Source organism: Haloarcula sp. S1AR25-4, from assembly GCF_031624555.1.
Lineage (GTDB): Archaea > Halobacteriota > Halobacteria > Halobacteriales > Haloarculaceae > Haloarcula > Haloarcula pellucida.
This window is the reverse complement of sequence record NZ_JAMQOR010000003.1, coordinates 389493-442555: the sequence shown is the minus strand read 5'-3', so window position 1 is coordinate 442555 and position 53063 is coordinate 389493. Positions and strand designations below refer to the sequence as shown.

The 53063-nt window shown below is 67.5% G+C and carries 64 protein-coding genes (2 of these 64 cut by a window edge); 29 read left to right on the top strand and 35 right to left on the bottom strand.

From position 1 onward, the window contains the following. The 4 genes from NDI85_RS15605 to NDI85_RS15590 form a co-directional block, all read right to left on the bottom strand. Window positions 1-2 carry a 2-nt sliver of an MBL fold metallo-hydrolase gene (locus NDI85_RS15605; RefSeq protein WP_188999964.1) on the bottom strand. Its footprint begins 1231 nt before the window's first position, so just 2 of its 1233 coding nucleotides fall inside the window; its start codon straddles the left edge of the window (only 2 of its three bases are visible, at window positions 1-2); its stop codon lies beyond the left edge, outside the window. A gap of 25 nt (window positions 3-27) precedes the next feature. Continuing rightward, window positions 28-672 carry a heme-binding protein gene (locus tag NDI85_RS15600; RefSeq protein WP_310916303.1) on the bottom strand — a complete coding sequence of 215 codons (645 nt, stop codon included), beginning with the start codon at window positions 670-672 and terminating at the stop codon, window positions 28-30. Between the two features lie 328 nt (window positions 673-1000). Beyond that, window positions 1001-1285 carry a hypothetical protein gene (locus NDI85_RS15595; RefSeq protein ID WP_188999970.1) on the bottom strand — a complete coding sequence of 95 codons (285 nt, stop codon included), beginning with the start codon at window positions 1283-1285 and terminating at the stop codon, window positions 1001-1003. Between the two features lie 146 nt (window positions 1286-1431). Continuing rightward, on the bottom strand, window positions 1432-2286 hold the full coding sequence (locus tag NDI85_RS15590) for a sulfurtransferase (RefSeq protein WP_310916302.1): 855 nt from the start codon (window positions 2284-2286) through the stop codon (window positions 1432-1434). Between the two features lie 267 nt (window positions 2287-2553). Here NDI85_RS15590 and NDI85_RS15585 point away from each other — a divergent pair, with 267 nt between their 5' ends. Continuing rightward, window positions 2554-3339, top strand: a complete 786-nt coding sequence (locus tag NDI85_RS15585; protein ID WP_310916301.1) for a sulfurtransferase — start codon at window positions 2554-2556, stop codon at window positions 3337-3339. Window positions 3340-3368: 29 nt separating this feature from the next. Here the strand turns inward: NDI85_RS15585 and NDI85_RS15580 are convergent, their stop codons facing one another. Both NDI85_RS15580 and NDI85_RS15575 read right to left on the bottom strand, forming a co-directional pair. Then, the gene (locus NDI85_RS15580; RefSeq protein WP_188999980.1) at window positions 3369-4373 is read right to left on the bottom strand and encodes an AI-2E family transporter; all 1005 of its coding nucleotides are present in this window, start codon (window positions 4371-4373) and stop codon (window positions 3369-3371) included. Between the two features lie 63 nt (window positions 4374-4436). Continuing rightward, window positions 4437-5117, bottom strand: coding sequence for a class I SAM-dependent methyltransferase (locus tag NDI85_RS15575; RefSeq protein ID WP_310916300.1), 681 nt, complete (start codon window positions 5115-5117; stop codon window positions 4437-4439). Window positions 5118-5210: 93 nt separating this feature from the next. Here NDI85_RS15575 and NDI85_RS15570 point away from each other — a divergent pair, with 93 nt between their 5' ends. Together NDI85_RS15570 and NDI85_RS15565 are read left to right on the top strand one after the other, a co-directional pair. Further along, on the top strand, window positions 5211-5654 hold the full coding sequence (locus tag NDI85_RS15570; RefSeq protein WP_188999985.1) for a DUF2391 family protein: 444 nt from the start codon (window positions 5211-5213) through the stop codon (window positions 5652-5654). A gap of 45 nt (window positions 5655-5699) precedes the next feature. Beyond that, window positions 5700-6278 carry a hypothetical protein gene (locus NDI85_RS15565; protein WP_188999988.1) on the top strand — a complete coding sequence of 193 codons (579 nt, stop codon included), beginning with the start codon at window positions 5700-5702 and terminating at the stop codon, window positions 6276-6278. A gap of 331 nt (window positions 6279-6609) precedes the next feature. On the opposite strand, the gene glmM is transcribed toward NDI85_RS15565, so the two are convergent. Beyond that, entirely contained in the window at window positions 6610-7932 is a 1323-nt protein-coding gene (glmM, locus tag NDI85_RS15560; RefSeq protein WP_310916299.1) for a phosphoglucosamine mutase, read from the bottom strand. A 49-nt stretch (window positions 7933-7981) separates the two neighbouring features. Next, window positions 7982-8152 (bottom strand): hypothetical protein, encoded by a 171-nt coding sequence (locus NDI85_RS15555; protein ID WP_227015706.1) that lies wholly within the window; start codon window positions 8150-8152, stop codon window positions 7982-7984. Between the two features lie 59 nt (window positions 8153-8211). On the opposite strand from NDI85_RS15555, the gene rpiA reads away from it, so the two are divergent. After that, the gene (rpiA, locus tag NDI85_RS15550) at window positions 8212-8892 is read left to right on the top strand and encodes a ribose-5-phosphate isomerase RpiA (RefSeq protein WP_310916298.1); all 681 of its coding nucleotides are present in this window, start codon (window positions 8212-8214) and stop codon (window positions 8890-8892) included. A 42-nt stretch (window positions 8893-8934) separates the two neighbouring features. Here the strand turns inward: rpiA and NDI85_RS15545 are convergent, their stop codons facing one another. After that, a complete protein-coding gene (locus tag NDI85_RS15545) occupies window positions 8935-9102 on the bottom strand; it encodes a DUF1931 domain-containing protein (protein WP_166967753.1) in 168 nt (55 codons plus the stop codon). Window positions 9103-9356: 254 nt separating this feature from the next. Between NDI85_RS15545 and larB the strand changes: the two genes are divergently transcribed. The 5 genes from larB (at window position 9357) to NDI85_RS15520 (ending at window position 12609) form a co-directional block, all read left to right on the top strand. Then, window positions 9357-10130, top strand: coding sequence for a nickel pincer cofactor biosynthesis protein LarB (larB, locus tag NDI85_RS15540; protein WP_310916297.1), 774 nt, complete (start codon window positions 9357-9359; stop codon window positions 10128-10130). Window positions 10131-10235: 105 nt separating this feature from the next. After that, window positions 10236-10385, top strand: coding sequence for a hypothetical protein (locus NDI85_RS15535; protein ID WP_166967749.1), 150 nt, complete (start codon window positions 10236-10238; stop codon window positions 10383-10385). A 27-nt stretch (window positions 10386-10412) separates the two neighbouring features. After that, the gene (locus tag NDI85_RS15530) at window positions 10413-10700 is read left to right on the top strand and encodes a GIY-YIG nuclease family protein (protein ID WP_189000017.1); all 288 of its coding nucleotides are present in this window, start codon (window positions 10413-10415) and stop codon (window positions 10698-10700) included. A gap of 43 nt (window positions 10701-10743) precedes the next feature. Beyond that, a complete protein-coding gene (locus NDI85_RS15525; protein WP_310916296.1) occupies window positions 10744-12132 on the top strand; it encodes a phosphoglucomutase/phosphomannomutase family protein in 1389 nt (462 codons plus the stop codon). 24 nt (window positions 12133-12156) lie between these two features. Further along, complete coding sequence (locus NDI85_RS15520; protein ID WP_189000022.1) at window positions 12157-12609, top strand: pyridoxamine 5'-phosphate oxidase family protein; 453 nt, start codon at window positions 12157-12159, stop codon at window positions 12607-12609. A gap of 22 nt (window positions 12610-12631) precedes the next feature. Here NDI85_RS15520 and NDI85_RS15515 read toward each other — a convergent pair whose 3' ends face one another. The 4 genes from NDI85_RS15515 to NDI85_RS15500 are packed head-to-tail and all read right to left on the bottom strand — an operon-like array spanning window position 12632 to window position 14336. Continuing rightward, window positions 12632-13195: an RDD family protein gene (locus tag NDI85_RS15515; protein ID WP_310916295.1), complete on the bottom strand. Its 564-nt coding sequence runs from the start codon at window positions 13193-13195 to the stop codon at window positions 12632-12634. Window positions 13196-13240: 45 nt separating this feature from the next. Next, entirely contained in the window at window positions 13241-13672 is a 432-nt protein-coding gene (locus NDI85_RS15510; RefSeq protein WP_310916294.1) for a GNAT family N-acetyltransferase, read from the bottom strand. 3 nt (window positions 13673-13675) lie between these two features. Next, a complete protein-coding gene (locus NDI85_RS15505; protein WP_310916293.1) occupies window positions 13676-14077 on the bottom strand; it encodes a peroxiredoxin in 402 nt (133 codons plus the stop codon). 58 nt (window positions 14078-14135) lie between these two features. Next, a complete protein-coding gene (locus NDI85_RS15500) occupies window positions 14136-14336 on the bottom strand; it encodes a ubiquitin-like small modifier protein SAMP2 (protein ID WP_310916292.1) in 201 nt (66 codons plus the stop codon). 345 nt (window positions 14337-14681) lie between these two features. On the opposite strand from NDI85_RS15500, the gene NDI85_RS15495 reads away from it, so the two are divergent. The 4 genes from NDI85_RS15495 to NDI85_RS15480 all read left to right on the top strand — a co-directional run bounded on the left by NDI85_RS15495 (window position 14682) and on the right by NDI85_RS15480 (window position 20191). Continuing rightward, complete coding sequence (locus NDI85_RS15495) at window positions 14682-15659, top strand: replication factor C small subunit (protein WP_310916291.1); 978 nt, start codon at window positions 14682-14684, stop codon at window positions 15657-15659. A gap of 89 nt (window positions 15660-15748) precedes the next feature. Further along, window positions 15749-16372 carry an archaellin/type IV pilin N-terminal domain-containing protein gene (locus NDI85_RS15490; protein ID WP_189000041.1) on the top strand — a complete coding sequence of 208 codons (624 nt, stop codon included), beginning with the start codon at window positions 15749-15751 and terminating at the stop codon, window positions 16370-16372. A 47-nt stretch (window positions 16373-16419) separates the two neighbouring features. After that, entirely contained in the window at window positions 16420-19203 is a 2784-nt protein-coding gene (alaS, locus tag NDI85_RS15485; RefSeq protein ID WP_310916290.1) for an alanine--tRNA ligase, read from the top strand. A gap of 88 nt (window positions 19204-19291) precedes the next feature. After that, window positions 19292-20191: a DUF4013 domain-containing protein gene (locus tag NDI85_RS15480; protein WP_310916289.1), complete on the top strand. Its 900-nt coding sequence runs from the start codon at window positions 19292-19294 to the stop codon at window positions 20189-20191. Here the strand turns inward: NDI85_RS15480 and NDI85_RS15475 are convergent. Next, complete coding sequence (locus NDI85_RS15475; protein WP_189000065.1) at window positions 20179-22041, bottom strand: cation:proton antiporter; 1863 nt, start codon at window positions 22039-22041, stop codon at window positions 20179-20181. The genes NDI85_RS15480 and NDI85_RS15475 overlap by 13 nt on opposite strands. Window positions 22042-22124: 83 nt before the next feature. On the opposite strand from NDI85_RS15475, the gene NDI85_RS15470 reads away from it, so the two are divergent. The 4 genes from NDI85_RS15470 to NDI85_RS15455 are packed head-to-tail and all read left to right on the top strand — an operon-like array spanning window position 22125 to window position 24676. Beyond that, on the top strand, window positions 22125-22901 hold the full coding sequence (locus NDI85_RS15470) for an alpha/beta hydrolase (RefSeq protein WP_310916288.1): 777 nt from the start codon (window positions 22125-22127) through the stop codon (window positions 22899-22901). Between the two features lie 26 nt (window positions 22902-22927). Next, the gene (locus NDI85_RS15465) at window positions 22928-23455 is read left to right on the top strand and encodes an NINE protein (RefSeq protein WP_220639412.1); all 528 of its coding nucleotides are present in this window, start codon (window positions 22928-22930) and stop codon (window positions 23453-23455) included. Window positions 23456-23465: 10 nt separating this feature from the next. After that, window positions 23466-23903 carry a DUF2085 domain-containing protein gene (locus NDI85_RS15460; RefSeq protein WP_310916287.1) on the top strand — a complete coding sequence of 146 codons (438 nt, stop codon included), beginning with the start codon at window positions 23466-23468 and terminating at the stop codon, window positions 23901-23903. Window positions 23904-23962: 59 nt separating this feature from the next. Further along, on the top strand, window positions 23963-24676 hold the full coding sequence (locus NDI85_RS15455; RefSeq protein ID WP_310916286.1) for a type 1 glutamine amidotransferase: 714 nt from the start codon (window positions 23963-23965) through the stop codon (window positions 24674-24676). Here NDI85_RS15455 and NDI85_RS15450 read toward each other — a convergent pair. The 5 genes from NDI85_RS15450 to NDI85_RS15430 all read right to left on the bottom strand — a co-directional run bounded on the left by NDI85_RS15450 (window position 24673) and on the right by NDI85_RS15430 (window position 26994). Continuing rightward, window positions 24673-25164, bottom strand: a complete 492-nt coding sequence (locus NDI85_RS15450; RefSeq protein ID WP_229783170.1) for an HPP family protein — start codon at window positions 25162-25164, stop codon at window positions 24673-24675. The genes NDI85_RS15455 and NDI85_RS15450 overlap by 4 nt on opposite strands. 100 nt (window positions 25165-25264) lie before the next feature. After that, window positions 25265-25405, bottom strand: a complete 141-nt coding sequence (locus NDI85_RS15445; RefSeq protein ID WP_310916285.1) for a hypothetical protein — start codon at window positions 25403-25405, stop codon at window positions 25265-25267. 32 nt (window positions 25406-25437) lie between these two features. Then, a complete protein-coding gene (locus NDI85_RS15440; protein ID WP_310916284.1) occupies window positions 25438-25905 on the bottom strand; it encodes a cupin domain-containing protein in 468 nt (155 codons plus the stop codon). 96 nt (window positions 25906-26001) lie between these two features. Further along, entirely contained in the window at window positions 26002-26166 is a 165-nt protein-coding gene (locus NDI85_RS15435) for a DUF6757 family protein (RefSeq protein WP_166967712.1), read from the bottom strand. Between the two features lie 54 nt (window positions 26167-26220). Next, the gene (locus NDI85_RS15430) at window positions 26221-26994 is read right to left on the bottom strand and encodes a PHP domain-containing protein (protein ID WP_310916283.1); all 774 of its coding nucleotides are present in this window, start codon (window positions 26992-26994) and stop codon (window positions 26221-26223) included. A gap of 146 nt (window positions 26995-27140) precedes the next feature. Here NDI85_RS15430 and NDI85_RS15425 point away from each other — a divergent pair, with 146 nt between their 5' ends. Next, window positions 27141-27428: a DUF2795 domain-containing protein gene (locus NDI85_RS15425; protein WP_189000081.1), complete on the top strand. Its 288-nt coding sequence runs from the start codon at window positions 27141-27143 to the stop codon at window positions 27426-27428. A gap of 67 nt (window positions 27429-27495) precedes the next feature. On the opposite strand, the gene NDI85_RS15420 is transcribed toward NDI85_RS15425, so the two are convergent. The 6 genes from NDI85_RS15420 to NDI85_RS15395 all read right to left on the bottom strand — a co-directional run bounded on the left by NDI85_RS15420 (window position 27496) and on the right by NDI85_RS15395 (window position 30934). After that, on the bottom strand, window positions 27496-27735 hold the full coding sequence (locus tag NDI85_RS15420) for a CopG family transcriptional regulator (protein ID WP_189000084.1): 240 nt from the start codon (window positions 27733-27735) through the stop codon (window positions 27496-27498). 48 nt (window positions 27736-27783) lie between these two features. Continuing rightward, on the bottom strand, window positions 27784-28194 hold the full coding sequence (locus NDI85_RS15415) for a hypothetical protein (RefSeq protein WP_166967704.1): 411 nt from the start codon (window positions 28192-28194) through the stop codon (window positions 27784-27786). Then, window positions 28191-28877 carry an ATPase domain-containing protein gene (locus NDI85_RS15410; protein WP_166967702.1) on the bottom strand — a complete coding sequence of 229 codons (687 nt, stop codon included), beginning with the start codon at window positions 28875-28877 and terminating at the stop codon, window positions 28191-28193. The genes NDI85_RS15415 and NDI85_RS15410 overlap by 4 nt, the downstream gene beginning before the upstream one ends. Window positions 28878-28950: 73 nt before the next feature. Then, complete coding sequence (locus NDI85_RS15405) at window positions 28951-29658, bottom strand: hypothetical protein (RefSeq protein ID WP_310916282.1); 708 nt, start codon at window positions 29656-29658, stop codon at window positions 28951-28953. Between the two features lie 30 nt (window positions 29659-29688). Next, a complete protein-coding gene (locus tag NDI85_RS15400; RefSeq protein WP_189000091.1) occupies window positions 29689-29937 on the bottom strand; it encodes a hypothetical protein in 249 nt (82 codons plus the stop codon). A gap of 94 nt (window positions 29938-30031) precedes the next feature. Further along, a complete protein-coding gene (locus tag NDI85_RS15395) occupies window positions 30032-30934 on the bottom strand; it encodes an acyltransferase (protein ID WP_189000094.1) in 903 nt (300 codons plus the stop codon). Window positions 30935-31126: 192 nt separating this feature from the next. On the opposite strand from NDI85_RS15395, the gene NDI85_RS15390 reads away from it, so the two are divergent. Both NDI85_RS15390 and NDI85_RS15385 read left to right on the top strand, forming a co-directional pair. After that, window positions 31127-32140, top strand: coding sequence for a type II CAAX endopeptidase family protein (locus NDI85_RS15390; RefSeq protein WP_310916281.1), 1014 nt, complete (start codon window positions 31127-31129; stop codon window positions 32138-32140). 73 nt (window positions 32141-32213) lie between these two features. Beyond that, window positions 32214-33266 carry an aldo/keto reductase gene (locus NDI85_RS15385; RefSeq protein ID WP_310916280.1) on the top strand — a complete coding sequence of 351 codons (1053 nt, stop codon included), beginning with the start codon at window positions 32214-32216 and terminating at the stop codon, window positions 33264-33266. A gap of 384 nt (window positions 33267-33650) precedes the next feature. On the opposite strand, the gene radA is transcribed toward NDI85_RS15385, so the two are convergent. The 4 genes from radA to htpX all read right to left on the bottom strand — a co-directional run bounded on the left by radA (window position 33651) and on the right by htpX (window position 37082). Next, window positions 33651-34697, bottom strand: a complete 1047-nt coding sequence (radA, locus tag NDI85_RS15380; RefSeq protein ID WP_189000103.1) for a DNA repair and recombination protein RadA — start codon at window positions 34695-34697, stop codon at window positions 33651-33653. A gap of 151 nt (window positions 34698-34848) precedes the next feature. Further along, window positions 34849-35289 (bottom strand): hypothetical protein, encoded by a 441-nt coding sequence (locus tag NDI85_RS15375; RefSeq protein ID WP_310916279.1) that lies wholly within the window; start codon window positions 35287-35289, stop codon window positions 34849-34851. A 3-nt stretch (window positions 35290-35292) separates the two neighbouring features. Continuing rightward, window positions 35293-35910, bottom strand: coding sequence for a PspA-associated protein PspAB (locus NDI85_RS15370; RefSeq protein WP_310916278.1), 618 nt, complete (start codon window positions 35908-35910; stop codon window positions 35293-35295). Window positions 35911-36197: 287 nt separating this feature from the next. Then, entirely contained in the window at window positions 36198-37082 is an 885-nt protein-coding gene (htpX, locus tag NDI85_RS15365; protein ID WP_310916277.1) for a zinc metalloprotease HtpX, read from the bottom strand. A 123-nt stretch (window positions 37083-37205) separates the two neighbouring features. Between htpX and NDI85_RS15360 the strand changes: the two genes are divergently transcribed. After that, window positions 37206-38099: an NAD(P)-dependent oxidoreductase gene (locus NDI85_RS15360; protein ID WP_189000115.1), complete on the top strand. Its 894-nt coding sequence runs from the start codon at window positions 37206-37208 to the stop codon at window positions 38097-38099. 1 nt (window position 38100) lies between these two features. Here the strand turns inward: NDI85_RS15360 and NDI85_RS15355 are convergent, their stop codons facing one another. Continuing rightward, a complete protein-coding gene (locus tag NDI85_RS15355) occupies window positions 38101-40158 on the bottom strand; it encodes a thiol-activated cytolysin family protein (RefSeq protein WP_310916276.1) in 2058 nt (685 codons plus the stop codon). Between the two features lie 115 nt (window positions 40159-40273). Continuing rightward, complete coding sequence (locus NDI85_RS15350) at window positions 40274-42487, bottom strand: histidine kinase N-terminal 7TM domain-containing protein (RefSeq protein WP_310916275.1); 2214 nt, start codon at window positions 42485-42487, stop codon at window positions 40274-40276. 151 nt (window positions 42488-42638) lie between these two features. On the opposite strand from NDI85_RS15350, the gene NDI85_RS15345 reads away from it, so the two are divergent. Genes NDI85_RS15345 through NDI85_RS15335 form a run of 3 tightly spaced genes read left to right on the top strand, consistent with a single transcriptional unit; the run spans window position 42639 to window position 45740 of the window. After that, a complete protein-coding gene (locus tag NDI85_RS15345; protein WP_310916274.1) occupies window positions 42639-43772 on the top strand; it encodes a 60S ribosomal export protein NMD3 in 1134 nt (377 codons plus the stop codon). Beyond that, window positions 43765-44802 (top strand): class I SAM-dependent methyltransferase family protein, encoded by a 1038-nt coding sequence (locus NDI85_RS15340; protein WP_310916273.1) that lies wholly within the window; start codon window positions 43765-43767, stop codon window positions 44800-44802. Before NDI85_RS15345 ends, NDI85_RS15340 begins: the two co-directional genes overlap by 8 nt. 41 nt (window positions 44803-44843) lie before the next feature. Further along, window positions 44844-45740 carry a hypothetical protein gene (locus NDI85_RS15335; RefSeq protein WP_310916272.1) on the top strand — a complete coding sequence of 299 codons (897 nt, stop codon included), beginning with the start codon at window positions 44844-44846 and terminating at the stop codon, window positions 45738-45740. Here the strand turns inward: NDI85_RS15335 and NDI85_RS15330 are convergent. After that, window positions 45737-46888, bottom strand: coding sequence for a tubulin/FtsZ family protein (locus NDI85_RS15330; protein WP_310916271.1), 1152 nt, complete (start codon window positions 46886-46888; stop codon window positions 45737-45739). The genes NDI85_RS15335 and NDI85_RS15330 overlap by 4 nt on opposite strands. Before the next feature lie 175 nt (window positions 46889-47063). Beyond that, window positions 47064-48791: an ATP-dependent DNA helicase gene (locus tag NDI85_RS15325; RefSeq protein ID WP_189000135.1), complete on the bottom strand. Its 1728-nt coding sequence runs from the start codon at window positions 48789-48791 to the stop codon at window positions 47064-47066. A gap of 168 nt (window positions 48792-48959) precedes the next feature. Between NDI85_RS15325 and NDI85_RS15320 the strand changes: the two genes are divergently transcribed. Next, entirely contained in the window at window positions 48960-49154 is a 195-nt protein-coding gene (locus NDI85_RS15320) for a cold-shock protein (protein ID WP_166967680.1), read from the top strand. 113 nt (window positions 49155-49267) lie between these two features. Here the strand turns inward: NDI85_RS15320 and NDI85_RS15315 are convergent, their stop codons facing one another. Beyond that, window positions 49268-49483 (bottom strand): hypothetical protein, encoded by a 216-nt coding sequence (locus tag NDI85_RS15315; RefSeq protein ID WP_189000138.1) that lies wholly within the window; start codon window positions 49481-49483, stop codon window positions 49268-49270. A 66-nt stretch (window positions 49484-49549) separates the two neighbouring features. Between NDI85_RS15315 and NDI85_RS15310 the strand changes: the two genes are divergently transcribed. From NDI85_RS15310 to NDI85_RS15300, 3 genes are all read left to right on the top strand, one after another. Beyond that, window positions 49550-50410 carry a YkgJ family cysteine cluster protein gene (locus NDI85_RS15310; protein WP_310916270.1) on the top strand — a complete coding sequence of 287 codons (861 nt, stop codon included), beginning with the start codon at window positions 49550-49552 and terminating at the stop codon, window positions 50408-50410. Between the two features lie 85 nt (window positions 50411-50495). Continuing rightward, on the top strand, window positions 50496-51539 hold the full coding sequence (locus tag NDI85_RS15305) for an NAD(P)H-binding protein (protein WP_189000143.1): 1044 nt from the start codon (window positions 50496-50498) through the stop codon (window positions 51537-51539). After that, the gene (locus tag NDI85_RS15300; protein ID WP_189000146.1) at window positions 51529-52263 is read left to right on the top strand and encodes a hypothetical protein; all 735 of its coding nucleotides are present in this window, start codon (window positions 51529-51531) and stop codon (window positions 52261-52263) included. Before NDI85_RS15305 ends, NDI85_RS15300 begins: the two co-directional genes overlap by 11 nt. On the opposite strand, the gene NDI85_RS15295 is transcribed toward NDI85_RS15300, so the two are convergent. Continuing rightward, window positions 52250-52423 (bottom strand): DUF5786 family protein, encoded by a 174-nt coding sequence (locus NDI85_RS15295; protein WP_220617700.1) that lies wholly within the window; start codon window positions 52421-52423, stop codon window positions 52250-52252. The genes NDI85_RS15300 and NDI85_RS15295 overlap by 14 nt on opposite strands. Before the next feature lie 158 nt (window positions 52424-52581). Here NDI85_RS15295 and NDI85_RS15290 point away from each other — a divergent pair, with 158 nt between their 5' ends. Continuing rightward, window positions 52582-53063, top strand: the 5' portion of a protein-coding gene (locus NDI85_RS15290) for a DUF5784 family protein (RefSeq protein WP_310916269.1). The gene runs 493 nt beyond the window's last position; 482 of the gene's 975 nt are visible here — the first part of the coding sequence; it begins with the start codon at window positions 52582-52584; its stop codon lies off the right edge, out of view.

Genomic DNA, 53063 nt, shown 5'->3' with positions numbered 1-53063 from the left:
ATCGGCGTCGAGTACGGCCCTCGTCGGTTAGTGTTCGTCGGTCCAGTTGCCACCGTCGGCGACGTCGACCTCGACTTCGTTTCGCCGCATGAACGGCGGCGTCCACGGGTCGTTGTACTGGAGGACGACGGGGTCGCCGCGGGTTTCGATACCTCGGTCGGCGAGCGTCTCCAGTAGCGCCTCGCGTTCGCCGGCGACGCGGTCGGCGGTGGCGTACCACCCGAACGCGCGGACCGCGGCCGTCCGCGGCGGGTCGACGACGAGGCGGACGGTGGAGTCCGTCGGTGCCGGTGCCGTCGCCGGGGTGTACTCCGCGGGGAGGTAGAACGCCATCGTGACCGGGCCGTCGTCCGCGTCGTCCGTGCGGACCGGCGCCGTCATCTCGACGGTCGCGCCGTCCGTCGCGACGGGTGCCGTCATATCGACATCCTCGCCCGCCTCGTTCTCGCCGGAGATGTACCGGAACAGGCGGCGGAACGCCGCGCCGGCGGTGGGCGCCGTCGTCTCGACGAGGACCGTGCGGGGATAGCGGCGTATCTCGACGCCGTCGAACTCGTCGAGCGTCTCGTAGGGGACGCGTTCTGTCGTTCTAGTTATATACAGACCCCAGCCGACCCAGAGCATGACGGCGGCGGTGAGCGTCGCGAAGAGTTTGCGGGTTCGTACGGCCATACGAGGAGAGACGCACCCCGGTCACAAAGAATGTAGGCGAGCTAATGGTTCAGGAGCGTCGCGTCGCAGTCTCGCGGTATGTGTTCCTTGTTAGCACCCGGATTGAGGCGCGGTACCAATAGCACATAAACAATTATTATGATTGGGCGATAAGGTGAACCTGTCATGGCGACACGCCAGCAGACACCGACGACGTACCACACGTGCAGCTGCGGTGAGGACTTCGACACGACCGAGGACCTCCTCGAACACGCACGAGAGGCGCACGGACTGAGCGTATTCTGACTGGCGTCGCGGTCCCCGTTTTTTTTACACCTCGGAGCGACGGCTACGACCGCGTATCGACGTCCGGTCTGACGCTGAACCGGGCGTAGCCGCCGTGAGAGAGGTCGAGCGCCCCCAGCCACCAGTTCCACCGCTCGACGAGCGTGTAGTCGCCGGGGGCGTCCTGTAAGTTCCGGACGACGGTGTCGACGGTCAGTTCGCCGTCGAAGTCGGCGTCGAACTGCCCGGCCTCGGCCAAGTCGCGGGCCTGTCGCGCGACGACGGCGACCGGTTCGTCGTCCGCGTCGAACGTCTCGCACAGCACCGCTTCGAGTTCCTGTCGGTCCACACGGTGTGCTTGGCGGCCGTGCTCTTCAATCCACGGCTAGGATACGTCAGCGTGTGTGCTGAACGGAACGAGCGTGTCGGTGTCGTGACTGCTGTTAGTCGAAACTCACCGACCTGCGCGCAAAGAAAGCAGTGACGTTAGAACCCTTAGCTGCCCTTCTCGATGGGGGCGCCGACGAGGTTGCCCCACTCCGTCCAGGAGCCGTCGTAGTTGATGGTGTCCTCGTAGCCCAGCAGTTCGTGGAGCGCGAACCAGGCGACGGAGGAGCGCTCGCCGATACGGCAGTAAGCGACGGTCGTCGAGTCGCCGTCGATGCCGTACTCGCCGTAGAGGTCTTCGAGTTCGTCGTAGCTCTTGAACGTGCCGTCGTCGTTGGTCACGGCCGCCCACGAGATGTTCTCCGCACCGGGGATGTGGCCGCCGCGCTGGGCCGTCTCCTGCAGTCCAGGGGGTGCGAGGATCTCGCCGGAGTACTCCTCGGGCGAGCGAACGTCGACGAGCGGAACGTTGCGCTCGATGGCGTTGTCGACGTCTTCTCGGTAGGCGCGGATGGACTCGCGCGGGCCGGAGGCCTCGTAGTCGACGGCGGAGAACTCGGGCACTTCGTCGGTGAGTTCGTAGTCGTTCTCGACCCAGTACTCGCGGCCGCCGTCCAGCAGTTTGACGTCGTCGTGGCCGTAGTATTTGAACTGCCAGTAGGTGTAGGCGGCGAACCAGTTGGAGTTGTCACCGTACAGGACGACGGTGGAGTCCTCGCTGATGCCGTGGGAACCCAGCAGGTCCTCGAAGTCCTCCTTCGAGAGGATGTCGCGGGTGGTCTGGTCCTGCAGGTCCGTCTCCCAGTTGAACCCGATGGCGCCGGGAATGTGGCTCTCGTCGTACAGTTCTGTGTCCACGTCCACCTCTACGAGGCGGTGGGCGGGGTCGTCGCTCTGGAACTCGTCCAGGTGCTCGCTGACCCAGTCGGCCGAGACGAGCACGTCGTTGGCGTAATCAGTCATTGTGCGATCAACCATTCGACTACCACACATATATTACCACGAGTGGCGGCATGTACGGCCACTCCTCCCCCGTGACGGCATATGTTGCCCCTATCACGCGAACGCATATTGTGAACGGCACGCATCCGTAGAGAGCGGACCGGAAGATGCGGCCCCGACCTGTCCAGTCCACAGAGCCAGCGCGGCATACATCCGGCAACAGTTGCCACCACCTTCGACCAGCCCCGATGAGAGTCTTCAAGCGGCCCGAGTGGGTACGGACGGCCAATGACAGACATCGTCTCCGCGGACTGGGTCGCCGACCACCGCGAGGACTGTCGCATCGTCGACGTGCGCGACGCGTGGGAGTACGACGCCCTCGGCCACCTGCCGGGCGCCGTGAACGTCCCGTTCGACCGGTTCCGCACCGGCGAGGGCGAGGCGGGGATGCTCCCGAGCGAGGACGACTGGGCGTCGCTGCTTTCGGAGATCGGAGTCACCGGCGACGGCGACGTCGTCGCCTACGACGACCACCACGGCGTCTTCGCCGCGCGCTTTCTCGTCACGGCGGAACTGCTCGGCCACGACCCAGAGAAGCTACACCTCCTCGACGGGGACTTTTCGAGTTGGCAACTCGAACGCGAGACGACGAGCGACGCCCCCGAGGTAGCGGCCACGGAATACGTCGTCTCCCCGCCCGAATCGTCGCCGCTGGTCGGCCCCGACGAGGTGGCCGCCGCGGCCGACGACCCCGAGGCAGTCCTCGTCGACACCCGCGAGGACGAGGAGTACGCCGAGGGCCACATCCCCGGGGCCGTCCTACTCGACTGGCGCGAACTCGTCGACGACGAGACGCGCGGCCTCCTCGCCCGCGAGGACGCACTGGCCGTCCTCGAATCGGTGGGCATCGTCCCGGAGAAACGCGTCGTCCTCTACTGTAATACCGCCCGTCGCATCAGTCACACCTACGTCGTGCTCCGGCACCTCGGCTTCGAGGACGTCGACTTCTACGAGGGGAGTCTGACCGAGTGGGAAGCCGAGGACCGACCGTTAGAGACGGGCACGGCCGAGTAAGACGCGTCCTCGCATCGAAGCGTCCTCGCTTATCCCAGCGCCTGCTGTTCTGGTCCCCGCTCCGCCGCGAGCAGATTCGCCGTCTCGGCCAGTAGCGCGACGACCACTGGACCCGCGATGAACCCCACCAGCCCCAGCGACAGCACCCCACCGGTGAACCCGACGAAGTAGAGGCTGGCGGGCATCCCCGTCGTGTAGCGGGCGAGGCGGGGACGGATGACCGCGTCCGGCAGGAAACCGACGAGGGCCAGTCCCAGCACCGTCACCAGCAGTGCGCCGACGACGTCGCCGGTCACGACGTCCGCGGCGGCGATGGCGACGACCACCACACTCGGCCCGACGACGGGGACGAACTGAAGGATGCCAGCGACGACGGCGAGCGAGAACGCGCTGTTGTACCCCAGCATCCCGAACACCGCCCACGCCATCAGGAAGGTTCCGAAGGCCGTCGCGGCCTGCAAGACGTAGATGGCGTACAGCGTCCCGCGCAGGCGCTCGTGAAAGCGCGTGACGAGGTCGTGATACGGTCGTGGAATCGTCCGATACAGCACCTCGCCGGGCGCGCTGGGTCGCCAGAGCATCGCGTAGACGAGTATCGTAAAGAGGACGATCTTCAGCGCGATGATCGGCGTCTCGCTGGCGAGTGCAACAGCGACGGCCCGCAGACTTTCGCTGAGGCCGGCCAGCGTCCTCTCGATGTTTATCGGGTACCGGAATCCGCCGACGACGATCGTGACACTGTCCGGGAGTTGTTGGAAGAACGCGAACAGGTCGCGGCGGCGACGGTACAGTACGGCGGCCGGCGGGACGAGGACGAGCGACCCCCCGACGAAGGCGATGACCGTCGTGACTGCGGCGGCGAGTCGCTTCGAGAGGCCGTGGCGTACGAACCACTCCGAGAGCGGAAAGAGGACGTAAGCGACGGTGATCGCGAAGAAGACGGTCGCCAGCACGCTCGACAGCAACACAGTCGTCAGGAGCGACAGCGCAACGAGCAAGCCCGCGAGTACGTACGTCCGCTGGCGAGTAACCACGACCTATCTTTCGTATCGCCCGTCAAAAACGTTCCCGCAGTTGACAGCCAAGCGAAACGAGACTCAGGGGGCGACGCCGACGGTCACGAGCGTCCCGAACTCTCGGTAGCGCTCGACCATCGCCTCGCGCGTGTCCCACTCCTCGGTCGGGAACTCGCTTTCGGGCGGAATCTCGATGTCGCGGTCCGGAACGTTGTCCTGTACGGCGACGGCGAGTCCCGCCGCACGGAACGCGTTACGGTACTCGGCGGCGCTCCAGCGAGTCATCGGGACGTCGACCAGTTCGTCCCACGCGTGAGAGTGGACGTTCTCTTCGTAGTAGTTCACGGCACAGTGGAACGTGCCGTCGGGACCGAGGACGCGGGCCACCTCCTCGAGGACGGCGTCGGGGTCGCTCGCGTAGTAGAACGCCTCCATCGAGACGCAGTGGTCGACGCTGTCAGTCTCGAACGGCAGGTGCTCGAAGTCCCCGACGAGGTAGCCCACGTCCGGGTCGTCGGTGTACGATCGTGCGTTCTCGGCCATCGCCGGCGAGGCGTCGATGCCGTAGGCCCGGCCCGCGTCCTTCGTCTCTTTGAGGGCGCGGCCGGCGTAGCCGCTCCCACAGCCCAAATCGAGGACAGTGTCGCCCGCTTCGACGGGCATCCGGGCCAGTACGTGCTTGGCGGTGTGCCAGTGGCGGTCCTCCATCCCGCGGTCTTTTCCACGGGCCGCCCAGTCGTCGAACTCGTCGCTGACGCTCATACGCGTACTGTGTGTGGCCGGGCAAAACGCCCTTCGACTCCGTCCGGCGACCGCTCCGGGAACGTTATCACACCGGGCCGTCCACGAACGGGTATGCGCCGCCGTCGCCCCCGGTACCGTATCGCCGACACCGCACAGCAGGTCGTGGGCGGGTTCCTGCTGGCCGGTCCGTTCGTCGTCACCGAGGAGGTGTGGGTGCTGGCTGCGAACATGACGACGCTCCACGCCGGACTGGTCGCCGGCATCGTCTTCGCCATCGGCTACGGCGCACTCTACAAGGCCGACGCGGACCGCGACCTCGACCGCGAGGCCGAAGTCGCCGGCGTCCCGATACGGTTCGTCTCGCTGATGGTCGTCGCCTTCGGGTCCGTCGCCGTCCTCGCGATGGTGTTTACCGCCCCCGATACGTTTCTCGTCGACGGCGGGATTCTCCCGGACCCGACGCCGATGGCCGTCACGGTGACGACGCTGAAAGCCATCTCCGTCGGCGCTATCTTCAGCGTCGTCGGCGCAGCCACCGCCGACAGCGTGTTCTGAGCGATACCCGCAGACTTAATGACTGTCGCCCCGCGTTTCGGGTACATGGAGTATACGCTGGCCATCGACAACACGCCGGACACCGTCGAGGGCGGGACCGGTATCCTTCTCCTGCACCCCAGCACCGGCGAGACGGACCGACTCGACACTGACTTCCTGTCGACGGACACCGACGCGATGCTGGTCATCTCGACGCGGACCACTGCTCGCGAAGTCAAGCAGAAACTGGAGTACTACGAAGTCGACGAGGACACGGCCACCATCCTCGATACCCTCTCCGTCGAGCGCGGGTACACCCGCCGCCAGTCCGAGAGCGTCCGTTATGCCTCTGCTCCGGACGACCTGGAGGGAATCGTCGCCGAGACGGAGACGTTCTTACAGGACCACGACGGCAAACTGCGCGTGAGTTTCGACTCGCTGACCGAACTCATCTACTACGCCGACGAGGACCAGGCCATGGAGGCCGTCGAGGACATCCTCGAACTGCTGGAGGAGTACGACGCCGTCGGGATGTTCCACCTCGCGGAGGGCGTCCACGACGAAGCGACCGTCGACGAGTTCCGGGCCCTGTTCGACGGCGTCGTCGAACTCGTCGAGGACGGCACCGTCACCAGCGAGTTCTGAGGCCACGGCGCCGACCCCCAATCGTCGGGTGTGTCATCAATTACCAAAGTGCCAACAATTAAGGCGCTATAGACCGTCGTTCGTACCTGTATGCCGGAATGCCAGAACTGCGGCAATTTTGTAACGGCCGACTACGCGCGTGTCTTCACGCCGAATGGGGTCGAGAAACCGCGGGTCTGCCCGCAGTGTGAAGACAAGATTCGCGACGGGGCCGACGTCCGCGAGGCCAGGTCCACGCGACGCGGGTAATCGAACTGGGGCCAAACGGTCGGTTCTCTCGCCCGGACTGTCTCTTTTCGGGTGTACTCACTGGCGGTGAATGCCGACAGCGTCAGGTCCGCGCGTCGGACAGCAGGTCCCGCGCCGTCGCCAACGCGTCGTCGGCGCGGTCGGCGTCGCGGGCCTCTGCAGTGACCCGAATGAGCGGTTGGGTCCCGCTGGCCCGGAGGAGGAACCACGCGTCCCCGAGGTCGACGCGCACGCCGTCAAGCGTGGTCACGTCGTCGAACTCGTCGAGGACCCGCTCTCGAACCCGGTCCATCACCGCACCCTTCGCGTCGACGCCGACGTTGTCCCGGCGGATGGGGTAACTCGGGACCTCCGCGGCCCGGTCTGCGAGCGGTCGGTCGGCGTCCAGCGTCACCGCAGTACAGGCCGCAAGCGGCCCATCGGGACAGAGGGTGTGGTCGGGCCATATCCACGCGCCGCTTGGTTCGCCGCCGAAGGCGACGCCCTCGGCGCTTGCGGCCTCCGCGACGTAGACGTCGCCGACGGGCGTGTACTCCACGTCGACGTCGATTTCGGCGAGGTGGTCGCCGACGGCGAGACTCGTGTCCACCGGGACGGCGACCCGGTCACCGGGGCTGGCGGCGGCCCGTGCAAAGAGCGCCAGCAGGACGTCACCGGAGAGGTAGGTGCCGTCGCCGGCCACCGCACGCATCCGGTCGGCGTCGCCGTCGTGGGCGATACCCACGTCGGCGTCGGACTCGGCGACCAGCGTCGCGAGCGACTGGCAGTTCTCCGGGGTCGGTTCGCTCGGTCGGCCGGGGAACGCGCCGTCGGGTTGGCCGTTCAGCGTCTCGACGTGACAGCCCATCGCCTGCAAGACGTCGGCGGTGACGCCGCCAGCGCCGTTACCCACGTCGACGAGGACGTGGCTGGAAAGCGAGTCGCGGTCCAGTTCCGAGCGAATCGTCTCGGCGTGGCGGGTGCGAGCGCCCGTCGCCCAAGATTCGAGGGTCCCGCACTCGTCCCAGTCGGCTGGGTCGAACGCGCCGTCTTCGAGACGCTCCTCGATGGTCTCGCGTCGCTCGGCGTCGAACGCCTGTCCGGACGGTTGCCAGAGTTTGATGCCGTTGTCCTCGGCCGGGTTGTGACTCGCCGTGATGGAGACGCCGGCGTCGGCCGCTTGCCACCCGACCGCCCGACCGACCGTCGGCGTCGAGGCGAGGCCGACGTCTACGACGTCTGTCCCGCTCTCGCGCAGGCCCGCGACGAGCGCCGACTGGAGGAACTCGCCGCTCTCGCGCGGGTCCCGCCCGACGACCACGCGGTCGCTGTCGACACCCAGTGCGCGGCCGACGGAGAGCGCGAGGTCAGCAGTCACCGTCTCGCCGACCGGTCCGCGAATGCCACTCGTCCCGAATAGTGTCATACTCGGGTCCCCGAGTGGCGGCGGAAAAAGGATACCGGGACGGGACGAATCACTCCGGCGACCACTCGCAGGCCGCACCGGTCGTCAGGTCCTCGGCATCGACGTGGGCCGACAGGCAGCCGTAGTTGCAGAACTGCGCCGTCGGTGTGCCACCCGCCTCGGCCGAGAGATACAGCGGATCGTGGTCCTCGACCGGGCGCCCGCAGTACGTACACTCCATATCTGAGCCGAGCGGTCCGAGCAACAAACGTTTTGTCCGCGTCCGCGGCATCTCCGCACATGAAACAGGGCGGCTCCGACGCGGCGAAGCGCGCGGCCGGCGAGGCGGCGGCCGAGACAGCCGAAGACGGGATGGTAATCGGGTTGGGGACCGGTAGCACCGCGGCCCACGCGATTCGGGCCATCGGCCGGCAGGTCGACGCCGGACTGGACGTGGTCGGCGTCCCGACCTCCTTCCAGTCCCGCGAACTCGCCCGTACCGCGGGCATCCCGCTGGCTGACCTAGACGAGGTGACAGTCGACCTCGCCATCGACGGCGCTGACGAGGTGGCCGGCGGCGACCTCGTGAAAGGCGGCGGCGCGGCCCACGCCCGCGAGAAGATCGTGGACGCGAGCGCCGACCGCTTCCTCGTCGTCGCAGATCCCACGAAGATGGCCGAGACGCTATCGTACCCGGTTCCACTGGAAGTGCTCCCCGCGGCACGGACCACCGTCGCCGAGTCGGTCCGGGAACTGGGCGGGGACCCGGACCTTCGACGGGCCGAACGGAAAGACGGGCCCGTCGTCACCGACAACGGCAACCTCGTGCTGGACTGTGCGTTCGGCGAGATAGCCGACCCAGCGGCGCTGGCGGCAGACCTCGCGGCACTGCCGGGCGTCGTCGAACACGGCCTGTTCGTCGACGTGGCCGACGCCGTCTACGTGGGCAGCGAAGACGGCGTGACGGTCAGAGAGCTGTAGCTGTCCGGCTGACGTCGAAAGAAAGACTGCTCGGAGACGACCTTACAGGTCGCGCGGCTGGACCGTCTTGCGGTCGTTCTCCTCGGCTCGTCGAGCGGCGTCGGCGAGCAGCTCCTCGACCTCAGCGTCGAGAGCATCGTAGAAGTCCGAGGCCACGTTCATGTTGTCGAGCTCTTCCTTGACGGCGGCTTTGACGATTAGGTCTGCCATACAACCCTGTGTAGCGTAGGGGTTACTTATATACTTTCCCCAATGCGATGGCTCTCGCCGGTATTCACGGGGGTCTGAGACGTTTTTGGCCGTCGACCCCTATATAAATAGCCCCTGAGTCGGATATATCAGGGTCGATAGCCCTCCACGGGCGGGAATCGAAACGAGATACGCCGAGTATCGGCGTCTGGAGTGCTCGCGCGCGCCCGGCCCGGACCGACGGATAGGAGTAGCCGGCCCCCCGAAGAGGGGACATGCGCGACCTACTCGATGCAGTCGCGGCGGGCGAGGTCACCCCCGCCGAGGCCGAAGCGGAACTCGCCGGTTACGCCACCAGCGGTGCTGGCCGGTTCGACGCGGCCCGGGAGACCCGTTCAGGCGTCCCCGAGGCGGTGCTCGGCGACGGCAAGACGCCCGGGGAGATCGCCGACCTCGCGTCGACGGCCGTCGAAACGACCGGCAGAGCGATCGTAACGAGAATCGACCCGCCAGCGGCCGCCGCCGTCCGACGCGAACTGGCGACCGACGCACCCGAGGCGACGGTCCGCTGGTCCGAGCGGTCGAACTGGCTGGTCGCGACCGCCCCGGAGTTCGAGCGTCCGGACCTGGACGCGACGGTCGGCGTCGTCACCGCCGGCACCTCCGACGCCGTCCCGGCCGGCGAAGCGGCGATGCTGGCCGCCGAGATGGGCGCGGCGGTCACCCGTATCTCGGACGTCGGCGTCGCCAGCATCGCCCGGACGATAGACGCCGTGGACCGCCTTCGCGATCAGGACGTCCTCGTCGTCGCCGCGGGCCGCGAGGGGGCGCTTCCCACCGTCGTCGCCGGCCTCGTCGACACCCCCGTCATCGGCCTGCCCGTCTCGACTGGCTACGGGCACGACGGCGCGGGCGAGGCCGCGTTCTCGGGGATGATCCAGTCCTGTACGACGCTCTCTGTCGTCAACATCGACGCGGGCTTCACCGCGGGCGCACAGGCGGGCCTCATCGCACGACGGGTCGCCGATGCACGGGGTGACGATGTGTAAGAGCAGACCCGTCTCTGGGAGAGAATACCCACACATTTGGGTAAACGAATATCCCTCTGGCAACCCTTCTCACGTACGTCGGCGGTGGTGTCGCCGACGAACACGATGCCTGAATGTGACCATTGCGGCGCGCACGTCTCAGACCAGTTCGCCCGTGTGTTCGCTGACGAGCGCGGACACATCCGGGCCTGCCCGAACTGCTCGGCCAACGCTGGCATCGCCGAGGTATCGAGAGAGCGCGCCCACCAAGTGTGAGGCCCACTGGGCCGCCCGCATCGTGCGATGACCACCACGCGGAGCCCTGTTCACTACGCCTACGTGCTGCGGTGTAGTGACGGAAGCTTTTACGCCGGCTACACGACGGACGTCGAGCGCCGAGTGCGTGAACACGACGCCGGCGACGGGGCGAAGTACACCCGCGGCCGGACGCCGGTCGAACTCGTCCACGTCGAACGCTTCCAGTCGAAGTCCGCGGCGATGCGCCGCGAGTACGAGATCAAACAGCTCTCGCGCACGCAGAAGGAACGGCTGGTCGAGTCCTCGGACGCCGAAGCGGACTTCGACACGTGAGCCGACGGGTGATTTTTTCACCGCCCACCGAGAGGTATCGGGTATGGACGACGACGACGCCGCGGCGATCACGTTCGGCACCGACGGCTGGCGAGCGACCTTAGACGAGTTCACCGCGCCGCGCGTGCGGATGGTCGGACAGGGCGTCGCGACGGCGCTGCGGGAACACGGCCAGAGCGGGACGGTGGCCGTCGGCTACGACGCCCGCGAGACGTCGCGCGGGTTCGCCGAGGAACTGTCTCGCGTGCTGTGTGCCAATGGATTCGACGTACTCGTCCCGGACCGGGACACGCCGACGCCCGTCGTCGCGTGGACGGTCACAGAGCGCGACCTCGCCGGGGCGCTCCAGATAACGGCCAGTCACAACCCGCCGGCGTACAACGGCGTGAAGTTCGTCCCCGCGTCCGGCGCTCCCGCACTCCCAGCGATGACCGAGGACATCGTGGCGAACCTCGGCGACCCCGACCCGCTGCCCGAGAGCGAGTGGGGCACGGTCACCGAGACGGACCTCGTCGGCGACTACGCCGACCACGCCATCGATTACGTGAACGCCGACCTCTCGGGCCTCTCGGTGGCCTACGACGCCATGCACGGGAGCGGTCGGGGCGTCACCGACGCCCTCCTCGAACGTGCCGGCGCGGACGTGACCGCCCTGCGCGACGAGCGAGACCCCGAGTTCGGCGGCGGGTCCCCGGAGCCAGCGGCCGAGAACGTCGAGGAGTTGATCGCCCGCGTACGCGAGGGCGAGGCCGCCCTCGGCGTCGTCAACGACGGCGACGCCGACCGCATCGGCGTCGTCACACCCGAGCGCGGCTATCTCGACGCGAACCTCTTCTTCGCGGCGCTGTACGACTACCTGCTGGAGTCGCGGTCCGGCGACGTGGTCCGGACCGTCTCCACCTCCAGCATCGTCGACCGGGTCGCGGAGGCCCACGGCCAGTCTGCCCACGAGGTGGCGGTCGGGTTCAAGTGGGTCGCCGAGGCGATGGCCGACCACGATGCCCTCATGGGCGGCGAGGAGTCGGGCGGGTTCGGCCTCACCGACCACCTCCGCAACAAGGACGGCGTGTTGCTGGCGCTGGTGGCCGCGGCAGCCGAGTCCGAGGAGTCGCTTGACGCCCGCGTCGACCGCTTGCTCGACGACCACGGCGAGATTCATCAGGGACGGGTCAGCGTCGACTGTCCGGACGACCGGAAAGAGCCGGTGCTTGACGCACTGGAGGACGAACTGCCCGACTCGGTGGCCGGCGAGAGCGTCGCCGATGTCAACACCGTCGACGGGTTCAAGATACGGCTCGCGGACGATACGTGGGTGCTGGTCCGGCCATCGGGGACGGAGCCGAAACTCCGCGTCTACGCCGAGGCGGGCAGCGATACGCGGGTCACGGAACTGCTGTCGGCGGGCCGCGGACTGGTCGCCCCGCTGGTTTAACCCGACAGCGCGCGTTGGTCGGGCATGGACCCCGACGTCGAGTTCGCATACACCGAGGGACTGACCGAGGCCGAGGTGGAGACGCGCCTGCGCGACGCCACGGACGGCGTCCTCGCGCTGGCCGACGACGGCGACGCCTACGCGATTCCAGTGTTTCACCACTACGAGGACGGGTCGCTGTACGTCCGACTGGGCGAGACGCCCGACAGCCGGAAGGCCGCCTACGTCGAGACGACCGACACCGCGACGTACGTCGTCTACGAAGCCGAGACGACGAGCGACGACGCCGAACAACACGGCTGGAGCGTCGTCGCCCGCGGGCCGATACGGGCAGTCCCGCCGGACGACCCCGCCTACGACGCCGTCACCATCAACGACCGATTCGCACCCATTCGGGTGTTCGACGAGGCGCTTGACGAAGTCGAACTGACGCTCTACGAGTTGCGCATCGAGGAACTGGCCGGTCGGTCGAACTGACAGCTCTTCCGGTGAGACGCCGTCAGGCCGTCGATTCGACCACGAGCGTGTTGGCGATTCGGTCACCGAGTCGCTGGGCGTCGTCGTCGGTGAACAGCAAGAGCGCTTCGACGGTCAGCCACCCACCCATCAGCAAGAGTGCGAGGACGAACCCAACGAAGGGGATGAAGACGCTGGCGAGCGCCATCAGCGGGAGGGGCGCGAGCAACACGGCGGTCCGCTGTATCGTCTGGTCTCGCGTGACCGGGCCACCGTCCTCGCCGACGAGGACGACGCCGGCGACGCGCATCCCCAACGTCTGGCCGCCGTCGGTGAGGAAGTAGACGAAGTACCCGCCGACGACGAGGCCGATGACGGCCCACTGAAGTAAGGAGAGGGCGAAACCGAGGGCGACCATCCCCAGCATTGTCCCGGGACTGTCGACGGTGGGCGCACCCATCGCCTCGCCGGTAGTAACGAGCATCCTGACGCCGGTGAACACCACCCAGACGACGACCGTCGCGACGGTGAGGAGGGTGAAATCGAGGAGGAAGCCGAGGACCCGGTCGTCACGCACCGACGCCGGGTCGGGGTTCTGTGAGGACATGGCTCGATAATTTCGTCTCGTCCGAGTGTGGAAAGACTATCGCAATCAGCCGTCGGTCGAGCGCGTCCCCCGCCAGCGACCGGCCTCGTCGACTGCCTCGACCGTGAACCCGAGGCCCTCGTAGAACGGTTTCACGTCGGCGTCGAACGCCGCCGTCAGCCGTCCTCGGCGCTCGACTGCGGCCTCGACCAGCGCTGTCCCGATTCCCTGCCCGCGTCGACGGCGGCGAACTGCGACGGCCGCGACGTGTTCGCCGTCGAGGACGAGTGCGCCCAGCACTCGCTCGCCGTCCGCCGGGGCCCGCGGGCCGCTGGCCCGCTCGTCAGACCGAGTGCGCTCCCCGCCCTCGCACGCGACGAGCGCCCCGTCCTCGGCGATACTGGCCCGGACCGTCTCGACGTCGATAGAGAGCGCCGCGCCGTCGAGGACGTTCATCACGTCCGGCAGGTCGGCCACTGTGGCGTCGCGAACGAACATGGGTCAGTACGTCCGTGCCTCGTCGATGGCCTCCAGCAGGTCGTCGACGCCGGGCCGGTCGAACGTCGAGTTACTCCGGTAGGACCACGCTACCGCGGGGCCGTCCCGAAGGTCGACGAGGACGGCCTCGGGCACCCGGCCGAGGAAGTCGCTCCAGTCGCCCGGAAAGCCGAAGCGAACCGGCTGGTCGTACGCGTTGCCGGCCGTCGCCTCCGGATCGGCCACGATGGGATACGGCGGGTCGTAGCTGTCCTGCCACTCCCGAACGCGGTCGTGGGGTTCCGACACGATGGAGACGGCTTCGGTGTCCCGGTCGGCGAACTCGTTGTCGGCGGCGAGCGCCGACGGCGGGTCCGGTCCGGGGCCGACGTTGGGCACGGAGAAGTCGGTCGCCTCGATGGACATAGCGTAGCGTAGGGCTCGACGGGCAAAAACGGGGGGTCGTGAGTGGCTCGCCGCCCGCTCAGCCACCCTTGATGAGTCTGACCACGCGTACGTGGTCGGCCTCGACTGGCTGGTTCGTCGGAACCGTCTTGTCGTCGACGAGCACCGACACCGCGTGTGGCGAGAGGTCGAGCGGTCGGAGCAGGTCGGCGTAGGTGGCGTCGTCGTCGACCGTGAGGTCGTGGGTCTCCTCGCCGGCCACCTCCACGGTGACGTCCATGGCCGTGTGTATCGGGATGGACGGCTTGAGCCTGTCGGCTAGCAGTAGGCGACGAGTGAACGGTGTCGAGAGGGAGCGAGGTCGTAAACAGCCAGAGAGGGGCCGGAGGCTTTCAGTCCAACCCGATTGAACGGTCCATGGGGTTGGACTGAAAGGGGCGGTCGGCTACGCGAACCCCGGCGACGCAAGGACCGCAGGAACGAACGCAGTGAGTGACGAGGAGCGCAGCGAGCCGCGGGAGCGTAGCCGTCCGGGGCTTTCTGGCGGGTCACGGAGTGCTCACGAACGCTGCATCCGAACACTGCTAGCGGGGCGTTTAAGGCTAGCCCGCGCCTCCCACCGAGCATGAGTGAGGCCGAGTCCGAGTCGCGGGCGGGACGCGAAGAGGTGTGGATAGAGAAGTACCGCCCGGAGTCGTTAGACGACGTGATGGGCCACGAGGACATCGTCGGCCGCCTGCAGAGCTACGTCCGGCGCAACGACCTCTCGCACATGCTGTTCTCGGGGCCGGCGGGCACCGGCAAGACCACCTGCGCGACGGCCATCGCCCGCGAACTGTACGGCGAGGACTGGCGCGAGCACTTCCTCGAACTGAACGCCTCCGACGAGCGGGGTATCGACGTGGTCCGGGACCGCATCAAGAACTTCGCGCGGACGAGTTTCGGCGGCGTCGAGTACCGCATCATCTTCTTAGACGAGGCCGACGCGCTGACGAGCGACGCCCAGTCCGCACTCCGCCGGACGATGGAGCAGTTCTCGAACAACGTCCGCTTCATCCTCTCGTGTAACTACTCCAGCCAGATCATCGACCCCATCCAGTCTCGGTGTGCCGTCTTCCGGTTCTCGCCGCTGTCTGACGAGGCCGTCGAGTCCGAGATCCGCCACATCGCCGCCGAGGAGGACATCGAACTCACCGACGACGGCGTCGACGCGCTGGTCTACGCCGCCGCCGGCGACATGCGCAAGGCCATCAACGGCCTGCAGGCCGCCTCGGTCAGCGGCGACGTGGTCGACGAGTCGGCGGTGTACGCCATCACCTCGACGGCCCGCCCCGAGGAGATTCACGACATGGTCCAGTCCGCGCTCGACGGCGACTTCACGGCCGCCCGCGCGACGCTGGACAGACTGCTCACCGAGGAGGGCATCGCTGGCGGCGACATCATCGACCAGTTGCACCGGTCGGTCTGGGAGTTCGACGTCGACGACGAGGCGGCGGTCCGCATCCTCGAACGCGTCGGCGAGACGGACTACCGCATCACGCAGGGCGCCAACGAGACGGTGCAGTTGGAGGCGATGCTGGCGAGTCTCGCGAAAGGGCAGTAGCGGCTTCACCCCGAAAGCGTCGTTTTCACCCGCGATAATTGCTCACGCAAGTTTATACGAGAGTAGTCGGTTAGCTATCACCAACTGAAATGCACAGTTCGAGCAATCGACGCCGGGGCGAGCGCGGGCAGGTGGGTATCGGGACCCTCGTCGTGTTCATCGCGATGGTGCTGGTCGCGGCCATCGCTGCGGGCGTCCTCATCAACACGTCCGGCTATCTGCAGAACTCGGCGGAAGCGACGGGACAGGGTGCGAGCGACTCGACGACGAACCGGGTACAGGTGGTGAGTGCCACCGGGAGTCACTTCGAGAACAACGCGGTCGGCGTGGTGAACATCACGGTGAAGAAATCCCCCGGAGCGGGCAACGTCGACCTCGGACAGGCGACGGTGCAGTGGGTCGGGCCGAGCGGGTCGTACTACCAACTCGCAGAGAACGGCGCCTCGGGGAACCCCGACGGCCGGTTCGGGGTCGCCGTCGTGCAGGACGACGACTCGCCCGCGTCGTCGCCGGTGCTGGACTCGACAGAAGACCGTTTCACCATCGCGCTGGACCTCGGGAACCCCGACCTACCCGGCGCGACGGAGTTCGGCAAGAACTTAGCGGAAGGTGAGACGGCGACAGTCCGCATCACGACCACCTCCGGCGCGACGACGGTGAAGCGAATCGTCGTCCCGGAGACGCTCTCCGGCGGGTCGGCCGTCGCGGTGTAGCCCCCCTTCGGAACTGTTTTACCCGCTGCTGGGCCAACACTACGCCAATGAGTGACCTCGACGAGGCCTACCAACTCGACTACTTCGACGAGGCCGGATTCCATCGACAGGAGTGTCTGGAATGTGGCGACATGTTCTGGTCGCGCGCGGACCGCGACACCTGCGGCGAACCGCCCTGTGCGGAGTACGGCTTCATCGACAACCCCGGGTTCGACGAGGAGTTCTCCCTCTCGGAGATGCGCGAGGCGTTCCTCTCTTTCTTCGAAGCGCGTGATCACACCCGCATCGACCCGTACCCGGTCGCCGCCAACCGCTGGCGCGACGACGTCCTGTTGACCCAAGCCTCGATCTACGACTTCCAGCCACTCGTCACCTCGGGGACGACGCCGCCGCCGGCGAACCCGCTGTGTATCTCGCAACCGTGTATCCGGATGCAAGACATCGACAACGTCGGCAAGACGGGCCGGCACACGATGGCCTTCGAGATGATGGCCCACCACGCGTTCAACGCCAAGGAGGACATCGAGGACCCCGAGGAGTACGCCTATCAGGGCGAAGTGTACTGGAAAGAGGAGACGGTCGCGTACTGCGTCGAACTGTTCGAGGAACTGGGCGCCGACGTCGACGAACTCACCCTCATCGAGGACCCGTGGGTCGGCGGCGGCAACGCCGGGCCGGCCTTCGAAGTCATCTACGAGGGCGCGGAGCTGGCGACGCTCGTCTTCATGTCCCTAGAGCAAGACCCCGACGGCGAGTACGAGATGAAAGACGGCAACCGCTACTCGGAGATGGACACCTACGTCGTCGACACCGGCTACGGGCTAGAGCGGTGGACGTGGGTCTCGCAGGGCACCCCCACCGTCTACGAGGCCGTCTACCCCGACATGATACAGTTCCTCAAGGACAACGCCGGGGTCGAACTCACCGACGAGGAGGAGGCCATCGTCCACAACGCCGCGAAACTCGCGGGACGGATGGACATCGACGAGGCCGAGGACATCGAGGCCGAACGCGACACTATCGCCGAGGCCGTCGGCGTCAGCGTCGAGGAACTGCGCGACCTGATGGGGCCACTGGAGGACATCTACGCCATCGCCGACCACTGCCGGACGCTGGCGTACATGCTCGGCGACGGCATCGTCCCCTCGAACGTCGGGACGGGCTATCTCGCCCGGATGGTGCTGCGCCGCACGAAGCGACTGGTCGACAGCGTGGGCGTCGACGCCCCGCTTGACGAGCTGGTCGACATGCAGGCCGAGCGCCTGAACTACGAGAACCGCGACACCGTCCGCGACATCGTCCGCACGGAGGTCGAGAAGTACCGCGAGACGCTCGATAGGGGCGGCCGCCGCGTGCGCCAACTCGCCGAGGAGTACGCCGAGACGGGCGAACCGATTCCGACCGAGGAACTGGTCGAACTGTACGACTCCCACGGCATCCAACCGGACATGGTCGAAGAGATAGCCGCCGAACGCGGCGTCGACGTGGACGTGCCCGACGACTTCTACTCCGTCGTCGCCTCCCGCCACGGCGGCGGGGACGACACCGCAACGGCCGAGGGCGTCCCGTACGCCGACCGCCTCGCAGAGCTTCCGAACACCGACCGACTCTACTACGAGGACCAACAGCGTACCGAGTTCGAGGCCGTCGTACTGGAAGTGTTCGACCGCGACGACGGCCGATTCGACGTGGTGCTGGACCAGACGATGTTCTACCCCGAGGGCGGTGGACAACCGCCGGACCACGGGACGCTGGCCACCGACGACGTGACCGCCGAAGTCGAGGACGTCCAGCGCTACGACGACGTCATCCTCCACACTGCCGACGAGGACCCCGGTAAGGGCGAGTTCGTCCGCGGGCAGGTCGACGCCACCCGCCGGAAACGCCTGATGCAACACCACACGGCGACCCACATCGTCGTCCACAGCGCCCGACAGGTGCTGGGCGAGCACGTCCGGCAGGCCGGCGCCCAGAAGGGCGTCGACTCCTCGCGCATCGACGTGCGCCACTACGAGTCGGTGACCCGCGAGCAAGTCAAGGAGATAGAGCGGTACGCCAACGACCTCGTCCAGGACAACGTCCCGGTCACCCAGCAGTGGCCCGACCGCAACGAGGCCGAGGAGAAACACGGCTTCGACCTGTATCAGGGTGGCATCCCGGCCGGCGAGCAGATTCGGCTCATTCAGGTCGCAGACGACATCCAGGCGTGTGGGGGGACCCACGTCGCCCGGACCGGCGACATCGGCGCCATCAAACTGCTGGGCACCGAGCGGATCCAGGACGGCGTCATCCGACTTACCTTCGCGGCCGGCGACGCGGCCATCGAGGCGACCCAGCGCACCGAGGACGCCCTCTATGCGGCCGCCGACGTCCTCGACGTCGCGCCCGAGGAAGTACCCGACACCGCCGCGCGGTTCTTCGACGAGTGGAAGGCCCGCGGGAAGGAGATAGAGGACCTCAAGGAGCAACTCGCCGAGGCGCGAGCGTCCGGCGGCGCCGACACCGAGGAGGTGGACGTCGACGGGACGACGGCCGTCGTCCAGCGCATCGACGCCGACATGGACGAGTTGCGCGCACAGGCCAACGCTCTCGTCGAGCAGGGCAAGATAGCCGTCCTCGGGTCGGGCCGCGACGGCGCGCAGTTCGTCGTCGCCGTTCCCGACGGCGTCGACGTGGACGCCGGCGAAGTCGTCGGCGAACTGGCCGGCCGCGTCGGCGGCGGCGGCGGCGGCCCCGCGGACTTCGCACAGGGCGGCGGCCCCGACGGCGACGCACTCGACGACGCACTCGACGACGCCGCGGAGATTCTCCAGTCCGTCGCGAACGTCTGAAAGCGACGCGAGTCGCCGCCGTTCGAGTTCGTACCGCGACCTCTCGCGGGGAAAGAACGATACGCCTGCCCCCAGATACTAGCACCATATGCCGTACTGTACGGCCTGCGGGGCCGCCGTCAGGACCACCGACGCCTTCTGTCCGGAGTGTGGCACGAAGCGCCACGAGCCGGACGGAGAGGTGTCGATGCCGTCGACCGACGAGCGAGCGGACCAGCGCGCCGCGGAGCCGGGTGGTTCGGCGGCCGACGAGCGACCCGGCGAGACGGCCGAACCGGCCGAGGAGGCGAGTCCGTTCGAGCGCGATAGCTTCTCGTTCGGGCTCTCGTATCCAGTCAGTGACGGGTACGAACCGTTTCTCCTGGGGAGCATCTTCGCACTCGTCGGGTCGATGATACCGTTCGTGGGCCTGTTCACCAACGGCTACGCCTTCCAGTTGGCGGGCGCGGCCGCGAGCGGACGGCCCGACCCGCCCGGGTTCGACGCCTTCGTCGACCTGTTCGTCGACGGCCTCAGAGCCACCGTCGCCCTCCTCGTCCTCTGGGGTGGGACCGCCATCGTCGGAGCCGCCGTCGCGGCGGTGGCCGAACAGGTCGGCCTCGCCGGGGGCGTCCGTGACCTCGCCGTGGCGCTCGTCGCGTTCGCCGGCCTCTATCTGACGCCGGCCGTGCTGACCGCCTACGCGGCGACCGGGCGGTTCCCCCGCGCGTTCTCCGGCCGCTACACCGGGGCCTTTGCCACCTCGAAGGAGTATCTGGAGGCGTTCGCCGCGTGGGTCCTCCTCCTCGTGATGGCGACGGTGCTGTGGCTGGCGTCGATACTGACGCTCGTCGGGCCGGCGTTCGTCGCGACGTACGCGAGCTACGCCTTCGCGACGTTCTGGGGCTATCACTACCGGGAAGCAGCCAACGCGGGCGTCGTCCCGCCACTCGCGGCCGACGACGAACGGGAGCAAGCGGCCATCGGCCCGACGAATCAGTCGCCCTGACAGTACTCCCGGGCCTCTCGGAGCGCGTCGTTCGTCTCACAGATGAGCGTGAGGTGGTCGCCGGTCGAGAGCGTGAACGCGCCGTCCGGGACGCGGTCCTCGCCGTCTCGACTCACCATCGCCACCAGACAGCCCGAGGGCAGGTCGTCGGTCACCGCCTCGACGGGCTGGCCGGCGAGGGCGTCGTTCCGGAGTTCGACTTCGAGGACGTCGCCGGTCCGGCCGGCGTCGGCCAGCCAGTGGCTCAGGGCCGGCCGTTCGATGGCGTCGTCGATGGCGTCGGCCACCGCGAACCCGGCGGAGATGGGTTCGACGTCGAGGTCCTCGAAGGCCGCGAGGTTGTCCGGCTGGTTCGCCCGCGCGACCACAGTGTCGACGTCGAACCGGGTCGCCGCGAGTTGGGCGACTAGCATGTTCACGTCGTCGTCTGCGGTGGCCGCGACGACTACGCTGGCCCGCTTGGCGTCGGCGGCGTCGAGGGTCGACGCGTCGGTCGCGTCGCCGTGGACCGCACGGTGGCCGGCGGCGCGCACTCGCTCGACGGCCGAGGCGTCCCTGTCGACCATGACGACCTCCTCGCCGCGGGCTTCGAATCTGTCTGCGAGTTCTGTTCCGACACGACCGGCACCGACGATGAGCGTGTGTGTTGGCACGATATCCAGCGCCTGTGCGAGATGACGGGCCAATCCACCTTGAAAGATGACGGTGGCGAAGATGACCGAGAAGACGGTCCCGACGAGCACCGTCGCGGCCGTCGGGTTCGTCGGCCGCAACTCGATGGCGAACAGCGTCGCGACGCTCGCGGGGACGATCCCCCGAGGACCGAGTAGGCCGATGAACAGGCGCTCGTTGGTGGCCAGCGACCCGCCGACCGTCGCGAGGAGCGCGCCGAGCAGGCGGGCGAAGACGACGACGACCACGACGACACCCAGTCCGGCGACGCCGAGCGCACGGAGGTCGTCGAGTGACAGGAGCGCCGCGAGGACGATGAAGACGAACGAGAGGACGAACAGCGTCACCCCGCCTTTGAATTCCGCGATGAGTTCCCGGTGGGGGATGTCGCTGTTCCCGAGGACGAGACCGGCCGTCGCCGCCGCGGCGATACCGGCCTCCGAGAGCAGCGACCCGGCGATGGCGAACGCGGCGAGCGCCGCGGTCAGGACGACCAGCCGAGCGCTCTGGGTCGCGGTGTCGGCGGCAAGTCGGAGGCGGTCGAGCAACGTCGCGACACACCAGCCGACGGCGGCCCCGACGGCCACGCCGACGAACAGTCGGAGGAGGAACGCCTCGACGACGACCAGCGGCGTCGGGCTGTCGGCGACGACGAACTCGAAGGTAGCCACCGCGAGGATGGCCGCGACCACGTCGTTGATGATGCCCTCGGTCTCCAGTGCGGCGGCGACCCGGTCACGGACCGGGACGACCTGCAGGATGGGCGTGATGACGGTCGGCCCAGTCGCGACGAGTAACGATCCGACGAGGACGGCGACGGCCCAGTCGACGCCGAACACCACTCGGACGGCGGTCGTCGTGCCGACGAGCGACAGCAGCGCCCCCACGGTGACGAGTCCAAGCGCCTCGCGGGATGCCTCGCGAACCCGGTCGACGGTGAGGTGAAACGCGCCCTCGAAGACGATGATACCGACGCTGAGGCCCACGATGGCCTGTAGCCCGGCTTCGCCGAACAGTTCCGGGCGCACCACGCCGAACCCTTGCGGGCCGACGAGAACCCCCGCGACCAGCAGGAATCCGACGCTGGGGACCTGTAGCCGGTCGGCGACGAGTTGTGCGGTGACCCCCAGTCCGGCGACGAGCACGACAGCACCGACGAGTGACGTAGCAGTGGACACGACTCGGGAGGGGGTTGGTGGTGATACGTGTTAAGCGGTAGCGATCGAAAGAGCCACCGGCGGGCCGGACGAACCGCCGGGTGATGCCGACTGCAACGAACCGCGGCGTGTCGCTGCACTACGAGACCGACGGCGACGGACCGACCGTCGTCTTCGTCGGCGACGTGGGGTACGGCGCGTGGCTCTGGGGGTGGCACTACGACGCACTGGCCGGCCCCTACGAGACAGTCGTCTGGGACCTGCGCGGCACGGGCGACTCCGACGCCCCCGCCGGCCCATACGACGTGCCGACGCTGGCGGCCGACCTCGAAGCCGTCCTCGCCGACCACGGCGTCGGCAGTGCCCACCTCGTCGGCGCCGGCCTCGGCGGCATGATAGCGCTCCGCTATGCCCACGAGTACAACCGGGCGCGGACGCTGACGCTGTACTGTACGGCGGCGTCGGGCGACGCCGTCGACGCCGACGCGCTCCGGTCGCTCTCGCTGGACGCCGGCGACACGGCGTCCCTCGACGGCGCGTTCTCCCCGGCGTTGCGCGAGGCCGACCCGGCCCTCGTCGAGCGCGTCACCGAGTGGCGGCGGGCCGACGACGCGACGGGCGAGGCGTTCGCGGCACAGGCCGCGGCGGCGACCGGGTTCGAGGCCCCGCCGCTGTACGAGGTGACCCAGCCGGCGGAGGTGTACTACGGCGTCGAGGACCCCGTCGTGCCCGTCGAGGCGGCCGCGTCACTCGCGGACGACCTGCCCCGTGGGACCGGCGAGGCCGTCGAGGGACGGCACTGCTGTTACGTCGAACACGCGACGGTGCTGACCGACCGCCTGACGGCGTTCCTCGACGAGCACACCGACCACGAGGTTTAACCCGTGCGCCGCCGATTGCGGTAGATATGTCCCCTGCCGACGACGCCTCCTCCGACGACGAGGACCCGGCGGACGAGACGCCGGACGAGGGAGCGACCGACCCAGACCCCGAGGAGCGCGAGACGGCCGACGAGACGCCGGACACCGACTCGATGGCAGAGTACGACCCCGAGACCGGGGAGCGACTCGACGAATCGACGGGCGGCGCGACCGGGGCGTCCTCGCCGGGCGACGGCTCGAAGTACTGCCACGCCTGCGGGACCGAAATCGCCGCGAGCGCGGCGTACTGCCCGGACTGTGGCGCCCGACAGAGCGACGTCGACGCGGGTGAGTCGGGCGACGGCCGCGACGTGGACCGCGTCACGGCGGGCATCTTCGCCATTCTGCTGGGTGGCCTCGGCATCCACCACTTCTACCTCGGGAACGTCGGGTTGGGGGTCCTCTACCTCTGTTTCTCGTGGACCTTCATCCCGGCGCTCGTCGGCGTCATCGAGGGTATCATCTACCTCACGAAGACCGACGACGAGTTTCAGCGCCAGTACGGCGGCGAGTGAGGCGGCGAGCGTGGACCGCCGTCGCGAACTCCGTCGCGGATTGGCCGCGACGCTCCCGTACCTCCTCTCGCATCACATCCCCGCGGAGCGGCATCGCTGTCACCGACTCGCCGTCGGTGGGCGGACGCTCCACCTCTGTGCCCGCTGTTCGGGCATCTACCCCGGTATCGCGCTCGGGGTCGGCGTCTTTCTGCTCGGTGTCGGCCGCGGAGCGTGGCTCCCGGTCGTCGCGTTCGGACCGCTCCCCGCGCTCGTCGACTGGGCAGTGACGACGGTCACCGAGCGACGCGGGACGAACGCCGTCAGGACGGCGACGGGCGGACTGCTCGGCGTGGCGTACGGCCTCGCGCTCCCGTGGGTCCTGACCACGTGGCGACCGGCCCTGTTGGCGATTGCCGTCGGATACGGCGCGCTGGCGGCGGCCGGCCTGTGGCTGACGTCCGAGTGAACGGCAGTTCCTGCCGTGGATGCAGGCATTTTTGGTTGTCCACCCGTTTTCTAGAGTCGATGAGTCTGCGCATCGCCCTGCTGAACGCGGCCCACGACGGCGAGGACAACCGCCGGAACTTCCGGCGGGAACTCGACGCCGACCTCGTGGAGTACGACGTGACCGAACGCGAACTACCCGACACCTTCGCGTTCGACGGCTGTCTGCTCACTGGCTCGCGGGCCTCCGTCTACTGGGACGAGCCGTGGATTGCCGACCTCGAAGCGTGGGTCGGCGAGGCCGTCGACCGAGGGCTGCCGTTCCTGGGCGTCTGTTTCGGCCACCAGTTGCTCGCCCACGCGCTGGGCGGTCGCGTCGAGGCGATGCCGGAGTACGAGATCGGCTACCGGACCGTCGAACACGACGGGGAGAACCCGCTGCTCTCGGGCGTCGACGACGAGTTCACCGTGTTCACGACCCACTCGGACCACGTCGCCGAGATTCCGCCGGGCGCTCAACTGTTCGCCGAGAACGACTACGGCGTCCACGGCTTCCGGAAGGGCGACGTGTTCGCGGTGCAGTTCCACCCAGAGTACGACCCGGTGACGGCGGAGACAGTGACGAAGGGGAAAGACCTCCCCGACGAGCGCATCCAGCGGGTGTTAGACGGTATCACCGAGGAGAACTACCGGGCGGCCTGTGAGGCCAAGCAGGTGTTCGACAACTTCACGGACTACGTCCGAACCCGACGGGCGGCGGAGGGCGACGCGGCCCGCGTCGCCAGCGACGACTAGCCCAGTCGGGTCAGCAGTGCCTGTTCTGTGACGAGTACGGCGACGGCGACGACGATGATACCGGCCTGTAGCGGCGAGGAGAGGATGCCGAGGCCGACGATGAGCGTCGTCGCACAGGCCGGCGCGTGGCCGGTGTCGGTGAGGAGCATCCCCGCCGTGGTCAGCGCGACGGCGACGACGCCGCTTGCCGCCAGACGGAGCGTGCCGAGCGTCGCGGCCCCCATCGACGCGGTGATGACGACGCCGCCGGCGACGACGTGGTACGCGAGGAGACCGGCGAGGACGCCGACGGTATGGCCGCCCAGCACGCGACGAGCCGACGACTCCGGGGCGGCCGGCCGCGTCGCGAAGAGATACGCCGTCGGGCCGAGACTGGGAAAGAGGAACGGGAGGCCGCTGAGCCAGACGACGGCGCCCAGCGCCGACAGCAGCGCTCCGACCCGGATGCCCTGTCGGATCCACGCGCGGCGGGTGTACGGTTCGACCACGGTGGCCGTACGTCCCCGTGGCCGGACAAAACGGTGACGTTCCGCTACGGGCCGCTCGTTCGGCCGAGCGGCCCATCACGGCGGTGTCGCCGTACCGACGCTACCGCCGGAGAATCGCGATAGCCAGCGGGACGGCGACGAACAGCGTGACGAGCGCGAACACCGGTGAGAACACGACGACGACGGTGACGAGCAACACGAGGGTAATCAGGGCGACGAGTTTCTGGCCGATGGAGAGCATCGGCCACAGCGTCGGCGGCCCGATACGTAAGTCTAGGTGAACCGGCCGGTCTGGGCGTCACACACTGTACAGAGCGTCAGGAGCGCGTCGCGGTCGTCGCTCAGTGCGACGCGCTGTGTGGTCCGCTCACTGCAGTCCTCGCAGTGGCGGACCATCTCCGTCTCGCTCGCGTCTTTGGGCGCACCCATCGCCAGCGCGACGACGCGGTCCTCACCGTCGTTGCGTCCGAGTTGCCACTCGCCGGGCGCAAAGCGGATCGCCTCGCCGGCGTCGACGGTGACCTCACCCTGTTCCGTCTCGAAGGTGGCGGTTCCCGACTGGACGTAGAACACCTCCTCCTGCTCGGGGTGGCGGTGATACCCGAGTCCGAACGTCTCACCGGGCGCTAGCTCGTAGTAGTTCAGCGCGAGTTCCGTGGTCGAGAGCGCCGTCGAGAGGGCGCGCTTGACCGTCGCGGGCCCCATCCGGTCGTCGAGGGCGTCGAGACTGACCCGTTCCATGGTCGGGTCTGTGCGGGGAGGGATAAAACGTTGGTCCGGGCTGACCGTCCCCTCAAGGGGTCGACGCCGCCGGATCCGTACTGCGAGGGCGACTGCTTACTCCCGACGGTCGATGTCGAGTTCCTCGTCGAGTTCGTCGAGCCAGTCGGCGTTCTCGAGTTCGGCCATCTGCTCGCGGAAGTGCGTCTTGCAGACCCCGACTTTGACGCCGTCGCTCTCGACAGCGATGTCCGCGTCGCGGTCGCAGTAGTGACACTGCATACGACAGACTTGGGACTGTACCGCATTGAACCCTCGGTTTCCGTCTGCCAGCCGTCAGACGATTTCGGCCCGGACGCGCTCCCACGCCGCCGCGTCGAGGCCGGCCCGCCCCAGCGTCTCGTCGTGGGCGTCGCTCCCCCCGGTCGGGACGAGGTCGTACCGTGCGATGGCGTCCTCGACGAGTTCGGTGTCGACGGCCCAGTCGTATGGGTACCACCGCTCGACGGCGTCGAGGCGAGCACAGCGGGCTAACGCGCCCTCGGTGTCCGGATACCGGAACGGGTGGGCGAGGCCCACGAGCCCACAGGCCGCCGCGAGCAGCCGCCGTCCGCGTTCGAACGAGGGGACCTCGCGGGCGACGTAACACGGACAGTCGTCGCCGATGAGTTCCTCGAAGGCCTCCTGATAGCCGTACTCGGAGACATCGGCGATGGCCCATGCGATGTGCGGGCGACCCAGCCCCGCACGGGGTTCGACCGGGAGCGAGACGTCGAGGCGGTCCTCGACGCACTCGACGATACGCATACCGCGTTCGCGGCGGTTCTGCTGGATGCGGTCACACTCCTCGCGGAGTTCCGCGGTCGGATCGAGACCGTATCCCAGCAGGTCCAGTCGCTGGTCGTCGGCCTCGACGCGGAGTTCGATGCCGTGGACGACGGTGAGGGCGTCCCGGGTCGTCAGTGGGCCATCGAGGGACGGATGGACCCGGTCGTGGTCGGTGACGGCGACGACGTCGACGCCGGCGCGGTCGGCGGCGTCGGGGAGCGTCGAGAGAGTGAGCGACCCGTCGGAACGTGTCGTGTGGACGTGGAGATCCGCGACGACCATACGGCCCGGTCCGGCGCCAGCGACAAGCCACTTCCTACCGAGTCGTGCGTCGTGTGAGCGTTTCTCGCGTGTACCTTAAACGCACTAAGGTGTATTAACATTATCAATAGTGAAGGTTTATTATCTACCATGCACTTTTCCGTCGTATGCGAATGATGTCCAACGCGGCAGAGGCGTTCGAAGCGTACGACTACCCCATGACCACCGAAGAACTCATCGAGGCCGAAGGCGACATGACACTGGAGTTGCCAAACGGCACCGAGACGCTGCGCGACGCGCTCAGTCGTTCGGCGCCGGAGACGTTCGAGACGGCCGAAGACGCGCGACTGACGGCGTACGCGGGCGTCTCCAGTAAGGCCATCGGCCGGAAAGGCTACTCGGACCGCGACCCCGTCTGCATGGGCGAAGACGGCCCCGAAGAAGTCTCGTTCTGAAGGCACACCGCCCAGTCAACCCCAGCTCAACCGTTTTCGCGCGATCACCGCCGAGCGACAGCGGCGTTCAGAAGCCGAACTCGTCGTCGTCCCGCAAGGCGGGGTCCTGCTGTTCGGCCGCCGTCTGGCCGAACATGTCGTCGTCCATCTCCGTCTCGGACTCCTCGGTCGTCGTGTTGTACGCCGAGATGCCTCGGGAGAGGAGGTCTTCGACGGCCTGATCGCGGTTGAGGAACTCGCCCTGTTCGACGAGACGCTGGATATCGGAGTCGACCTGATCCGGTAACTCGACTTTGATTTTGCTCATACGCGGCGGCTTGTCCGGTCTGGCTTATAACCTTGTTGGGGACGTGCGCTACCGCTCCAGAAAGTCCGGCCGGTCGACGGCCTCGGTGCTGTCGACGGACTGCCGGTCGAGCAGTTCCGTCGGTTCCAGCGCCTTCGGGAGGCCGTCGCGGCCGCCCGTCGGCACGTCGTCGGGTTCGACGAACGTCGTCTCGCCTTCGACCAGTTCGGCCCAGACGGCGTCGGCGCTGTCGGTGCCGCTCTCGGCGGCCGCCTTGGCCTCGTTGCGGCCCTCGTCGTACGCGAGTTCGACCATGCTCCGGTGGTACGCCGACCCCATCTCGGCGTAGATGGCCTCCAGTTCCTCCCGGTTGTACTCACCGAGACGTTCGGCGACGCCGATGGCGTAGGCCCTATCGGTGGCCTCGTCCTTGCCGAGCGTGTCCCAGTCGGCGTCGAACTCGCGCTCGTAACGGCTCATGTCTCGACCTTCGTGTCGGCGTGGACCTGCAACCCGCGGTCGCTGAACGATATCTCGCGGATGTCACAGTCGATGGCCGTCCCGCGCATCTTGATGACCTGCACGCCGCGAGTCATGCTCCCGCCTTCGAGGAAGTTGTGGAAGAAGACGACCCCGTGGGCGAGGTAGTGTTCGTCGCTGTAGGAAGACGGGTCGGTCATCTCGGAGATGAGCAGCGTCGTCGCCTCGGTCTGTTTCAGCGCCGAGAGAAAGCCCGTAATCTCGCTGTCGACGTCGTTCATGAAGTGCTGGAGGAGCATCGTCGAGTCGATGACCACCCGCTGGATGTCGTTCTGCTCGATGTAGGCGACCAGTCGGTTGGTCAGGCCGCCGTCGGTGCCGAACTGGGTGATGGTGCGCTTGCCGCTCTCGGTGACGAGGTTGAGAAACTGAACGGCGTCGGACTGCATGGCCCGGTCGAAGCCGAAGTCGTAGCCGGACATGTCCTGCATCAGTTCCGTTTTCGTCTCGTGCATCGTCACGTAGAGACAGCTTTCGCCCTCTTTGGCCCCCTGTGTGATGAACTGCGAGCAGAAGGTCGTCTTGCCGCTGCCCGGCGGCCCGCTGACGACGTACAGGCGGTCGGTGAGCAACCCCCCCTGTACGAGTTCGTCGAAGCCGGGCACACCGCTAGAGATACGCATACCACCAGCATGCGCGCGTCTGGACATATGTCTTGGTACTCCGTTTTCACCGGTGATAACTCCCCCGCCGCACTCACCGCTCGACAGCGCCCGGGTCGCGGTCGGCGAGGTCCAGCAACGTCGCCGTCCCCGACTCGTCGAACCGCATCGGCCGGCGCCACCACGGCCCCTTCCCCGAGTCGGAGGAGCGCTCGGTCACCAGCCAGTTCGCGTCCGTCCCGCCGGTCGGTTCAGACAGCGGGACGACCGTCTCGTAGAGTCGCGAGTCGTCGGGGTCCCCGAGGACGAGGACGCGGGCGTCGAACTCGGCACGTTTCACGTGGGCGTTCGAGGCGAAGACGGCCCGTTCGTCGTCGGCCATCGAGCGGTACTGCTCGCCGGTGACGGCGTCCCGGGCGAGTCGGAAGTGCCCGACGACGAAGGCACCCCACGACGGCGGCGCCCAGTCAGGTACCTCGTCGGTGGTCGACAGCGTGGCGTAGAAAAAGAGGTAGTCGCCGGCCGAGAGCTCCGAGAGCGGCCCGGCCTTCACGCCGTGTTCGTCGCCGTAGGTGTAGCGCTCGCCGCCGGCCTCGGGAAACTCGGGGTCGAAGTGGACCGGCCAGTCGGCGACGCCGCTGACGTCGGTCGCCAAATCGAGGTCGGCGTAGGTCGGCACCGGGTCGGCGGTCGGTTTCGACTCCGGAATCGGGACGTACTCGAACCCGCCGTCGGGATAGCACGGGCCGCGAAAGCCGGGTTCGTTGGTGTTGGCCGCGACGTTGATGGCGACGCTCCGCATAGCCGGACGTCGCTGTGGGCGGACAAAGGGCTACCGGAGCGACTCGGTACAGGACCGGCAGTACCGGACCATCCGGTGGGCCTCGTTGACCGTCCCGCAGTGGTCACAGGGGACGACGCCCTGTACGTCGGTGCCCGGCGACCCGTGACCGCCGTGGCGGTCGACGCGTCCCTCGGTGGTCTCGGGCGAGGGGTCGCTCCGCCGGAAGTACCGGTAGAGCAGGACCTGTAGCAGTCCGAATCCGACGACGTACGCGGTGAGCCACACCCAGGTGTCCATGGGCGTTCTCTGTCGAACTGCTACTTCGGTGTTCGGGCCACAGTTTCAGGTGTGATACTGTCAGCGACGCCCGTCCGCCGAAGAAGGCGGGAGCTCAGCGGTCCGGCGGCGTGAGGTCGCGCTGGAACTCGTCGAACGGGTCGATGTCGTCGGGGAGGTCGTAGTCGAGTCGTCGCTCGTCGCGGCGGTCGTCGTTCGCGTCTTCGAGCGGGTCGGCCACCGACTCCCACCCGTCCTTGATGGCGATGGACTTCGCGGGGGTGCCGGCGGCGATGTGGTGTGCGGGGATGTCGCTGCCAGCGATGGATTTGGCGGCGAGGATGGCGTTCTCGCCGACGCGGACGCCGGCCCGGACCATCGAGTCGTAGGTCAGGCGCACGTCGTCCTCGATGACGGTGTGGAAGTTGTCGACGTGCGTCTGGTCGACGACGTCGTGGTCGTGGCTGTAGATGTGGGTGTCGTCGGAGATGGAGACCCGGTCGCCGATGGTGAGTTTCCCGCGGTCGTCTAAGTGGACGTCGTCGTGGACGACAACGTTGTCGCCGACCTCGATGTTGTGGCCGTAGGTAAACGAGATGCCCTTGAAAAATCGGCAGTTCTCTCCGCAGGACTCGAAGAGGTGGTCGGCCAGCATCCGGCGAAAACGAAGCGCGAACTCGACGTTGTCGGCCATCGGCGTCGCGTCGAACTGTCGCCAGAGCCACTGGAGGTGTTTCGAGCGTTTGAACCGCTCTTCGTCTTTCTCGGCGTAATACTCGCTCTCCAGCGTGGTGTTACACGGGTCGTACCCCTGCAGACGGACCCGTTCTGCAGGTGAGACGTCCTCGCCGGACTGCCAGCGTTCGTAGGCGTCCCGGTCCCCGTGAAGGTCGATAAGGACGTCAGTGACCACGTCGCAGGTGTCCTCCTCGCCCGAGAGTCGTTCGTCGACTTCGTCGATGAACGCTCTGAGTCCCTCCTCGGCGAGCGGTGGTAACGACACGTGGCGCTTGGTCATACGGCGTCGAACGGCGTGGCCGGCAATAGGGGTTTCCTTACCGGTCGGTGACGGGGAGACACCGACGTCAGCAGCGGCCGACCGGGCCGCCAGTGTCGCCGTGGGCCACCGTTCGATGGCCGTCGCGTGAGGGTCGCGCCGTCGTCCGGTCGGGAGCCAACAGTATAAACCGCCGCCGGCCGACGCCCCGACATGGTCAGGTCGGACTTCATCATGGAAGTACGCGGGTACCTCATCAATCCCGCGGAGCGACGGTTGCGCACGCCGTGGCGGCTCATCGTCTGGACGTTTCTCGCGGGCTTTGTCGGCATCGTCCTCGGTGCCCTCTTCGGAGTCGTTCCCGCTCCGGAGCGCACGACCGGACTCACACCGGCCCTCTACGCCATCGCCGAGCAGACGTGGGGCTTTCTCGCGCTCTCGGTCGGTGGTCTCGGCATCGGCTACCTGCTGGACCGCCGGACGCTGGCCGACTACGGTCTCGACCCGGACCGCCAGTGGTGGCGCGACGCCGGGTTCGGCCTCGCGCTCGGGTTCGGCCTCCCGACGCTCGCACTGGCCGGACAGGTCGCCGTCGGATTCACCACCGTTACGGGCGTCCTGTCGACGAGCCCCACCGATAGCTTCGTGTTCGGGACCACTGGCGCGCTGGTTCGACTCGCACTGCTCGTCCCCTTCTTCGTCGTGCAAGCCTCCGCAGAGGAGATCATCGTGCGGGGCTACCTCCTGACGAACCTCGCCGAAGGGCTGGCGGGCACGCTCGGGAAGTGGCGTGCGGTCGTCGCCGCCACCGCCGCGACGGGCGCGCTGTTTGGCCTCCTCCACTTTGCCAACCCCAGCGCCTCGCTTCTCAGCACGGTGAACATCACGCTCTACGGAATCCTGCTGGGCGCGTGCTACGTCCTCACCGGCCGTCTCGCAATCGCCTGTGGCTTTCACGTCGCGTGGAACTACACCCTCTCGCTGTGGGACTTCCCAGTCAGCGGCCTCGACACCGGCGCCGCGCTTTTGAGTACCGAATCGACCGGCCCGGCCGTCGTGACCGGTGGTCGGTTCGGTATCGAAGGCGGTCTCGTTGCCCTCCCACTGCTCGTCGTCGGGACGGCGGCGCTGGCGTGGTGGGTCCACAGAGAGTACGGCGAGGTCGAGATACTGGAGGCCATCGCCACGCCGGACCTCCGGATTCGGACGCGCTCGATAGACTCGTAGTGTACGCGAGCGTCGACTTCGCTGTCGGTGGTGAACCACGACGGATAAGTGCGGAGCCCCCCAACACGTCACTATGAAGTACGATACCCTCGGGAATTCGGGCGTCGAAGTCTCGGAAGTCGGCTTCGGTGCCTGGGTCGTCGGCACGGACTGGTGGGGCGACCGGACGCGCGAGGACGCCATCGAGATGGTCCAGCACGCCGTCGACCGGGGCGTCACGTTCGTGGACACGGGCGACGTCTACGGCCACGGCGACAGCGAGGAACTCGTCGGCGAGGCGCTTTCTGAGGTGCGCGAGGAAGTGACCGTCTCTACGAAGGTCGGCTACGACTTCTACAACAACCCGCAGGCGGGCCACGGCGAACTGCCGAAGAAGGTCACGCCGGAGTGGATTCGCACGGCCCTCGACCGCTCGCTCGACCGCCTCGACATGGACCACGTCGAGGTGCTGATGCTCCACAACGCCAACGTCGACGAGGTGGACGAAGACGTCCTGGAGACGCTCGACGAACTCCGCGAGGAGGGGAAAGTCGACGCCATCGGGTGGGCGCTGGGCCCCTCCATCGGCTGGCTGGCCGAGGGCGACGCGGCCGTCGCCGAGGAGTTCGACGTCCTCCAGACCGTGTTCAACCTCTTCGAGCAGACGCCGGGTCGGCACTTCGTGGACACCATCCGCGAACAGGACGCAGACACCTCCATCGTCGCGCGCGTCCCGCACTCCTCGGGCCTGCTGAACGAGCAGGTCACCCCCGAAACGGAACTGGGCGAGGGCGACCACCGCGCGCACCGACCGACCGAGTGGTACGAGACCGGGTGGGAGAAGGTCGAGTCCATCCGTTTCCTCGAACGGGACGGCGAGCGAACGATGGGACAGGCCGCCATCCAGTGGCTTCTCGCCCACGACGAGGTCGCCTCCGTGACGCCGACGTTCCGCACCACCGACGACATCGACGAGTGGGCCGCCGCCCCCGACACGCCGGCGCTCAGCGACGAGGAGTTCGAGCGGGTACAGGACCTGTACGCCGACAACTTCGGCATCGACCGCGACGACGGGATGGACGCCCTGCGCTCCTCGGTGGGCGGCGAGGACCTGAAAGACACCGGCATGAAGTCGGCCGGCGACTGACGGCGGTATCGACGACGGGACGACCGACGACCACCTTTTGCCGGCGCTGGCGACAGACGGCGACGCGCGAACGTCCCAGAATCTGCAGATGATAGCCTAACCCCCGATGACGTGTGGAATCGCGCCGTCGTCGTGTGGTTTTCTCTCACAACCCCCCGGTTTCGACAGGAGATGTGCCGCCCTCTGGTGGTTCTCCGTCCCTCGGTTCACTTTCACTCCGGTGCGTCTGACGCCCGACAGACGCCGGACATGAGCGGGTTCGAGGTGAAACGAAGGGGTCGCGGGGACACGTCACATAGTTCGGACGAGCGAAACGTCGCCGTCCCGGCGCAACCACTAGACGGTGAGAAATAGGAGAGACAGCGTGGGAAAGACGGAGCCGCGTTACTCGTTCATCAGGCCGCCTTCCTCGACGCGCATGACGCCCTCGCCGTCGGGCAGGTTCGGCGCGTCGACGAGTTTGACGATGCGCTTATCGCCCTTCGACTTCCGGAGGTAGATCCGGAAGGTGGAGGTGTGGCCGAGGATGTTGCCGCCGATGGGCTGGGTCGGGTCACCGAAGAAGGAGTCCGGGTTCGAGGCGACCTGATTCGTGACGACGACGGCGGTGTTGTTCAGGTCGCCGACGCGCATCAAGTCGTGGAGGTGTTTGTTGAGTTTCTGCTGGCGTTCTGCGAGTTCGCCGCGGCCGACGTACTCGGCGCGGAAGTGCGCGGTGAGCGAGTCGACGGCGAGCAGGCGGACCGGGAACTCTTCCTCTTGGGTCTCGCTGGCTATCTCCTGGGCCTTCTCCGCGAGCAGAATCTGGTGGTTAGAGTTGAACGCCTTCGCGACGTGAATCTTGTCGAGGACCGACTCGACGAGAGCGTCGAACATCGCCTCGTCGGTGGCGTCGGCCTCGCCCTCCTCGGCGACGCCGTGGAGTTCCATCGTGTCCTCGAGTACCTCGTCGTCCTGCCCTTCGACCATCTGCTCGATACGCTCGGGGCGGAAGGTGTCCTCGGAGTCGATGAAGATGGCGCTTCCCTCCAGCCCGCCGTGTTCGGCCGGGAGCTGGACGTTGACGGCTAGCTGGTGGGTCACCTGCGACTTGCCGGCCCCGAACTCACCGTACACCTCGGTGATGGACTGGGTCTCGACGCCGCCGCCTAAGAGGTCGTCGACCTCGTCGACGCCCCACGTGAGCTTCCCGATCTGTTCGCGCCGTTCGAGGACCGTCGCACCGGTCTCGAACCCACCGATGTCGGCGGCGTCACGGGCGGCGTTGATGATGTCGGCGGCCGAGGACTCACCGATGTCGGCCGTGTTCGACAGTTCCCCGGGAGAGGCGACGGCGATCCCCTGATAGGAGTCGAAACCGTTCTCTTTGAGTTTCTCTGCTGTGGCCGGACCGACGCCCGGCAGGTCTTCGAGGTCCTCGCTTGCGGACATGGATACGAGTTTTGCCCGGTGGCATATAAACCCCCGTTAACACCGGAGTGAAAGTGAAACTGTGAGAGGGCGGCGGGACAGGGAAGAGCGGTATCGGGACGTTTAGAAGGGAAGGAGGCAACCGGCCGGTAGTGACGCGGCGGCGACGGTGTCAGAGACGCCCGCTCCCGATGTAGACCAGCGCGAGCCCACCGACGACGATGAGCGCGCCGGCCTGCAGCCCGGACAGCGAGAGCACGTCCCGCCCGAATTCGCCGGCGAGCAAGAGTGCGAGGGCGGCCGTCGACAGGAGCGGGCGTTCCGCGAGCGTCTGGACGAAGGCGCGGGCCGACCAGTAGAGGCCGTCGAGCGACGAGCGGACGACGGCCCGCCGCGACCGGTTCCCGTCCGGGTTCTCGGTCGCCTCGAACCCCGAGAGGTCGGCGGTCGGGACGGTGACCACCTCGCCCGTGTGCCGCCGGCGGCCGCCGGCGTCCGCCACGCGCAGGAGCGTTACGCCGTCGTCGTCGGTGCCGACGACGCGGTAGACGCCGTCGGGGTAGTCGGCCCCGCTCGGTCGGTAGTGGTCGTAGACGGCGGGGGTGTCAGCCACGCGCTACTCCCACGGGTGGTCCCCGGCGCGGTCGGGCCACAGCGGGTACCAGAACTCCTTGTCCCCTTCGACGGTGAGTTCGCCGTCTAAGTTGCTCTCTAACTTGAACTCCGCCGTCGTGTTGCGCTCGTGGTCGCGGTCGGGGTCCGGCGCGAACGGGTAGTACGCCCCCCGGCGGAAGGAGTACACCCAGTAGACGGGGTCGCCGGTCCGCTCGTCCTCGAAGCCAAAGAGGGCGGCCAGCAACCGCGACCCGTAGCGTCGTTCGATGAGCGTGTCGGCGGCGAAGTGGATGGAGGTCACGAGATCCTCGAAGTCGTCGTCGTGGAGGACCACCCACTGGTAGCCGTGGGCGTCTTCCGTGAACTCCGCGACGGTGCCCGTCTCGGCCTCCCCGGCTTCGAGAATGGTCTCGACCTCGTCTTTGGCGTCCTGAAAGTCCGTGCTGTCCACGTCACCGAAACAGAGGGCGGCGTCGCCGGTGGGCGTATAGCCGAGGTCGGCCTCCATCGTGATGAACGCCGTCGACATCCCGAAGAGGTCCTCGGGGTCGGCGTCGCGAGTGGCGTCGGCCTCGGCCTTCACGCCGAGGACGCTCTTGAGTCCGTCCAGCAATCCCATACCCGTACGTGGTCGGCGGGGGATAAGGCGGTTTTCGTGCTGGGAACGATGACCGACGACACTGACGACTCGGTCGTGTACAGCCAGAAAGCCCCCGGACGCTCGGCTACTGCGACTCGCTGTGCGCTTCCTTCGCTCACATCGTTCGCTCAGTCCAGTGCTTGCGTCGTCTCGAACGCCGAGCGTCCGGCCCCTTTCAGTCCCACCGTGTAGAACGCCCAACCGGGAGAGGCTTTCTGGCTGTGAAAAGTCGTGAAAACCGCAGCGAACCCGCCGACTCAGGTTCCTCAGGCCCCCTCTAGTTCGCGTTCCATGTCCCGGAGGCGGTCGATGCGCTTCTCGGTCGGGGGGTGGGTGCTAAAGAGGCGACCGATCCAGCCGATGCGGATGGGGACGATGAAGAACGCGTTCATCTCCGACTGGCCGCGCAAGTCGTCTTTGGGCACCTTCTCCATCCCGCTGTCTATCTTCATCAGCGCCGTCGCCAGCGCCGAGGGCTTGCCGGTGATAGACGCCCCGCCGCGGTCGGCGGCGAACTCGCGGTACCGGGAGAGCGCCCGAATCAGGAGGAACGACACTATCCACACCACCAGCGAGGCGAGGATGGCGACGAACACCGGGGCCTGTTGCTGGCCGCCGCGGTCGCGGCCGCCGGTGAACAGCCACCCCCAGCGGACGATGAGGAAGGCGATGGTCGAGAGGAACGACGCGATGGTCATCACCATCACGTCCCGGTTCTTGACGTGGGCGAGTTCGTGGGCGACGACGCCCTCCAGTTCCTCGTCGTCGAGCATGCGCATCAGCCCGGTCGTCACGCAGACGGCCGCGCTCTTCTTCGAGCGGCCGGTCGCGAAGGCGTTGGGGGTGCGCGAGTCCGCGACGGCCACCTTCGGCTTGGGGAGGTCGGCCTGCTGGGAGAGGCGGTCGACCATCCGGTGGAGTTCGGGATACTCGTCGGGGTCGACCTCGCGAGCCCCCATCGAGTACAGCGCGAGCTTGTCACTGAAGAAGAACTGAGCGCCGAGGAACAGCGCCATCACGAGGACGATGGGGAGCAGTCGGTCCCCGAAGTACAGCGTGAGGAGGCCCAAGAAGACGATGTAGAGCCCGAACAGCAGGAACATCGTCAGGGCCATCCGCCCTCGGAGTCCCCAGTCGGTTTGCCACTGCATGTCCGGGGGTATGCGACGAACGGTCTAAAACCCCGCCATCGTGCGTTCATCTGTCATGGGGCGTCGGGGAGCGGCGTTTGCAGGCGCCCGTGTACCTATGTGTCGTCACCGACAACGGAAGCCATGACCGAGACAGTCGTCGTCACCGGCGGGCGCGGCCGCTCCGGACGCTGGATTTGCGACCACCTCGCGGGCGAGTACCACGTCGTCTGCGTCGATTTGGACCACCCGGGCTGGGAAGTCACCGAGCGAGAGCACGTCGAGTTCAAAGCCGTCGACGTGACCGACGGCGCGGAGGTCCGTGACCTCCTCTCGGAGTACGACCCCGCAGCCGTCGTCCACTGGGCTGCGATTCCGGCCCCCGAGCGCCACGCCGGGACCCGCGTCTTCGATACGAACGTCTCTGGGGCGTACAACGTCCTCGACGCGGCGGGCCGGGCCGGTGCCGATATCGTCTGGGCATCCTCGGAAAGCGCGTACGGCCTCGCGTTCGCCGAGGAGACGCCGCTGCCCGCCTATCTGCCGATAGACGAGGACCACCCGATGGCCCCCGAGGACCCTTACGGCACCTCGAAGGTGGCCGGCGAGGAGATAGCGAAGATGGTCGTCCGGCGTGACGGCGTCGACGTGGCTTCGGTACGACCCTCGTGGATTCAGTACCCCGGCGAGTATTCGTGTCGGGACGTGGCCGAGGGCGACCTCGCCGGCGGGATGGGCAACTGCTGGTCCTACGTCGACGTGCGGGACGTAGCCTCGCTGGTCGCAGCAGCGCTAGACGCCGACCTCGGGGGCCACGAGGCGTTTCACGCGGCCGCCGCCGACAACTACGTCGGCCGACCGACCGCCGACCTCGTCGAGGAACACTGGGGCGACGTCCCCGAGCGGTGCGAACTGGACGGCGAGCAGTCGGCGCTCTCGACGGCGAAGGCACGGGGACTGCTAGAGTGGGAACCGGCCCACACGTGGCGCGAGGCGGCCGACGCCGACGTGCCGGAACCGAGTCTGGTAGGCGAGTAACTCAGAGCGGCACGGGCGAGATGTCAAAGGCGAGTTCGATTTCGCTGTTGCGGTCGTTCCAGCGCTCTCTGAACTTCCCCTTCTCTCGGCCCGCGCGGTCCGGGTCGCTCGGGGGCTCGTTGAGGAACCACTTGACGGCCTTCTTGTTGCCGAACTCGTCGCCGGAGGTGGGGTCGCGTTCGTGCGGAACCGCGGTCACTTGGATATAGGTCCGCGAGTTGTCGAGGTCGTGGGCGTCGTCGAACTCGATGGTGGCGTCGACGCCGAGGTCCTTGCGACTGCCCTGCGTGACGTTGATGTTCGAGGACTTCGAGCGGTGCCAGACGCGGCCGTCGCTGCGACCGCCCTTCGGTTCGATGCGGTCGTCGATGCCCACGACTTGGCTCCCCTTCGGGACGGGCCAGGCGACGACGTACACGTCGCCGTACAGTTCCTCCTCGTTGCCGGGGTCGTTCTCCTCGATGACGCCCAGCGACATGTTGTGGACCCGGTAGCCCCGCGTCGTCGGCCGACAGTTGCGCTCGGTGTAGGAGGTCGTGAGATAGGTGTTCGCCGTGTCGAGATTACTGAGGTACTTCGTCTGGTAGGCGATGGGGACCCCCGGAGAGGTCTTCGGGTCGTAGGTCGCGCCGTCTTGGATGAAGTTCCGGATGGCCTCGAACGCGCCTTCGCCCGGTTTGCTCACCGTCTGTGCGCCCTGCTGGGCGGATCCGCCCAGCACTTGGACGTTGATTTGCGTGTCGCGCAGGACTTGCTTGTGTTTGATGTCGAGCGACGCCGTCGCGCGCCCCGACCCGGCGTTCAGCGCGACGTTGAGGGCGTTCTCGATGTCGGTTCGCTCGTACTTCGATTCGGCCGAGAAAAGCAGGAGGCGGCCGTAGGAGACGTTCTTGACGACCACGTCGTTCGGCTTGAGGTACGCCCCTTGGTCGGAGACGACGCCGTTGGCGATGGGGTTGGGCAGCGAGACGTCGACGCTGTAGTACTGCTGGTAGAACTGCGCGAATATCTTGTTCGTCTCGGACTCCGTCGAGAAGTCGAACTCGTTGTCGACCTGCAGTTTCAGGCTGTCGTAGTGCGCCCCCAGCGTCACGTCCAGTTGCTTCGAGGAGTGAATCTGGTGGATGCTGAAGTTCATCTTCGCGGGGGTGTTCGCGTTCCGGTCGTACTGCCCGAGGATGTCGTCGAGCGCGGTCCGGAACGACCCCAGCGAAGGGGTCTGGAGTTTCCGGGTGTTCTGCCCATCGATGTTGCGAAGCGAGATGGAGAGTTCGAGCGGGTTCCGTATCTGACTGGCCGGAACGCCGTTGCGCCGCGTCGAGGAGAGCGCGGGCGAGAACTGCCCGCGGGCGATGCTCTCGGCTTCGAGTATCGCGCCCGGCCAGATGGTCCCGATTTGCGGGTCCAGCAGGAAGTTCGTCCCGCTCCCCGAGGTGACCTGTCGGCGCTGCGTCGTACAGATCATGTCGCCGTTGCGCTCGGTGTTCGTCCCGCCGAGCGCGGTGTTCTCGGCCTTGTTCGTCTCCGGGGTCACGGTCACGGAGAGGTCACCGCCCTCCTCGACGCTCGATGGCTCGCCGAGCGTCGAATCGGTCGTGTTGACGAGCGTCGGGTCGAGGACGATGTCGGGCGAGAGAATGGGGTCGTCCGGGATGAAGATGGGGTCGTCCGAAATCGTCACCGTCTCCACCGGTTCGGGCGTACTGACACACGACCCCGTCATCACGCACGGGTCGGGCGTCAGCGGTTGGAGGTCGGTCTGGTTCGTGGTCGGCGTCGCCGTCGGCACCGCAGTCGGTGTACTGGTCGGCACCGCAGTCGGCGAGTCCGTGGGCGTCGGCGTGGTCGTCCGCGTACTGGGCTGTCTGGTCGTCGTCACCGGCGTCGGCGAGGGCGTCGCGGCCCCGCCGCTATCGCGACCACCGCTGTCGTCATCGGTCGACGCCCCGAAGTCGCCGAAGGGGGTCGAGATGGTACAGCCCGCGAGGCCGCCCGCAGAAACCGCGGCCGCAGTCGCCAAGAGTCGTCGTCTGCTCATCGTTGGCTCGTCGTCTGTCATATCTCGATACCCACATGGTGAACTGCTGGCTACTACGTTGGCACTACGTATGTAGGGAGTGTCGATAGGGCGGCACAAAACCGACAGAGACGGCCGTAAACCCCCTATTTCGAGATCAGTCGTCTGCGCGTCGGTCGCCGTCGAAGAGGTCCGTGAGCAGTCTGGCTTCGGCCTTGCGGAGGTGGCCGTGGAGCGTCGGCGCGGAGATGTCCAGCGTCGACGCGACTTCCTCGGCCGTCGACCCGCGGGGCCAGTCGAAGTACCCGGCGCGGTAGGCCGTCTCCAGCACCTCCTGTTGGCGGTCGGTGAGTTCGCCGACGGTTCCCCGGGAGATGCCGTCGGGCCGACCGACGGGCCGGTCGCGGGTTCGCTTCGAGACGAGGCGCGTCTCGGGGAACGCCGCTTTGACCTCCTCGACGAGACTCCGAACGTCGGCGTCGGGGGCCACCTCGGCGACGGCCGTCGTGACCCTGTCCTCGACGGTCACGGAGACGACCTGCGCGCCGCTGTCGACGAGCGTCCCGACCAGCGTCCCGTCGGGGACCGCCCACTCGACGAGTCCCCCCTCGTCTTCGCGAATCGTCCGAATCCGGTCGGAGTGGGTCGCCGTCAGCGCGTCCTCGTCGGGGACCTCCCCTGACGCCACCCGGAGGTACGCGAGGTGGCCGTCGACGGCGTTCGGGACGATACCGGTCAGTTCGAGGGAACACTCCGTCTCCGCGGCCAGTTCGAGGAGCGTCCCGTCGGTGTCGCGGCTGGCGAACTCCAGTTCGACGACCGATTCCGCGCTGAGGAGGCGGCGCGTCTCGACGGCGTTGCTGGCGTGGCCGATGAGTTCGCCGAGTTCCGCGAGCACCTCGCGCTCCCGGTCGGGGATTGCCGTCGAATCGCCGTCGCTCGATTCCGCCGAGCGGAGGGCGAGGACGCCGTACACCGTCGGGCCGTACACCAGCGGAACCACCGTCCACGTCCCCCGCTGGTCGTCCGGGTCGACGACGACCGGAGTCGCCGCTGCCCGAGACTCGGCCGGGACGGCGCTCGCGATGTCCGCCGGAAGCGCCGACGGGTCGGCGTCGGCCCCGGCGATAGTCCATCCCGCTCCCTCCCCCTGTAACGTCGATAGGTCGGCCGCACACGCCGTCCGGTAGATGCCGTCTTCGGTGAGACGTTCGCACACCGCCCGGCGAATCTCCGACCGACTGGTGGCGGTGACGAGCGCCCGGTGGACGCCCCGAATCGCCGCGTTGAGGCTGTCGAGTCGTTCGAGTTCCTCGCGCTGGGTTTCGAGGCGGCGCTCCCGGTTCTTCCGGGTCGTGATGTCTTGGATGACGAGCGTGTGGCCGGTCAGTCGCCCGTGTCGGTCGTGAATCGGCGACGTGCGTATCTCGTAGACGTTGCCGTCGAGTCCCAGTTCCGCGAGGGCGTCCTCGGTGTCGAAGTCGATGGCCGACTCGTCGACGAGCGAGCGGACCGGTTGGCCGAGCGCCGCCGACGAGGAACAGTCGAACAAGTCGGCCGCCGTCGGGTTGAGGTACAGCACTCGCCGGGTGGTGTCGACGATGACGACGCCGTCTTCGAGGTGGTGGATGACCGCGCTCCGACCGAGTTGTCTGGTCGCCGGGACCAAGTCGAACAGTCGGTGGCGAAACAGCGCGTAGCCGAAGGCGAACCCGGAGACGACGAAGGAGTAGGGCGTGAGGTCGAGGAGGGGCCGTCCGACCTGTACCACCGGGAGCACCGACAGCGCGCTGGCGAGAATCGGGACGGTGACACCGACGACGAGCAGGATGGCCTGGTCGGCGTAGAGGTGGTCCGAGAACCACACCAGACGGAGGAGCAGGAAGCCGCCCGTGGTGATAAGGACGTAGGTAAAGACCGTGAACACCCAGAACCACGGGCCGAACGACTGATCGAAGATAGCGAGGCCGCTGACGACGACGAGCGTGTTGTCCGTCCACATGAGGTGGTGCCACGGGTTCGTCCACGCCAGCGCGGCGGTGACGACCGGAACCACCGAGAGCGCGGCCACGGTCCGTCGGTCAATCAGTTCGTCGTGGCCCGTGTACTCGAGGGCGAACAGCATCCAGAGTACCGGGATCGCGGCCGTGCCGGTCCACTGGACGTACTCCCAGAGCAGTCGCGCGCCGAGGTCGGCGGTCAGCAGGCCGACGAGGTGTGCGCCCGCATACAGCGTAAACGCTGCCACCAGCCCCGAGAACGCGCGGGCACCGTGTTCGGCCCGGTTCCGCCACGCGTAGCCGGTCAGCGCCGTCGTCGTCAGCACCGACAGGGCGAGCAACAGCACGTGCGCGACGGTGGCGAGCGTCACGACTCGGCGCACCCTCGTAGCCGATACCGGACCCGACCCCGATATCCCATTGACAGCACGTTCTACGGCCCGGTTCTTAACCTACCCGCTCACAGTCAGGTCGACTCCGAGAACACACGGTTTAAACACGACAGCGGCCTAGCGGCGCACAATGAGCCGGTCTGGAGCCTTCTGCCCGCGCTGCGGGGACGAGATGGCGGCACACCCCGAGGACCGCCCGGACCTTCCGGGCGCACAGCGGGACTCCGAGCGCGTGCTGTGTGACGCCTGCTACTTCGAGGAGTTCGACCTCGTGGACGCCCCCGAGAAGATACAGGTCCGCGTCTGCTCGCAGTGTGGCGCGGTCCACAAGGGGAACCGCTGGGTGGACGTCGGCGCCGAGGACTACACGGATATCGCCGTCGAACAGGTCAGTGAGGCGCTGGGCATCCACGTCGACGCCCAGTCCATCGCGTGGCAGGTCGCCCCCGAACAGGTCGACAAGAACAACATCCGGATGCACGCCGAGTTCTCCGGCGTCGTCCGCGAGACGCCCGTCACCGAGGAGGTCGTCGTCCCCGTCAGCATCTCTCGACAGACCTGCGAGCGCTGTGGGAAGATAGCCGGGGGTTCCTTCGCCAGCGTCGTACAGGTGCGGGCCGACGAACGCGACCCGACCGAGGAGGAGATCGAGCGGGCGAAGACCACCGCCGAGGAGTACGTCGCCGACCGCGAGGAGACCGGCGACCGCAACGCGTTCATCACCGAGACGAAGGAGGTCCCGGAGGGACTGAACATGAAGATATCGACGAACCAGATGGGACTGGGCATCGCCAAGCGCATCACCGCCCAGTTGGGCGGGACGTACTCGGACTCGAAACGCCTCATCACCGAGGACGAGGACGGCCAGAAGCTCTACCGGATGACCTACGCCGTCCGCCTGCCCCGCTACCAGCAGGGCGAGATTATCGACCCCGAGGACGGCGGCGGCCCAGTCCTCGTCCGCTCCATACAGGGGAACCTGAAGGGCGTCCGACTGGCGACCGGCGACCACTACGAGGCCAGTTTCGAGGCGGGCGAGGCCCCCGACGGCGAGCGGTTGGGCTTCCGCGAGGACGGCCAGACGACGACGCTCGTCGCCGTCGAGGACGAGAACGCCGTACAGGTACTCGACCCGGACACCTTCCAGAGCGTGACGATTCCGCGACCGGACTATCTGGACACCGGCGCCGACGAACTGACCGTGTTCAAGAGCGCCGCCGGCCTGCACGTCCTGCCCGAGAACGGGATCGGCGACGATGCCTGAAGACGACGCCGACCGCGACCAGCGTCTCGCCGTCGTCGTGGCGAAACCGCGCGCCCAGACCGTCATCGACGCGCTGACCAACGAGGGCGTCTACGACGCCGACCGGAGCGTCCGCTCGTGGGACGACGACGGCGTCGCCGTCCCCGTGACCGCTCCGCCGCAAACGGTCGACGTTCGCGAAATCGTCCAGCAGGTCGGCGAGCCACGCCTGCGGACCCTCGAAGACCACCTCCGGCAGCGGGGGTGGACCGACGACGAACTCGACGCCGCCCCGTCCTCGTGGGCCGTCGTCGGGTCGGTCGTCCTCGTCGACGTGGGCGACGCCCCACGTCCCGAAGAGGTCGGACAGGCGTTGCTCGCCCTCCACGGCGAGGCCGACACGGTGCTCGACCGGGGCGGCATCTCCGGGGACCACCGCGAACCGAACGTCACCGTCGTCGCCGGGGAGGGCGACACCGAGACGGTCCACACCGAACACGGCACCCGGTACGGACTGGACCTCGCCGAGGTCATGTTCTCGCCGGGGAACAAGGCCGAGCGAGCGCGGATGGGCGACGCAGTCGAAGCGGGCGAGCGCGTCCTCGATATGTTCGCCGGCATCGGCTACTTCACGCTCCCGATGGCCCGCGCTGGCGCGAGCGTCACGGCCGTCGAGCGCAACCCGACGGCGTTCCGGTATCTGGTCGAGAACGTGATGCAAAACGGCGTCGACCGGAACGTCCAGCCGTATCGAGCGGACTGTCGCGACGTGGTGCCGGAGTTCGCGAGGGAGGCCCGCGCCGACCGCGTGCTGATGGGCTACTACGAGGCCCACGAGTACCTCGACAGCGCGCTCGACGCGCTGGCACCCGGCGGCGTTCTCCACATGCACGAGGCGACGCCCGAAGCGCTCGTCTTCGAGCGCCCTATCGAGCGGCTGGAGGCCGCCGCGGACGACGCCGGCCGGTCGGTCGAGGTGCTCGACACCCGACGCGTGAAGGGCTACAGCGAGGGGGTCGCCCACGTCGTCGTCGACGCCCGGATCGAGTAGCCGACCACAAACTATTCACCAACCGTCCGATAGCTTCGGGTATGCGACGCCGCCAGTTCCTCGCCGCCGTCGCCGTCGGCGCGACCCTCCCCCTCGCTGGCTGTTCGGACCCCCGTGGGTCCATCCGCCTGACCGACGTGAGCGACGACGCCGCACTCGCCGACCGGTGGGCGATTCCCACCGGCGACCTCGCCGACTCGTACCGTGACCTCGCCGTCGGCGCCATCGAGGACGACGCCGAGCGAGCGACGGTGACCGACACACACCCGCCGTTCGACCCGACGTGGCCCATCGCGTACGAGGGGTCGTACTACGCCGTCGACTCCGAGGCGACGAACGAGCGAACACGGACGCAGTACGGCGTCGAGTCGACGGTCGACCCGGACCCGACACCAGAGCGGACGGTCGCATACGCCGACCTCCCCGCCGTCGACCGGGAGAAACTCGACCGCATCTTCGACTCCGACACGGCGCGGGACCCGGGCGAGACGCTCGGCGTCGGCGTGCGCTACACGGACGCCGAGGCCGCCGAGTCGGTCGTCGTCCCAGAACCCGAGTACGACGGCGTCACGCGGGACGGGGCGACGTTCGGGGTCGCCGTCCGCGACAGCCGAGAGGTCACGGTCGCCGACTACCGCTACCGCGCCGAGTTGCTGGCCCGAGACGCGACCGGGTTGGCCGCCATCGCCCGCGAGCGGTTCCGGTTCTCGTTCGACGGCCTCTCGGCGGACCAGCGAGCCATCCTCGACGACGCCAAGAACGGCGAGGCCGAGTCCGAGGACCCGCCGTCGGAAGCGTTCACGGCGCTCGTCGAGCGGTTCCGCGCCCACGACGACGTGGCCGTCGAAGTGTCCGAGTACAGCGGGACGTGGCTGGTCCGCTACGACGGCGCTGACTGGTGGGCCGAGGTCCGGTATCCGGAGGAGATGCGGGGTTAGAAGAGCGGTTCGAGGTCGCCGTCGGTGACCGACAGCAGGTCCGCGAGCTTCGTCTCCGAGCGATCGCTCAACTCGCGCATCGACTGCTGGGTCTCGATGGCGATGCCCTGCAGTTCCTTGACGCGCGGGACGTCGCTGACCCCCGAGAGGACCACCGCGGCGGCCACCTCGTCGGCGTCCGGGACCGGGAAGTCCCCACCCCGGACCTCCATCGTCCCCGTCGCCTCCTCCAGCCAGTTGCGGGCCTTCTCGACGCCCTGCCGGCTCAGTAGCTCCGGCGGCCCGGCGACGACGACGAGTGCGCGCTCGGCGCTCGTTATCTCGCAGGGCAGGGAGAGGCGACCCAACGTGGCCTGCCGGACCGTCGAGAGGATGCGCGGCGTCGCGTCGGAGGCGTCGGCGGCCTTCTTGCCGCCGAAGAACCCGCGCTTGCGCTCGACCGGCGAGGCCGCGTAACCGAACGAAGAGACACCGCCACAGGCGAGTGTGTTGATTATCTCGCTGGCGTCGACCACCTGCTCGGGGACCGCGCGGCCGTCGGTCTCGCCGGCGGCGAGGAGGACGCCGAAGCGGCGAGCGAGTTGCTCGTTGGCCCGCGCGAACCCGCTGGCGAGACTGTCCCCGGCGCCACTCATCGTCTCGTTGTCGTAGACGACGAGGTTGTCCACCTCGCGGACGAAGGTCATGAACGACCGGGCGGCGTTGAGCACGTAGATGCCGCCCTCGTCCTTCGCGGGGAGCAGTCCCAGCCCGTAGACCGGTTCCTCGTACCGCCGGCCGAGTTCCTTCGCGAGGTACGGCGCGACGCCGGACCCGGTGCCGCCGCCGAGGCCGGCGACGAGCATGAACGCGTCCACCTCGTGGGTCGGGATGTCGGCGACGGCGTCCAGCACCTCCTCGCTGTCGGCTTGGGCGATTTCGGCCCCCAGTTCGTTGTCGGCGCCGACGCCGTGGCCCTTCACGCGGTCGGTGCCGATGAGCAAGCGGTTGCCGACGGGGACCCGTTGGAGGCCCAGCAGGTCCGCTTTGGCGGTGTTGACCGCCAGCGCGTCGACGACGACGTCGCTGTCCGTCCGGTCGGCGTACTCCAGAAAGGCGTCCGTGACCTTGCCACCAGCCTGACCGACCCCGATGAGTGCGAGACGCATGCCTGATTGTACGGTAGGGTCGCCTTAACAGTATGCCCGCGCCCGTGGCCCGTCGTAACGCCTAATTAGCCGTCAGCCGAACGGCGTGTATGGACAGACAACAGGTGATGGCGGTCTTTCTGGCCTTCCTGATGGTCGGGTCGGCCGTCGTCTACGGACTCGCGTTCGCGTTCTTCTAGTCCCACACGTCCGAGAGGGGGTGACTGCCGCCGCCCGACCGCGAGCGAGAGCGGTCGTGCCGGCGTTTCGCGCTCGCACTGACGCCCGAAAGCGCCCGGTCCGGCGCGAAGTCGGGCAACTCCGGTTCGGACATCCGCACCACCTGTTCGTCGAACCAGTCGGGCATGTCGTGACGGGCGCGTTCGAACAGGTCCAGGAGCGACGTGTCGGCGAGGTAGGTCGCGCCGTAGTCGTCGGGCGCCCGCACGACGCGCCCGCAGGCCTGAATCACCGTTCTGAGTGCCGTCCGGTAGTACCACCCCCACTGGCCGTCCTCCAGTCGCCGGGCGACCCGCGAGTCCCGCGTGTTCGGGTAGGGGGCCTTACAGAGGACCTGCCAGCGACACAACTCGCCCTCCAGATCCAGCGCCTCCTCCATCTTCACCGAGAGGAACACGTCGGGGTTGTCGCTCCGTTTCCACGCCGACAGCGCGCCGTCCCGGTCTGCCTTGTCGTGGCTTCGGACTCGGGGGCCGACGCCGAACTCGGTCAGCAGGTCGTCCAACTGCTCCTGTATCGCGTAGGAGTGGCAGTGAATCAGGCCCTTCTCGTCGGGGTGCTGGGCCATGATGCGGACGATTTTCCGGGCCACCTTCGGCAGGGTGTCGTCGCGGTGGTCGTAGGTCATCTTCCCCTGCGTGACGTCGTACAGCGGGCGGTTCTCGACGGGGAAGGTGTGGCCCACCTCGACGAGGGCGACGTCGTCGGGGTCCAACCCGACGTTGGCACAGAAGGCGTCCTTGTTCAGAATCGTCGCCGAGAGGAGGGCGAACTTGTTGCCCCGGTCCCAGACGGTGTGTTTCAGGTACCGCTCGGGGTTCATCGGTTTGATGGTGACCGGCGCACCCTCGCCGTCGGCCTGATCGACCACCCACGTCGTCGCGCTCTCGGGGTCGCGGTAGTCCTCCTGGAACCACGAGAGGTCGCTCCGGAGCTTGTTCAGCGAGTCGCGTTCTGCCACCTCGTCGGGGGTGAGTTCGGCGTTGCCCCGCAGTTCCTTCACGCGGCGCTCGGTGAGGTGTTCGAGACGTTCGGCGAAGGCGACGGCCTCGTCCAGTCCGTCGAGGGTCGGCACGTCTAGGTCCGACCACATCGGGATGGTCTCCGGCGAGAGGTCGATGGTGGCGTACATCTCCGCCCACTCGCCCAGGCCGTGGGCCTCGTCGACGACGACCACGTCCCGTTTCCCGAACACGTCGCTGCCGGCCGTCTGCATGAAGTACGCGAGCGTCATCGCGGCGATGCGGCGGTTCGAGGCGATAGCGCGGTCCGAGAAGTACGGACAGCGGTGCTTGACCTGACAGTCGAACTCGCGTTCGCGCACGCAGGGGGCCTGATTGACCGGCGTGTCCGTCTCCCCGGGGAGGATGCAGTCGTAGTTGTTCTTCCCGCGGATGACACAGAGGTCCTCTAACAGGTCGTCCTCGGCCACGTCGTCGAGTTGGGACACCTGCGGCGTCGTGTAGTAGGCGTCGACCACCTGTTCGGCGCTCGCCTCCCCCGCGGTGCGGGCACACCCGGCGATGGCCCGGGCGAGCAGGGACTTGCCGCTCCCCGTCGGCGCGCGTACGAGGACGACGTCCTTCCCGCTCTCGAAGGCCGTGCGAATGTCCGAGAGGGCCTGCTTCTGGTTACCGCGGTAGCTCGGAGCGGGGAACTCGTCGTGGATCCGCGCCGGGTACACGCGAGAAGGCAACGCACCGGTGGGGGTAAACCTTTCTTGTCAGGCGCCGGCGGCGACGGGCGGCGGGTCCCGCCCCATCGACGGAGTGGTGCGTGTTCACACCCACACGGTCGTGGTAGTGGTACCCTCGGAAGTCTTATACATATACCCCCTGTATGTTTGTTTGCAATGGCAAACGGTAAGGTTGATTTCTTCAACGACACAGGCGGTTACGGTTTCATCTCGACTGAGGACGCGGACGAGGACGTTTTCTTCCACATGGAAGACGTTGGCGGCCCGGACCTCGAAGAAGGCGAGGAGATCGAATTCGACATCGAACAGGCCGACAAGGGCCCCCGCGCGACGAACGTCGTCCGCAACTAACGCAGATTTCCGGTCGCGTTAGCGACCACGTCTGACGCGTTTTATCGAACACTCCATCCAGAGCGGCAGCGTCGCGCCGCCGACGACAACGACCGACAGCGAGCGACGGCGACTTACGACTCCTCTGTGAGCGCCGCCACGTCCTCGGCAGTCACCTCGGCGTCGTCCGGAAGCCTGTCGATACAGTCGTAACAGAGGAAGTGTTCGGTGCCGTCGCCGAGTTCGAGGACGATACCCTCGGTCGGTCTGCTCTCCTGTGTCCAGATGTTGGCGATACCGCCACCTATCGAGACGCGGTCGCCACAGCCGTCACAGGGCTGTGATGCCATAGGTTCGCTACCGAGGACGGCGGTAAGGACCTTTTCTTTTTGCTCCGCGGTATCGAACACCACGGTATGGAGGTCGACTGCGAAGGCTGCGCCGGGTGTTGCATCGACTGGCGCCCGCTCACCGGCCGCGACATCGACCACGAGCGCCGCGGGCCGTTCGAACCGCTGGACGACACCTACAACCTCGTCCCCCTCTCCCGCGAAGAGGTCCGCGGATTCGTCGACGCGGGGTACGGCGACGCCCTCCGACCGCGCCTGTGGCGGGCCGAGGACGACGACCGGAGCGTCACGCTCGACGGCGTCGACGTGGCCGCCATCGGCGACCGACCCGTCTTCTTCGTGGGCCTGCGCAAGCCACCGAAACCCGTCGCGCCGTTCGACCGGCCGTCGACGTGGCTCCGGGCCTGCGTGTTTCTGGACCCGACGACGCTGCAGTGTCGCATCCACGACGGCGACCACTACCCCCACGCGTGCAGTACCTACCCCGGCGAGAACCTGCTCTTAGAGACCGAAACGGAGTGTGAACGCGTCGAGTCCGTCCACGGCGGTCGCCGCTTGCTCGACGACGACCCGCCGGACGTGACGCCGCTGTTCGGGCCGGGTGCCGTCGGTGAGCGCGTGTTCGCCCACCCCGAGCCAGAGCGCGTCGCGGGTACTGTCAGGCGATTCCGCGACGACGACCTCACCGCCGAAGACCGGGCCGAGTTCGTCGCCGTCGCCGCCGCGTCCAGTCCGGGGACGCTCGTCGTCAACGACGAGCGATACGAACAGGCGCTCGAGGCGGTCTCGAACGCCGATTCGTGGGCCGGCCGAGCCATCGAGCGGTGGACCGAAAGGGCCGGTGGGTTCGGTGCGAGTGCGCCCGATCCCGACGTCGCCCGCCGAGTCGAAGACGACGACGGCGCACCGCCGACGCCCGGGTGGTGAGCGGGCGGCCGGGTGAGAGCCCGCCGGGTGAACTGGCCACACGACAGGGGAGCCTTTTAACCTCGTGCCGCGCTGTGAGTGGAGCATGCACGTGCTGGTGACCGGCGCGACGGGGTTCGTGGGGAGCCACCTCGTCCCCGCACTCCGCGCCGCCGGCCACGACGTCCGCGCGCTCGTCAGGGACCCGTCGGCGTACGATCCACCGGACGGCGTCGACGTGGCGACGGGCGACCTGTTGGAGACGGGCAGCTTCGAGGACGCACTGGACGGCGTCGACGTCGCTTACTACCTCGTCCACTCGATGCGGGCCGGGGCCGACTACGCCGAGCGTGACCGTCGGGCCGCGAGGAACTTCCGGGCCGCCGCCGACGCCGCCGGGGTGGACCGCGTCGTCTATCTGGGCGGCCTCGGCGAGGATGACGAGATGCGCTCGAAACACCTCCGCTCGCGTCGCGAGGTGGAGTACCTCCTCGCCGACGGCGCGTACGACCTGACGGCGCTCCGGGCCGCCATCGTCATCGGTACCGGGAGCGCCAGTTTCCGCCTCATCCGGGAACTGAACGCGCGACTCCCGGTGATGCTGACCCCGCGCTGGGTTCGCACGGACTGTCATCCTATCGCCATCGAGGACGTCGTCGAGTACCTCGTCGGCGTCCTCGAAACGCCGTCGACGGCCGGCGAGACGTACGAGGTCGGTGGCCCAGAGGTGATGACCTACGCGGAGATACTCCGCCGGACCGGACAGGTGATGCACGACGAAGAGCCACGCATCGTCCCGATCCCGATACTGAGTCCGCGGCTGTCGGCACTCTCCATCGGACTCGTGACCGACGTACCCTCGACGGTCGCCAGACCGCTCATCCGCGGCCTGAAGACCCCCGTGGTGGCGAGCGACGACAGCATCCAGCAGTCAGTTCCGGTGACGCTGACGCCGTTCGACGAGGCCGTCGACCGGGCACTGCAGGGCACCCGAGAGAGTGCCCGCATCCCCGCCGTCGCCGACGGTGGTGCGTCGAGCGAAGCGAGGCGAACCTCCTCAGAGCCCCGGCCCGACGGCTGCGAGCACGCGAAGCGCGTCCGAGCGCCCACAGACCAGCAGCCCGACGGTGGTGAGTCGAATGAGCAGTGAGAGTCCGCATCCCGACTACGGCGAGACGTGGGTGTACGAGAGCATCGTCGGCGCGCTCCCCGGTATCCACCTCCCGACGTGGGCCGCACTGGCCATCCAACTTGTCGTCTTCGAGGTGGCCGTCGTCGCGATGGCGTGGTACTACGACGTCTGGAACGCCGCCATCGCAGCGACGGCCGTCGTCTTCGTCGCTACCATCGGGAGCATCGAGATGCTGCGCATCAGCACGCTCATCCGCCGCATCGACGTCCCACCGACCTATCGAGCGCTGCTGTTCTCCTCGAACATGGAGGTGGTGCTGTCGGTGCTCGCGTACATCGCGATGCTGACCCACCTGTTCGTCTTCGACCCACAGACCAGAGAAGTCCCGCTCGTCACGACGCTGTTCGGCGAGGAGCCGCCGGTACTGGTGGTGTACCTGACGCTGCTCATCCTCTGGGACGTGAGCTACCGCATCGGCACGGGATGGTGGGCCAGCGTCACCGGCCTCTGGCGGTCGTTGCGCTTCCGGTTCGACCCGGAGACGGCACGGGTCTTCCAGCGGGCCGACTTGGAGACGTGGGGATTCGGCGTACTCCAGTTGGTACTGGTGCCGTTCGTGCTGAACCAGCCAGTCCTGCTCGCGGCGCTGATAGCTCACGTCGTGGCGGTGACAGTGGTCACGGCCGTGTCGGTGACGTTGCTACAGGTCCGGTCGAGAAAGGCCGGCGTTACTCGGAGTTGATCTGCTTGAACTGGTCCAGCAGCTCCTCGGTGGACTCCCCACTGTCGTAGTCGACAGTCCCGTGATACGCTGTGCGGTCGTCGTCCTCCGACAGGTCGACTTCGTTGTTCTTGCGTTCACGGCGTTCGTGTTCGTCGTCGTCATACGCTCCCATAGACATGCGTTACCACACTCGAACTTGCGTGTTAGTACCTATCAATGTAACGGTCGGAGCGATTTTCGACGTTCGAACCCTATCTCTGCCGTTCTCAGCCATTTCGTCCCGTGTGATGCCCCGGATGCGGAACGCACAAGACCACCGACCGACTACTGACGGGTGTGGCTGGCCCACTTCGATTTCGCTACTCGACCGAGCGCTGGAGCGAGGACCGCGTCCGGCGTGACCTCCTCTCTCCCCTGCAGAGCACCTTCGGCGCCGAACTGAACGGCCCGTGGTTCGCCCCACCCGAAGGGTGGACGGCCCGCCGGCTGGAGATGGACAACGGCGACCTCGCGCTCTTTTGCTGGAACGGCAACGAAGCCTACTGGCTCGGTAACACACAGACGCCGGAGACCCTCTGGCGGACGAACAAGCGCACGTTCGAGGAGTCCCCCGACCCCATCTCCGAGTGGGCCCAGCGCGAACTGCTGGCCCAGTTGGAGGTCGAGGACCCGTGGCTCACCGAGTACGAAACCGTCTCGCACTTCTTTCTCCCCGTCTTCCTCTCGAAGGACGGCCGGGAGTCCACCCGCGAGTTCTTCCGCGACCACGCCGGGGGGTTCCCCGACGCCAGTCAGGCCGAGGGCCTTCGGTTCTACGA

What these genes read in the sequence shown, in the direction of transcription:
- NDI85_RS15600 (WP_310916303.1), bottom strand. Translation starts at nt 672, where the DNA reads ATGGCCGTACGAACCCGCAAACTCTTCGCGACGCTCACCGCCGCCGTC.
- NDI85_RS15590 (WP_310916302.1), bottom strand. Translation starts at nt 2,286, where the DNA reads ATGACTGATTACGCCAACGACGTGCTCGTCTCGGCCGACTGGGTCAGC.
- NDI85_RS15585 (WP_310916301.1), top strand. Translation starts at nt 2,554, where the DNA reads ATGACAGACATCGTCTCCGCGGACTGGGTCGCCGACCACCGCGAGGAC.
- NDI85_RS15575 (WP_310916300.1), bottom strand. Translation starts at nt 5,117, where the DNA reads ATGAGCGTCAGCGACGAGTTCGACGACTGGGCGGCCCGTGGAAAAGAC.
- NDI85_RS15570 (WP_188999985.1), top strand. Translation starts at nt 5,211, where the DNA reads ATGCGCCGCCGTCGCCCCCGGTACCGTATCGCCGACACCGCACAGCAG.
- NDI85_RS15565 (WP_188999988.1), top strand. Translation starts at nt 5,700, where the DNA reads ATGGAGTATACGCTGGCCATCGACAACACGCCGGACACCGTCGAGGGC.
- glmM (WP_310916299.1), bottom strand. Translation starts at nt 7,932, where the DNA reads ATGACACTATTCGGGACGAGTGGCATTCGCGGACCGGTCGGCGAGACG.
- NDI85_RS15555 (WP_227015706.1), bottom strand. Translation starts at nt 8,152, where the DNA reads ATGGAGTGTACGTACTGCGGGCGCCCGGTCGAGGACCACGATCCGCTG.
- rpiA (WP_310916298.1), top strand. Translation starts at nt 8,212, where the DNA reads ATGAAACAGGGCGGCTCCGACGCGGCGAAGCGCGCGGCCGGCGAGGCG.
- NDI85_RS15545 (WP_166967753.1), bottom strand. Translation starts at nt 9,102, where the DNA reads ATGGCAGACCTAATCGTCAAAGCCGCCGTCAAGGAAGAGCTCGACAAC.
- larB (WP_310916297.1), top strand. Translation starts at nt 9,357, where the DNA reads ATGCGCGACCTACTCGATGCAGTCGCGGCGGGCGAGGTCACCCCCGCC.
- NDI85_RS15535 (WP_166967749.1), top strand. Translation starts at nt 10,236, where the DNA reads ATGCCTGAATGTGACCATTGCGGCGCGCACGTCTCAGACCAGTTCGCC.
- NDI85_RS15530 (WP_189000017.1), top strand. Translation starts at nt 10,413, where the DNA reads ATGACCACCACGCGGAGCCCTGTTCACTACGCCTACGTGCTGCGGTGT.
- NDI85_RS15525 (WP_310916296.1), top strand. Translation starts at nt 10,744, where the DNA reads ATGGACGACGACGACGCCGCGGCGATCACGTTCGGCACCGACGGCTGG.
- NDI85_RS15520 (WP_189000022.1), top strand. Translation starts at nt 12,157, where the DNA reads ATGGACCCCGACGTCGAGTTCGCATACACCGAGGGACTGACCGAGGCC.
- NDI85_RS15515 (WP_310916295.1), bottom strand. Translation starts at nt 13,195, where the DNA reads ATGTCCTCACAGAACCCCGACCCGGCGTCGGTGCGTGACGACCGGGTC.
- NDI85_RS15510 (WP_310916294.1), bottom strand. Translation starts at nt 13,672, where the DNA reads ATGTTCGTTCGCGACGCCACAGTGGCCGACCTGCCGGACGTGATGAAC.
- NDI85_RS15505 (WP_310916293.1), bottom strand. Translation starts at nt 14,077, where the DNA reads ATGTCCATCGAGGCGACCGACTTCTCCGTGCCCAACGTCGGCCCCGGA.
- NDI85_RS15500 (WP_310916292.1), bottom strand. Translation starts at nt 14,336, where the DNA reads ATGGACGTCACCGTGGAGGTGGCCGGCGAGGAGACCCACGACCTCACG.
- NDI85_RS15495 (WP_310916291.1), top strand. Translation starts at nt 14,682, where the DNA reads ATGAGTGAGGCCGAGTCCGAGTCGCGGGCGGGACGCGAAGAGGTGTGG.
- NDI85_RS15490 (WP_189000041.1), top strand. Translation starts at nt 15,749, where the DNA reads ATGCACAGTTCGAGCAATCGACGCCGGGGCGAGCGCGGGCAGGTGGGT.
- alaS (WP_310916290.1), top strand. Translation starts at nt 16,420, where the DNA reads ATGAGTGACCTCGACGAGGCCTACCAACTCGACTACTTCGACGAGGCC.
- NDI85_RS15480 (WP_310916289.1), top strand. Translation starts at nt 19,292, where the DNA reads ATGCCGTACTGTACGGCCTGCGGGGCCGCCGTCAGGACCACCGACGCC.
- NDI85_RS15470 (WP_310916288.1), top strand. Translation starts at nt 22,125, where the DNA reads ATGCCGACTGCAACGAACCGCGGCGTGTCGCTGCACTACGAGACCGAC.
- NDI85_RS15465 (WP_220639412.1), top strand. Translation starts at nt 22,928, where the DNA reads ATGTCCCCTGCCGACGACGCCTCCTCCGACGACGAGGACCCGGCGGAC.
- NDI85_RS15455 (WP_310916286.1), top strand. Translation starts at nt 23,963, where the DNA reads ATGAGTCTGCGCATCGCCCTGCTGAACGCGGCCCACGACGGCGAGGAC.
- NDI85_RS15445 (WP_310916285.1), bottom strand. Translation starts at nt 25,405, where the DNA reads ATGCTCTCCATCGGCCAGAAACTCGTCGCCCTGATTACCCTCGTGTTG.
- NDI85_RS15440 (WP_310916284.1), bottom strand. Translation starts at nt 25,905, where the DNA reads ATGGAACGGGTCAGTCTCGACGCCCTCGACGACCGGATGGGGCCCGCG.
- NDI85_RS15435 (WP_166967712.1), bottom strand. Translation starts at nt 26,166, where the DNA reads ATGCAGTGTCACTACTGCGACCGCGACGCGGACATCGCTGTCGAGAGC.
- NDI85_RS15430 (WP_310916283.1), bottom strand. Translation starts at nt 26,994, where the DNA reads ATGGTCGTCGCGGATCTCCACGTCCACACGACACGTTCCGACGGGTCG.
- NDI85_RS15425 (WP_189000081.1), top strand. Translation starts at nt 27,141, where the DNA reads ATGCGAATGATGTCCAACGCGGCAGAGGCGTTCGAAGCGTACGACTAC.
- NDI85_RS15420 (WP_189000084.1), bottom strand. Translation starts at nt 27,735, where the DNA reads ATGAGCAAAATCAAAGTCGAGTTACCGGATCAGGTCGACTCCGATATC.
- NDI85_RS15415 (WP_166967704.1), bottom strand. Translation starts at nt 28,194, where the DNA reads ATGAGCCGTTACGAGCGCGAGTTCGACGCCGACTGGGACACGCTCGGC.
- NDI85_RS15410 (WP_166967702.1), bottom strand. Translation starts at nt 28,877, where the DNA reads ATGCGTATCTCTAGCGGTGTGCCCGGCTTCGACGAACTCGTACAGGGG.
- NDI85_RS15405 (WP_310916282.1), bottom strand. Translation starts at nt 29,658, where the DNA reads ATGCGGAGCGTCGCCATCAACGTCGCGGCCAACACCAACGAACCCGGC.
- NDI85_RS15400 (WP_189000091.1), bottom strand. Translation starts at nt 29,937, where the DNA reads ATGGACACCTGGGTGTGGCTCACCGCGTACGTCGTCGGATTCGGACTG.
- NDI85_RS15395 (WP_189000094.1), bottom strand. Translation starts at nt 30,934, where the DNA reads ATGACCAAGCGCCACGTGTCGTTACCACCGCTCGCCGAGGAGGGACTC.
- NDI85_RS15390 (WP_310916281.1), top strand. Translation starts at nt 31,127, where the DNA reads ATGGTCAGGTCGGACTTCATCATGGAAGTACGCGGGTACCTCATCAAT.
- NDI85_RS15385 (WP_310916280.1), top strand. Translation starts at nt 32,214, where the DNA reads ATGAAGTACGATACCCTCGGGAATTCGGGCGTCGAAGTCTCGGAAGTC.
- radA (WP_189000103.1), bottom strand. Translation starts at nt 34,697, where the DNA reads ATGTCCGCAAGCGAGGACCTCGAAGACCTGCCGGGCGTCGGTCCGGCC.
- NDI85_RS15370 (WP_310916278.1), bottom strand. Translation starts at nt 35,910, where the DNA reads ATGGGATTGCTGGACGGACTCAAGAGCGTCCTCGGCGTGAAGGCCGAG.
- htpX (WP_310916277.1), bottom strand. Translation starts at nt 37,082, where the DNA reads ATGCAGTGGCAAACCGACTGGGGACTCCGAGGGCGGATGGCCCTGACG.
- NDI85_RS15360 (WP_189000115.1), top strand. Translation starts at nt 37,206, where the DNA reads ATGACCGAGACAGTCGTCGTCACCGGCGGGCGCGGCCGCTCCGGACGC.
- NDI85_RS15355 (WP_310916276.1), bottom strand. Translation starts at nt 40,158, where the DNA reads ATGACAGACGACGAGCCAACGATGAGCAGACGACGACTCTTGGCGACT.
- NDI85_RS15345 (WP_310916274.1), top strand. Translation starts at nt 42,639, where the DNA reads ATGAGCCGGTCTGGAGCCTTCTGCCCGCGCTGCGGGGACGAGATGGCG.
- NDI85_RS15340 (WP_310916273.1), top strand. Translation starts at nt 43,765, where the DNA reads ATGCCTGAAGACGACGCCGACCGCGACCAGCGTCTCGCCGTCGTCGTG.
- NDI85_RS15335 (WP_310916272.1), top strand. Translation starts at nt 44,844, where the DNA reads ATGCGACGCCGCCAGTTCCTCGCCGCCGTCGCCGTCGGCGCGACCCTC.
- NDI85_RS15330 (WP_310916271.1), bottom strand. Translation starts at nt 46,888, where the DNA reads ATGCGTCTCGCACTCATCGGGGTCGGTCAGGCTGGTGGCAAGGTCACG.
- NDI85_RS15320 (WP_166967680.1), top strand. Translation starts at nt 48,960, where the DNA reads ATGGCAAACGGTAAGGTTGATTTCTTCAACGACACAGGCGGTTACGGT.
- NDI85_RS15315 (WP_189000138.1), bottom strand. Translation starts at nt 49,483, where the DNA reads ATGGCATCACAGCCCTGTGACGGCTGTGGCGACCGCGTCTCGATAGGT.
- NDI85_RS15310 (WP_310916270.1), top strand. Translation starts at nt 49,550, where the DNA reads ATGGAGGTCGACTGCGAAGGCTGCGCCGGGTGTTGCATCGACTGGCGC.
- NDI85_RS15305 (WP_189000143.1), top strand. Translation starts at nt 50,496, where the DNA reads ATGCACGTGCTGGTGACCGGCGCGACGGGGTTCGTGGGGAGCCACCTC.
- NDI85_RS15300 (WP_189000146.1), top strand. Translation starts at nt 51,529, where the DNA reads ATGAGCAGTGAGAGTCCGCATCCCGACTACGGCGAGACGTGGGTGTAC.
- NDI85_RS15295 (WP_220617700.1), bottom strand. Translation starts at nt 52,423, where the DNA reads ATGTCTATGGGAGCGTATGACGACGACGAACACGAACGCCGTGAACGC.